General features: G+C 69.2%; 58 protein-coding genes and 1 pseudogene (1 of these 59 running past the window's edge). 27 read left to right on the plus strand and 32 right to left on the minus strand.

The annotated features are described in order from the left end of the window. The first annotated feature begins 43 nt into the window (after positions 1 to 43). The 3 genes from T398_RS00830 (at position 44) to T398_RS00840 (ending at position 1465) form a co-directional block, all read left to right on the plus strand. Positions 44 to 505 carry an SRPBCC family protein gene (locus T398_RS00830; protein ID WP_496443490.1) on the plus strand — a complete coding sequence of 154 codons (462 nt, stop codon included), beginning with the start codon at positions 44 to 46 and terminating at the stop codon, positions 503 to 505. Between the two features lie 88 nt (positions 506 to 593). Further along, positions 594 to 851, plus strand: a complete 258-nt coding sequence (locus tag T398_RS00835; RefSeq protein WP_496443492.1) for a hypothetical protein — start codon at positions 594 to 596, stop codon at positions 849 to 851. Between the two features lie 233 nt (positions 852 to 1084). Then, complete coding sequence (locus T398_RS00840; RefSeq protein ID WP_496443494.1) at positions 1085 to 1465, plus strand: DUF6401 family natural product biosynthesis protein; 381 nt, start codon at positions 1085 to 1087, stop codon at positions 1463 to 1465. Between the two features lie 52 nt (positions 1466 to 1517). Here T398_RS00840 and T398_RS00845 read toward each other — a convergent pair whose 3' ends face one another. Together T398_RS00845 and T398_RS00850 are read right to left on the minus strand one after the other, a co-directional pair. Next, positions 1518 to 2372 carry a mechanosensitive ion channel family protein gene (locus T398_RS00845; protein ID WP_496443496.1) on the minus strand — a complete coding sequence of 285 codons (855 nt, stop codon included), beginning with the start codon at positions 2370 to 2372 and terminating at the stop codon, positions 1518 to 1520. 160 nt (positions 2373 to 2532) lie between these two features. Continuing rightward, entirely contained in the window at positions 2533 to 3477 is a 945-nt protein-coding gene (locus tag T398_RS00850) for an NAD(P)/FAD-dependent oxidoreductase (RefSeq protein ID WP_496444047.1), read from the minus strand. Between the two features lie 260 nt (positions 3478 to 3737). Between T398_RS00850 and T398_RS00855 the strand changes: the two genes are divergently transcribed. Beyond that, the gene (locus T398_RS00855; RefSeq protein WP_496444049.1) at positions 3738 to 4205 is read left to right on the plus strand and encodes a YflT domain-containing protein; all 468 of its coding nucleotides are present in this window, start codon (positions 3738 to 3740) and stop codon (positions 4203 to 4205) included. Positions 4206 to 4319: 114 nt separating this feature from the next. Here the strand turns inward: T398_RS00855 and T398_RS00860 are convergent, their stop codons facing one another. From T398_RS00860 to T398_RS00875, 4 genes are all read right to left on the minus strand, one after another. After that, positions 4320 to 4448, minus strand: coding sequence for a hypothetical protein (locus T398_RS00860; RefSeq protein WP_496443498.1), 129 nt, complete (start codon positions 4446 to 4448; stop codon positions 4320 to 4322). 252 nt (positions 4449 to 4700) lie between these two features. Continuing rightward, positions 4701 to 5291, minus strand: a complete 591-nt coding sequence (locus tag T398_RS00865; protein ID WP_496443500.1) for a GNAT family N-acetyltransferase — start codon at positions 5289 to 5291, stop codon at positions 4701 to 4703. Next, entirely contained in the window at positions 5288 to 6817 is a 1530-nt protein-coding gene (locus tag T398_RS00870) for an APC family permease (protein WP_496443502.1), read from the minus strand. Before T398_RS00870 ends, T398_RS00865 begins: the two co-directional genes overlap by 4 nt. 41 nt (positions 6818 to 6858) lie before the next feature. After that, positions 6859 to 7488 (minus strand): GOLPH3/VPS74 family protein, encoded by a 630-nt coding sequence (locus T398_RS00875; protein ID WP_496443504.1) that lies wholly within the window; start codon positions 7486 to 7488, stop codon positions 6859 to 6861. 312 nt (positions 7489 to 7800) lie between these two features. Here T398_RS00875 and hrpB point away from each other — a divergent pair, with 312 nt between their 5' ends. Beyond that, positions 7801 to 10368: an ATP-dependent helicase HrpB gene (gene hrpB / locus T398_RS00880; protein ID WP_496443506.1), complete on the plus strand. Its 2568-nt coding sequence runs from the start codon at positions 7801 to 7803 to the stop codon at positions 10366 to 10368. Positions 10369 to 10371: 3 nt separating this feature from the next. Here hrpB and T398_RS00885 read toward each other — a convergent pair whose 3' ends face one another. Then, positions 10372 to 11097, minus strand: coding sequence for a PP2C family protein-serine/threonine phosphatase (locus T398_RS00885; protein WP_496443508.1), 726 nt, complete (start codon positions 11095 to 11097; stop codon positions 10372 to 10374). Positions 11098 to 11260: 163 nt separating this feature from the next. Beyond that, positions 11261 to 11524 carry a DUF6343 family protein gene (locus T398_RS00890; protein WP_496443510.1) on the minus strand — a complete coding sequence of 88 codons (264 nt, stop codon included), beginning with the start codon at positions 11522 to 11524 and terminating at the stop codon, positions 11261 to 11263. Between the two features lie 211 nt (positions 11525 to 11735). On the opposite strand from T398_RS00890, the gene T398_RS00895 reads away from it, so the two are divergent. Beyond that, positions 11736 to 12335 (plus strand): antibiotic biosynthesis monooxygenase, encoded by a 600-nt coding sequence (locus tag T398_RS00895; protein ID WP_496443512.1) that lies wholly within the window; start codon positions 11736 to 11738, stop codon positions 12333 to 12335. Positions 12336 to 12444: 109 nt separating this feature from the next. Beyond that, a complete protein-coding gene (locus T398_RS00900) occupies positions 12445 to 13293 on the plus strand; it encodes a GDSL-type esterase/lipase family protein (RefSeq protein WP_496443514.1) in 849 nt (282 codons plus the stop codon). On the opposite strand, the gene T398_RS00905 is transcribed toward T398_RS00900, so the two are convergent. Further along, positions 13262 to 14125 carry a hypothetical protein gene (locus T398_RS00905; protein WP_496443515.1) on the minus strand — a complete coding sequence of 288 codons (864 nt, stop codon included), beginning with the start codon at positions 14123 to 14125 and terminating at the stop codon, positions 13262 to 13264. The two genes, T398_RS00900 and T398_RS00905, sit on opposite strands and share 32 nt — an antisense overlap. Before the next feature lie 521 nt (positions 14126 to 14646). Here T398_RS00905 and T398_RS00910 point away from each other — a divergent pair. From T398_RS00910 to T398_RS00920, 3 genes are all read left to right on the plus strand, one after another. Next, complete coding sequence (locus tag T398_RS00910) at positions 14647 to 15567, plus strand: proteasome assembly chaperone family protein (protein WP_496443517.1); 921 nt, start codon at positions 14647 to 14649, stop codon at positions 15565 to 15567. Positions 15568 to 15751: 184 nt separating this feature from the next. After that, positions 15752 to 16549 (plus strand): exodeoxyribonuclease III, encoded by a 798-nt coding sequence (locus T398_RS00915; RefSeq protein ID WP_496443519.1) that lies wholly within the window; start codon positions 15752 to 15754, stop codon positions 16547 to 16549. A gap of 213 nt (positions 16550 to 16762) precedes the next feature. Beyond that, on the plus strand, positions 16763 to 17632 hold the full coding sequence (locus T398_RS00920) for a sulfotransferase domain-containing protein (RefSeq protein WP_496443521.1): 870 nt from the start codon (positions 16763 to 16765) through the stop codon (positions 17630 to 17632). A 21-nt stretch (positions 17633 to 17653) separates the two neighbouring features. On the opposite strand, the gene T398_RS00925 is transcribed toward T398_RS00920, so the two are convergent. After that, a complete protein-coding gene (locus tag T398_RS00925) occupies positions 17654 to 18301 on the minus strand; it encodes a class F sortase (protein WP_496443523.1) in 648 nt (215 codons plus the stop codon). After that, positions 18298 to 18948, minus strand: a complete 651-nt coding sequence (locus T398_RS00930) for a hypothetical protein (RefSeq protein ID WP_496443525.1) — start codon at positions 18946 to 18948, stop codon at positions 18298 to 18300. The genes T398_RS00925 and T398_RS00930 overlap by 4 nt, the downstream gene beginning before the upstream one ends. A 117-nt stretch (positions 18949 to 19065) precedes the next feature. On the opposite strand from T398_RS00930, the gene trmB reads away from it, so the two are divergent. Continuing rightward, the gene (gene trmB / locus T398_RS00935; protein ID WP_496443527.1) at positions 19066 to 19767 is read left to right on the plus strand and encodes a tRNA (guanosine(46)-N7)-methyltransferase TrmB; all 702 of its coding nucleotides are present in this window, start codon (positions 19066 to 19068) and stop codon (positions 19765 to 19767) included. Between the two features lie 70 nt (positions 19768 to 19837). Next, positions 19838 to 22348, plus strand: coding sequence for a DEAD/DEAH box helicase (locus T398_RS00940; RefSeq protein WP_496443529.1), 2511 nt, complete (start codon positions 19838 to 19840; stop codon positions 22346 to 22348). A gap of 14 nt (positions 22349 to 22362) precedes the next feature. On the opposite strand, the gene T398_RS00945 is transcribed toward T398_RS00940, so the two are convergent. Both T398_RS00945 and T398_RS00950 read right to left on the minus strand, forming a co-directional pair. Next, on the minus strand, positions 22363 to 23001 hold the full coding sequence (locus T398_RS00945; protein ID WP_496443531.1) for a pyridoxamine 5'-phosphate oxidase family protein: 639 nt from the start codon (positions 22999 to 23001) through the stop codon (positions 22363 to 22365). Beyond that, positions 23001 to 23225 carry a hypothetical protein gene (locus T398_RS00950; protein ID WP_496443533.1) on the minus strand — a complete coding sequence of 75 codons (225 nt, stop codon included), beginning with the start codon at positions 23223 to 23225 and terminating at the stop codon, positions 23001 to 23003. The genes T398_RS00945 and T398_RS00950 overlap by 1 nt, the downstream gene beginning before the upstream one ends. A 257-nt stretch (positions 23226 to 23482) precedes the next feature. On the opposite strand from T398_RS00950, the gene T398_RS00955 reads away from it, so the two are divergent. Next, positions 23483 to 23983 (plus strand): helix-turn-helix domain-containing protein, encoded by a 501-nt coding sequence (locus tag T398_RS00955; RefSeq protein ID WP_496443535.1) that lies wholly within the window; start codon positions 23483 to 23485, stop codon positions 23981 to 23983. Then, positions 23974 to 24165, plus strand: a complete 192-nt coding sequence (locus tag T398_RS00960; RefSeq protein WP_496443537.1) for a DUF397 domain-containing protein — start codon at positions 23974 to 23976, stop codon at positions 24163 to 24165. Before T398_RS00955 ends, T398_RS00960 begins: the two co-directional genes overlap by 10 nt. Here the strand turns inward: T398_RS00960 and T398_RS00965 are convergent. Next, positions 24144 to 24692 carry a GNAT family N-acetyltransferase gene (locus T398_RS00965; protein WP_496443539.1) on the minus strand — a complete coding sequence of 183 codons (549 nt, stop codon included), beginning with the start codon at positions 24690 to 24692 and terminating at the stop codon, positions 24144 to 24146. The genes T398_RS00960 and T398_RS00965 overlap by 22 nt on opposite strands. A gap of 113 nt (positions 24693 to 24805) precedes the next feature. On the opposite strand from T398_RS00965, the gene T398_RS00970 reads away from it, so the two are divergent. After that, positions 24806 to 26131, plus strand: a complete 1326-nt coding sequence (locus tag T398_RS00970; protein ID WP_496443541.1) for an NAD(P)/FAD-dependent oxidoreductase — start codon at positions 24806 to 24808, stop codon at positions 26129 to 26131. Positions 26132 to 26157: 26 nt separating this feature from the next. Then, positions 26158 to 27702, plus strand: coding sequence for an aminotransferase class I/II-fold pyridoxal phosphate-dependent enzyme (locus T398_RS00975; protein ID WP_496443543.1), 1545 nt, complete (start codon positions 26158 to 26160; stop codon positions 27700 to 27702). A 69-nt stretch (positions 27703 to 27771) separates the two neighbouring features. Here the strand turns inward: T398_RS00975 and T398_RS00980 are convergent, their stop codons facing one another. Next, a complete protein-coding gene (locus tag T398_RS00980) occupies positions 27772 to 28749 on the minus strand; it encodes a phosphotransferase family protein (protein ID WP_496443545.1) in 978 nt (325 codons plus the stop codon). Between the two features lie 243 nt (positions 28750 to 28992). Further along, positions 28993 to 29523, minus strand: a complete 531-nt coding sequence (locus T398_RS00985) for a hypothetical protein (protein ID WP_496443548.1) — start codon at positions 29521 to 29523, stop codon at positions 28993 to 28995. 22 nt (positions 29524 to 29545) lie between these two features. Here T398_RS00985 and T398_RS00990 point away from each other — a divergent pair. Continuing rightward, positions 29546 to 29653 (plus strand): annotated as a pseudogene (locus tag T398_RS00990) (flavin reductase); the annotation flags it as partial. 128 nt (positions 29654 to 29781) lie between these two features. Here the strand turns inward: T398_RS00990 and T398_RS00995 are convergent. After that, positions 29782 to 30519, minus strand: a complete 738-nt coding sequence (locus tag T398_RS00995) for a helix-turn-helix domain-containing protein (protein ID WP_496443550.1) — start codon at positions 30517 to 30519, stop codon at positions 29782 to 29784. 217 nt (positions 30520 to 30736) lie between these two features. Here T398_RS00995 and T398_RS01000 point away from each other — a divergent pair, with 217 nt between their 5' ends. The 3 genes from T398_RS01000 to T398_RS01010 all read left to right on the plus strand — a co-directional run bounded on the left by T398_RS01000 (position 30737) and on the right by T398_RS01010 (position 32975). Beyond that, positions 30737 to 31408, plus strand: a complete 672-nt coding sequence (locus T398_RS01000; protein WP_496443552.1) for a DUF4097 family beta strand repeat-containing protein — start codon at positions 30737 to 30739, stop codon at positions 31406 to 31408. 12 nt (positions 31409 to 31420) lie between these two features. Beyond that, positions 31421 to 32512, plus strand: a complete 1092-nt coding sequence (locus T398_RS01005) for a serine hydrolase domain-containing protein (RefSeq protein ID WP_496443554.1) — start codon at positions 31421 to 31423, stop codon at positions 32510 to 32512. A 211-nt stretch (positions 32513 to 32723) separates the two neighbouring features. Further along, a complete protein-coding gene (locus tag T398_RS01010; RefSeq protein ID WP_496443556.1) occupies positions 32724 to 32975 on the plus strand; it encodes a hypothetical protein in 252 nt (83 codons plus the stop codon). Positions 32976 to 32987: 12 nt separating this feature from the next. Here the strand turns inward: T398_RS01010 and T398_RS01015 are convergent, their stop codons facing one another. Then, positions 32988 to 33146 (minus strand): AAA family ATPase, encoded by a 159-nt coding sequence (locus tag T398_RS01015; RefSeq protein ID WP_496443558.1) that lies wholly within the window; start codon positions 33144 to 33146, stop codon positions 32988 to 32990. Between the two features lie 59 nt (positions 33147 to 33205). Then, positions 33206 to 33490 (minus strand): DUF4190 domain-containing protein, encoded by a 285-nt coding sequence (locus T398_RS01020; RefSeq protein WP_496443560.1) that lies wholly within the window; start codon positions 33488 to 33490, stop codon positions 33206 to 33208. A 159-nt stretch (positions 33491 to 33649) separates the two neighbouring features. Here T398_RS01020 and T398_RS01025 point away from each other — a divergent pair, with 159 nt between their 5' ends. Continuing rightward, complete coding sequence (locus T398_RS01025; protein ID WP_496443562.1) at positions 33650 to 34024, plus strand: VOC family protein; 375 nt, start codon at positions 33650 to 33652, stop codon at positions 34022 to 34024. A 501-nt stretch (positions 34025 to 34525) separates the two neighbouring features. Here T398_RS01025 and T398_RS01030 read toward each other — a convergent pair. The 4 genes from T398_RS01030 to T398_RS01045 all read right to left on the minus strand — a co-directional run bounded on the left by T398_RS01030 (position 34526) and on the right by T398_RS01045 (position 37341). Next, positions 34526 to 34675 carry a hypothetical protein gene (locus tag T398_RS01030; RefSeq protein ID WP_496443564.1) on the minus strand — a complete coding sequence of 50 codons (150 nt, stop codon included), beginning with the start codon at positions 34673 to 34675 and terminating at the stop codon, positions 34526 to 34528. Between the two features lie 39 nt (positions 34676 to 34714). Next, positions 34715 to 35446, minus strand: a complete 732-nt coding sequence (locus T398_RS01035; protein ID WP_496443566.1) for a TnsA-like heteromeric transposase endonuclease subunit — start codon at positions 35444 to 35446, stop codon at positions 34715 to 34717. Positions 35447 to 35574: 128 nt separating this feature from the next. Beyond that, positions 35575 to 36477 (minus strand): polysaccharide deacetylase family protein, encoded by a 903-nt coding sequence (locus T398_RS01040; RefSeq protein ID WP_496443568.1) that lies wholly within the window; start codon positions 36475 to 36477, stop codon positions 35575 to 35577. 102 nt (positions 36478 to 36579) lie between these two features. Continuing rightward, complete coding sequence (locus tag T398_RS01045; protein WP_496443570.1) at positions 36580 to 37341, minus strand: hypothetical protein; 762 nt, start codon at positions 37339 to 37341, stop codon at positions 36580 to 36582. 703 nt (positions 37342 to 38044) lie between these two features. Here T398_RS01045 and T398_RS01050 point away from each other — a divergent pair. After that, the gene (locus T398_RS01050) at positions 38045 to 39073 is read left to right on the plus strand and encodes a CehA/McbA family metallohydrolase (RefSeq protein WP_496443572.1); all 1029 of its coding nucleotides are present in this window, start codon (positions 38045 to 38047) and stop codon (positions 39071 to 39073) included. A gap of 55 nt (positions 39074 to 39128) precedes the next feature. On the opposite strand, the gene T398_RS01055 is transcribed toward T398_RS01050, so the two are convergent. Then, positions 39129 to 39503, minus strand: coding sequence for a hypothetical protein (locus T398_RS01055; RefSeq protein ID WP_496443574.1), 375 nt, complete (start codon positions 39501 to 39503; stop codon positions 39129 to 39131). A 106-nt stretch (positions 39504 to 39609) separates the two neighbouring features. Between T398_RS01055 and T398_RS01060 the strand changes: the two genes are divergently transcribed. Further along, a complete protein-coding gene (locus T398_RS01060; RefSeq protein WP_496443576.1) occupies positions 39610 to 40257 on the plus strand; it encodes a hypothetical protein in 648 nt (215 codons plus the stop codon). 21 nt (positions 40258 to 40278) lie between these two features. Here T398_RS01060 and T398_RS01065 read toward each other — a convergent pair whose 3' ends face one another. The 5 genes from T398_RS01065 to T398_RS01085 form a co-directional block, all read right to left on the minus strand. Then, positions 40279 to 40833 (minus strand): MaoC family dehydratase, encoded by a 555-nt coding sequence (locus tag T398_RS01065; RefSeq protein WP_496443578.1) that lies wholly within the window; start codon positions 40831 to 40833, stop codon positions 40279 to 40281. Continuing rightward, positions 40823 to 42064, minus strand: a complete 1242-nt coding sequence (locus T398_RS01070; protein ID WP_496443580.1) for an 8-amino-7-oxononanoate synthase family protein — start codon at positions 42062 to 42064, stop codon at positions 40823 to 40825. Before T398_RS01070 ends, T398_RS01065 begins: the two co-directional genes overlap by 11 nt. 47 nt (positions 42065 to 42111) lie before the next feature. Continuing rightward, positions 42112 to 42954 (minus strand): HpcH/HpaI aldolase/citrate lyase family protein, encoded by an 843-nt coding sequence (locus T398_RS01075; protein ID WP_496444051.1) that lies wholly within the window; start codon positions 42952 to 42954, stop codon positions 42112 to 42114. Continuing rightward, positions 42954 to 43976 carry a quinone oxidoreductase family protein gene (locus T398_RS01080; RefSeq protein ID WP_496443582.1) on the minus strand — a complete coding sequence of 341 codons (1023 nt, stop codon included), beginning with the start codon at positions 43974 to 43976 and terminating at the stop codon, positions 42954 to 42956. The genes T398_RS01075 and T398_RS01080 overlap by 1 nt, the downstream gene beginning before the upstream one ends. A gap of 100 nt (positions 43977 to 44076) precedes the next feature. Then, entirely contained in the window at positions 44077 to 45411 is a 1335-nt protein-coding gene (locus T398_RS01085; RefSeq protein WP_496443584.1) for a preATP grasp domain-containing protein, read from the minus strand. A gap of 523 nt (positions 45412 to 45934) precedes the next feature. On the opposite strand from T398_RS01085, the gene T398_RS01090 reads away from it, so the two are divergent. Next, the gene (locus tag T398_RS01090; protein ID WP_496443586.1) at positions 45935 to 47089 is read left to right on the plus strand and encodes a glycine amidinotransferase; all 1155 of its coding nucleotides are present in this window, start codon (positions 45935 to 45937) and stop codon (positions 47087 to 47089) included. Positions 47090 to 47191: 102 nt separating this feature from the next. Here the strand turns inward: T398_RS01090 and T398_RS01095 are convergent, their stop codons facing one another. Both T398_RS01095 and T398_RS01100 read right to left on the minus strand, forming a co-directional pair. Further along, positions 47192 to 47764 (minus strand): TetR/AcrR family transcriptional regulator, encoded by a 573-nt coding sequence (locus T398_RS01095; RefSeq protein ID WP_496443588.1) that lies wholly within the window; start codon positions 47762 to 47764, stop codon positions 47192 to 47194. A 1-nt stretch (position 47765) separates the two neighbouring features. Continuing rightward, entirely contained in the window at positions 47766 to 48461 is a 696-nt protein-coding gene (locus T398_RS01100; protein WP_496443590.1) for a type 1 glutamine amidotransferase domain-containing protein, read from the minus strand. A 191-nt stretch (positions 48462 to 48652) separates the two neighbouring features. Between T398_RS01100 and hrpA the strand changes: the two genes are divergently transcribed. After that, positions 48653 to 52690 carry an ATP-dependent RNA helicase HrpA gene (hrpA, locus tag T398_RS01105; RefSeq protein WP_496443592.1) on the plus strand — a complete coding sequence of 1346 codons (4038 nt, stop codon included), beginning with the start codon at positions 48653 to 48655 and terminating at the stop codon, positions 52688 to 52690. Here hrpA and T398_RS01110 read toward each other — a convergent pair. Then, positions 52687 to 53622: a LysR family transcriptional regulator gene (locus T398_RS01110; RefSeq protein WP_496443594.1), complete on the minus strand. Its 936-nt coding sequence runs from the start codon at positions 53620 to 53622 to the stop codon at positions 52687 to 52689. The genes hrpA and T398_RS01110 overlap by 4 nt on opposite strands. 80 nt (positions 53623 to 53702) lie before the next feature. On the opposite strand from T398_RS01110, the gene T398_RS01115 reads away from it, so the two are divergent. Both T398_RS01115 and T398_RS01120 read left to right on the plus strand, forming a co-directional pair. Continuing rightward, entirely contained in the window at positions 53703 to 54386 is a 684-nt protein-coding gene (locus T398_RS01115) for a succinate dehydrogenase cytochrome b subunit (protein WP_496443596.1), read from the plus strand. Between the two features lie 2 nt (positions 54387 to 54388). Further along, positions 54389 to 56262, plus strand: partial view of a fumarate reductase/succinate dehydrogenase flavoprotein subunit gene (locus T398_RS01120; RefSeq protein WP_496443598.1) — the 5' portion only. Its footprint extends 58 nt past the window's final position; only the first 1874 of its 1932 coding nucleotides appear in the window; its start codon is at positions 54389 to 54391; the stop codon falls past the right edge of the window.

The following is a 56262-nucleotide window of genomic DNA, read 5'->3' on the forward strand; positions in this document are numbered from 1 at the left end:
CATCCGGACCGAGCCGCCGGAAAACGGCGGGGAGGAGGAGCTGATGAGTGGTGTCGTGGATTACGTGGATGTCGCCGTCCCGGTCCGCACCGCCTACGACCAGTGGACCCAGTTCGAGGAGTTCCCACACTTCATGGAGGGGGTACAGGAGGTGCGGCACCTCTCCCCGACAATGACCCACTGGACCGTGGAGATCTCCGGGGTGCGGCGCGAGTTCGACGCCGAGATCACCGAGCAGCTTCCGGACGAGCGGGTCGCGTGGCGCTCGATCGGCGGCACCCAGCACGCCGGGGTGGTCACGTTCCACCGGTTGGACGAACACACCAGCCGGGTCACGCTCCAGCTCGAGTTCGAGCCGCACGGCGCGGTGGAGCACGCTGGCGACACGCTCGGCGTCGTGGACCATCGGGCCAAGGGTGACCTGGAACGGTTCAAGCAGTTCATCGAAGGGCGCGACCAGGCGACCGGAGCCTGGCGCGGCAAGGTCGACCGCGCGCAGCCCTGACCCGCAGCGCTCCTCGCCGACGGCCTCCGGCATCATCGGGGACCGTCGGCGGGTTTCGCGCTGGTGGAAGTCGGGTACCGCCGGAGGTATGACCGACGACAAGGCGTGGCGTGACGAGGAGCGGACTCCCCTGGCGGAGCTGGACCGGGCCATCGCGCGTTCGGCGATGGACGGCCAGGCCGACGACGTGACCGCGAACGACGCCGGCGAGGAGGCCGCGTTCGGGCACGGGCCCCAGGCGGTGGACCGCGGCGGCCGGGCCGCCGGGACCGGCCGGGAACCGACTGACCCGGACCGGGCCTATCGCCCGTCCACGACCGGGCGGACCGGACCGGACACCATGTGATCTCGAACACCGACCTTCGCCCACCGGCGTCGGTTCTCCCGACTGGCCAGGTGCCGGTGCGCCCCTACCGACGGGACGCACCGACACCTGGCGCGAGCGCGGCGTACCCCTCGGTAGGCCCAGATCGCTTCGGCAGGGCCGGGATACCGACCCGGGGTCGGCCAACCGGTCGAGGAACAAGGCCCTGACCAGGCGAAGTCAACCACCCGCTCCGCGGGTTAGTCTCGTTCTCCATGCGCGCACCGTTGGAACGGGTCAACCCCCGCCTCCTCGCTGACGCCGCCCGCTCGACGCTGGCGTCGCTGTCCAGCACCGTGGGCAGCGACGGCCTGGCTGCGGCGGCAGCGCGGCCCGGGCTCCTCGCCCTGGTCGACCAGCATGCCGCGGCGGTCCGGGAGAGCCTGGATGGGGATCGCCGGCCGCTCACGGTCGCTGCCCTGGCCGGCTACACGGAGGGAATCCACGCCGCCGCCCGGGACCACGACTGGCATCCGCCGGCGGAGCCGATCGACTGGGCGGCACCGCCGGACTGGCTCCTCACCCGCCTCCTCGCGGTCGCCGCCCTGGCCAGATCCCTGGACGGTCCCCGGCCGGCCCCGCTCCCGCCGCTCTGAACCGAATCGGGGGTGGCCCCGATGGTGACCACCCCCGTCCTCCGGTCGCCGCTCAACGGTCGAACTGTTGGGTGTCATCGCCCGACCTGCGACCACCGCTACCCGCGGTCGCCGTCTCGTGGGTCTTTTCCTGCGCCCGTTCCCGTTCGGGCCCGGTCCGGTCGGCCATCTGCCGTTCGACGTCGCTACGGCCGGCTCCCTGGGCCTGCCGGTGCTGCTGGACAACACGTCCTTCCTCGGCCATCCGGTTCAGCCAGCCCTCCCAGCGGCTCTGCATCGGCTTGACCAGACCACCACCGACACCCACGATCAGGATGCCGGCCACCGTGGCGAGCACGGCGATCAGCACCGGCGTGGTCACCGTGGTGGCGATGCCGACCTGGTTCAGCGCCGCGATCACACCGAGGGCCAGGATGAAAACGGCTGCCGCGTCGGCCAGGACCCGGCCGTAGGAGAGGCCACCCAACGCACCGCCGATGAGGTCACGGACCGCACTCGCAATGGCCGCGGCCACCACCACGATGACGATCGCCACGAACGCTCGCGGTATCCAGGCCACCACACCACTGATCAGGTCACTGATCGCGTTGGGCCCCCACACCCCGAAGGCGAACTGCAGCGTGAACAGCAGTACGGCGTAGTACGCGAGCCGCGCGAGGATGTCGCTGGCGTCGTATCTGGTACGCGCCAGGGCCCGTTTGATACCGCCGCGTTCCACGGCGCGGTCGAAGTTCACCCGTTCCAGCGCCGCGTCCACCGCTTTGAGGACGGCTCGGGCGATGAGCCATCCGATCACAAGGATCACGATGAACGCGACGGCTCTCGGTATGAACAACAGCACCGCCCGCCACATATCGGTCACGGCGGCCCCGATGTCGACCTGCCGTACCGCGAGGGTTTCCGGCATGATGCCCTCCTTCACATGGACTACCTCGCGCGCATACCCCGTCACCGCACCGGCACTCCGCAGCGATCCTCGGCGTTTTCCGGCCATCGCGGGGTCGCCTTGAGCTACCGACGAGGATTGCTCCGAGCCGGGGCTGCCGAACCCGGCGCGGGGTGCGGTGCTACCGGTGGTCGGTTCCGCGGGCGAGAAGGGCCCGGGCCAGGTCGTGGCCGGAGCGCCAGGCGGTCTGGGCGCGGGGCGGGCCGAAGGCGTCACCGGCCAGGCCGATCCCGTCGGCATCCAGGTGGTACGTGGCCGTCACTTCCACGGTCGGCCGCGCGTACGTCCACCGGTGCACGTACAGCTCCTCGGCCGACATCGGCAACGCGAGCAGGTCACGAACGGCCAGCTCGATGGCGGAGGCCGCAGCGGCGGGCTGAGCCAGGTGCGCGGCGGCGAATTCCGGGGTGGTGTGCGCGACGAGAACTGGTGCCGCGTCGCCCCGGCGGTCGCCGTCATCGCAGACCAGCGCGAGCACCGGATGGTCGTTGACGAAGGCGCCGCGAAGTTCGCCCCAACAACGTTCCGGGAAGCGCAGCATCGCGGCGAGCGACGGCGACCAGCCCTGGGCTCGCGTGGCCCGGGTCGCGGTGGTCAGGGCCGGGTCCAGCAGCGGCGCCGCCTGCGGGCCGGGCATGGCCAGCACCACCGCCGCGCAGCGCTGCCCATCCACGGTCGGGCCGGGTCCGACGCGGTGCACCGGACGGCCGAGGTCCACCGGCAGGTCCCGGGCGAGTTGCTCCACCAGCGAGCGCAACCCGCGGGGTGCGGCCCAGCGCATGGGCCCCGCCACCGCCCGCCGGCCTGCACCACGGTACGCGAGGAAGGTGTCGGTCCATTCGCGGGCCAGGCCCGCCGCCCGCCACTGCCGCAGCACCGAGGCGAAGCCCGGGTCGCTGACCGTCAGGTACGCGGCGCCCAGGTCCACCGGGCGCCCCGCGAAACGCCGGCTGGCCATCCGTCCGCCGGCCACCCGCCCCCGCTCCCGCACTTGCACCGGTACGCCCGCCCGGGCCAGTTCACGGGCGCACGCCACCCCGGCCAGGCCCGCGCCGACCACCACCACGCCTGCCGCTTCCCCGGACACCGGTCGAGCCTACTGGCCGCCGGTGCGCCGCCACCCTGGTTCAGCCCCGCCGGGGGTACGAGCACGGGTTACCCCCTCGGCCGAGGGGGAACGTGGATGGTTGACGAAGGAGGAGACTCATGAACACACCTTCGCGTCCGACCTCGGCCTGGCGTCCCGGACTGTCGGGCGGCGATACCATCCCCTCGGGTCCGGTGGGTCATCCGTCGCCCCCCAGCGGCGACGGTGACGGGCCGGGGATGGGGCCGGCGACGGTGACTATCGGCTCATATCCGGACTATCGCACCGCCCAGCGGGTTGTTGACTACCTGGCGGACAACCGGTTCCCGGTGGAGCACACCGCCATCGTTGGCACCGACCTCACCCTGGTCGAGACGGTCCTCGGCCGGCTGAGCACCGGGCGGGCTGGGCTGCTCGGTGCCGGTACCGGCGCATGGCTCGGTCTCTTCATCGGGTTGCTGTTCGGCATCTTCACCGCGGGAAACTGGCTCGCGGTGGTCCTCGCCGGTCTGGTGATCGGAGCGATCTGGGGTGCGGTGTTCGGGGCGGTGGCGCATGCAATGACCGGCGGTCGCCGCGACTTCACCTCGGCCAGTTCACTTCGCGCCAACCAGTACGCGGTCGTCGTTGATCAGCAGCACGCCGAGCAGGCCCGTCAGCTGCTGGGCCGGCTCCACCTGCAGGCACCGCAGCGACAACCGGACTAGCCCTGGTCACCAGCGCACGCGGCTGCTGGCCGCCACTGACCGGGTGGAAGGGCGGTGCCGGACCGACACCAGGTGCACCCGGCCGCCAGCGACGGCCGGGTGCACCATTCCAGGTCAGGACAGCGCGAATATGCCCGCGACGCCCAGGAGCACCATCACCAGAACGGCCACCAGCGCCCCCCGCTCCCCCTCGGCCGCCGATGGGCGGTCCTCGGTTCCGCCGTTCCTCGTCTCACCGGGCATTGACTGGCCTCCTCGATGCTCGGGGCTAGTCCCGTCCGGCTGCCGGCCAGTCGGGATGTCGGTCCGAATCAGGCGGACGCGCCCGTTGCCGCGAGGGCTGTTGCCGCTCCCCCGCTGGACGCACCGAGGAATGAGTTACCCACCAGGGCAGGGAGTAACCGTGCCGAGCCACCTGCTCGCCCCGGCGGGCGGGAAGCCGGGGCGCGGGGGCGGTGGCCGGGCTACGCAGAGCCCGGCCACCGCCGGATCAGATCAGCGGGGTTCCCGCCACATCGGCCAGAACGGCGTGCCGTCGGGCAACCGGAACGGCTCACGTACCTGGTATCCGTGCTTGGCATACAGTTCGGCGGCCAGCTCGCTGGACGCCTCCAGGTAGCCGGGCATCCGGTTGGCGTCCAGCCACGCGTGGTGGTGCCGCAACAGCGCGGTGCCCACTCCCTGGTGTTGCCGGTCCGGCTGCACGGCGAGGAAGGCGAGATGGTGGTGGTCGGGCTGCGGATGGTTTGCGGCGAAGAGCTCATCGAGGTGGGCGAAGCGATCCGTCCACTCGCCGCACACCGCGGCGAGCCGGGCGTCATAGTCCGGTGGCGGCGGCGCCGGATCCGCCCCGATCGAGGGGAACCAGACGGCCACCCCGGTCAGGTCGGTGGTGCCGAAGACCAGGCCGTGCCGCATCGCATGGTCGACCAGGATCTCGAACTGTCCGGCGAGCACCGTCTCCCGCTTGCTTTCGTCGGGCACCAGCCAGCGCGGCGCGTCGAGCACCAGGAACGCCGCGGCGATCCGCTCCGCGACCAGCTGCGTCCGTTCCGGCCCGAGCCGCTGGACACCGATGCCGGTCACCGCCGGGCCTCCGCCCGCTCCGGCGCCGCGGCCAGTGAGTCGGACGTCTCCGGCAGGGCCGTGGCGGCGCTCTCCGCGCCGAGCCCGATCCGGGCGTAGATGACCGGCCGGCTGGCCCGCAGGACCAGCCCCCACACCACGCCCAGCAGCGCGGCCACTAGGTACGCGATCGGGACTCCCCAGCGCAGGGTGTGGTCGGCCGGGACGCCGAGCAGGTCAGCGAAGTTGAGCACCGCCAGGGTGAAGACACCCAGCAACGCCACCGCGGCGAGCCCGGGTGCCACTGCCCGCCGCCACAGCGACTCCCCCTGGCCGTTACGGGCGAAGTAGGAGATCACCGCGATCGAGGTGGTGGCGATCAACAGCAGCACCCCGAAGGAACCGCTGGTGCCGCACCAGAAGAAGAGCTGCACGATCGGGTCCCACCCGTTGACCGCGTACAGCAGGATCACGACCAGGCCGAGAGCGCTCTGGGCGAGGGAGGCTGTACGCGGGGCGCCGCTGCTCGGCGAGGTCCGCCCGAAGGCCGCCGGCAGTACCCGCTCCCGGCCGAGGGCGAACGTGTACCGGGCGGTGGTGTTGTGGAAAGAGATCATCGCGGCCACCACCGACGTCAGGAACAGCACCTGGCCGATGGTCACGACCGTGTCGCCGAGGTGCTCGGCGGCCAGGTTGAAGATCAGCGCGACACTCTGCTCGCCGGCCTGCTCGGAGATCTGGTCCGGCCCGACCGCGACGGTCATGCTCCAGGACGAGAGCGCGTAGAGGCCGGCGATGATCGCGATAGACAGGTAGGTGGCCACCTTCACCGTTCGGCGGGGATCCTTGCTCTCCTCGCTGAACACCACCGCTGCCTCGAACCCGACGAAGCCGAGGATCGCCAGCACCAGCACCGCGCCGAGGCCGGGGACGAAGAGGTTGTCCGGCGCGAACGCGGCGAAGCTGACCTCGCCACCGGCGGGGTTGCCCAACTGGGCGAGGTCGAACACCAGGACCACGGCAATCTCGGCGAGCAGCAGCACCGCGAGGACCTTGCCGTTGATGTCGACCCGAAGCAGCCCCAGCACGGCGACGAACGCCCAGGCACCGAGGGCCACCAGCCACCACTGCACGCTGACGCCGAAGAGCCGGTCCAGGACCGGTTCGGCGGCAGCGCCGATGGTGCCGTACAACCCGACCTGCAGGGCGTTGTACGCGATCAGCGCCACCCAGGCGGCGCCGACACCGGCCGGACGACCCAACCCGCGGGAGATGTACGAGTAGAAGGCGCCGGCGTTGACCAGCCGGCGGGCCATTGTCACGTAGCCAACTGAGAACAGCGCGAGTAAAACGGCGACCGTGAGGAAGGCAAGCGGGATGCCGAGCACGCCGATGACGCCGTACCCGGTGGTCACCACACCCGCCACCACGGTTAGTGGCGCGGCTGCGGACAGGACGAAAAAGACCACCGATGGCACACCGAGCCGGCCACGGGCCAGCGCATCAGAGACGTTGCTCGGTTTTTCTATGGTTGCTGACGAGGGCATTGACCACTCCGGTTGGGGACACGAGGGAATTTGGTTCGCGATCACAGGGAACCGCGCAGCACCGCCGCCCCGACGGCGGCCTCGGTCTGCGTCGCCAGTTCCTTCAATGGTGGGGGCAGCGCGGCGACCAGTTCGGTGAACCGGTGCTCGGCTCGGGGCCCGACGCTCCACAGCACCTCCCGGCTGAGGCCCGCCGCACCGATCAGCCCGAGTAGCACCGCATCAGCGAGGGTCGGTGGGGGGTCCGACCGCTCCAGCAGCACCCGCAGGCGGGTCGCCGGCCAGGCTGCCGCGTTCGGATCCACCGGGACGTAGCCGACCTTGCTGCGCAGCAGTCGCCGGCTCTCCTGGCGACGCAGCACGCCCGCCCGGGAAAGCCGCTCCCCCACCGAGGTGGCGGCACTCTGGGCGAGGAAACTGAGCCAGGTGCGCACCGACCGGTGTTGCGCCTCGCCGACCAGCTGGTCCAGCACGGTATGGGCGAGGGCATCGGTGGGCGGCCGGGTATTGACGACCGAAACATCACCACCGGCAACAGTGATATGTCCGCCTAGGAGCAACTCACTGAGGAGGCAGCCAGCGAGCCCGAGGCCGGTGGCGGACGAGTGCAGCTTCGGCTTACCCCGAGTATCATTGTGGGCGATCAGGAAGAATTCGTCGGCGACCAGCAACCCGGTCCTCCCACCTGTCTCATCCACAGTGATCGCAACTGGCCAAGGATGCATTGCACCGCGCTTAACTGCAACTCCCGATTAGAAGGGTTGCCCTCCGTATTCATGCGACCTGGGAATCTTGCCGTGACGGATTCGGAGGGTGACCGCAAGCCCGTACGCCGCGGCCGAATGGCCGACCAGCTCGCGCACATCGCGACGGTCGCACAGTTACCGAACTTTACGGTGTAGGTACTACCGGCCTGGCGTACCGTCCTCCGGCATTGACGGGGTACGCGGCGCCGGACCCACCGGCGGTGGGACACTCCTGCCGTGTTCTCCGATGCCCCCATTGACCTGCCGGTCCGGCCGGTGGTACCCGCGGTGCTGGCGGCGCTGCGCGCCACCGGCACCGCGGTGTTGGTTGCGCCGCCGGGCAGCGGCAAGACCACACTGCTCCCGCTCGCCGTGGCCGAGGAGGTGACCGGCCGGGTGCTGGTGGCGCAGCCCCGCCGGATGGCCGCCCGCGCCGCCGCCCGCCGGATGGCCGCGCTGCTCGGCGAACGGGTGGGCGAGCGGGTCGGGTACGCGGTGCGGGGCGACCGCCGCGTCGGACCACGCACCCGGATCGAGGTGGTGACGACCGGCCTGCTGGTTCGCCGGCTACACCGGGACCCGGAGCTGACCGGCAGCAGCGCCATCCTGCTCGACGAGATCCACGAACGGCAGCTCGACGCCGACCTGGCGCTCGCCTTCACGGTGGAGGCGCGGGCCGCGCTCCGCCCGGAGCTGTGGATACTCGGCATGTCGGCCACCCCCGACTCGGATCGGGTCGCCGCGTTACTCGGCGGTGACCCGCCCGCACCGGTGGTGCAGGCGTCAGCGGCGGCGCACCCGGTGACCCGGATCTGGGCACCGCCGCCCCGCCCGGTCCTCCCCGCCGGCAGCGGCCGGGTGGATCCGGTGCTACTCGACCATGTCGCGGCCACCATCCGGCGGGCCCTACGCGAGCACGACGGCGACGTGTTGGTCTTCCTCCCCGGTACCGGAGAGATCGCCGCCATCCGCTCCCGACTGGCCGGCCTGCCCGCCGAGGTCGCGGTCCTGCCGTTGCACGGCCGGCAGCGCCCAGCGGAGCAGGACGCCGTGTTACGGGCGCAACCGTTCCGGTGCGGCGCCCCCGACGCCCCACCCAGCGCCGACTCCGACCGCGACCGTCGGCGGGTGGTGCTGGCGACATCGGTCGCGGAGAGCAGCCTGACGGTGCCGGGGGTACGGGTGGTCGTCGACTCGGGGCTGGCCCGCGTCTCGCGTACGGACCTCGCCCGCGGGCTGGGCGCGCTGGTCACCGTCCCGGTGTCCCGGGCCGCCGCCACCCAGCGGGCCGGTCGGGCCGGCCGGGAGGGCCCGGGGCAGGTGTACCGCTGCTGGTCGGCTGCGCAGCACGAGCGACTCGCCGCACAGCCGGAGCCAGAGATCGCCACCGCCGACCTCACCCGGTTCGCGCTGGACATCGCGGCCTGGGGCACGCCGGACGGACACGGCCTCGCGCTGCCGGACCCACCGCCGCCAGCCGCGCTCGCCGTGGCCCAGGAGTCTCTCGTCGCGCTCGGCGCGCTTGCCGCCGATCGGCGGGTCACCAGCCGCGGCCGGGCGATCGCCGCGGTCGGCACGCACCCCCGGCTGGGCCGCGCGCTGATCGACGGTGCCGCCCAGCTGGGCCCGGATCGCGCGGCCGAGGTGGTCGCCCTCCTCGCCGAGGAGGGCGTCGCCGGCCCCCGGGACGACCTCACCGCCGCGCTGCGACGGCTTCGCTCCGGAACGGACGCCACCGCCACCAACCGCTGGCGAGCCGAGGTACGCCGGCTGCGCACCGCCCTGCCCGCGGGCACCGGGCCAACGACGTCGGAGCGAGGCATCCCCGACGACCTGGCCGCGGGACTGGTCGTTGGCCTGGCGTACCCGGAACGGCTGGCCCGCATCCGACGGCCGGGCGACCCGACGTACCTGATGAGCGGTGGGACCGCCGCGACGCTGGCGCCCGGGTCGGCGCTGACCGATTCGGTGTGGCTGGCGGTCGCGGTCGCCGACCGGACGCCGGGCGCGCCGGCTGCCCGAATCCGACTGGCGGCTCCGATAGACGAGGCGACCGCCCGGGCGGCCGGCGGCTCGCTACTGACCACGGCGCGCGAGGTGGCCTGGTCCGGGACGGATGTGGTGGCTCGGGAGGTGGTCCGACTTGGCTCCCTCGACCTCGCTGAACGCCCGCTCGTCGCGCCAAACCGGGACGAGCTACGCAACGCGCTCGTGACCGGCCTGCGCCGTACCGGGCTCGGGCTGCTGACCTGGTCCCCGGCGGCACGGGCGTTACGCGAGCGGTTGGCGTTCTGCCACACGGCCCTTGGCGACGAGTGGCCCGAGGTGGGCGACGACGCGCTGCTGGCTGTGGCGCCGGACTGGCTCGCGCCGGAGTTGGCTGGGGCACGCCGGCGGGCCGACCTGGCCCAGATTGATGTGCTCTCCGCGCTGCGCCGCCTGCTGCCCTGGACACTCGCGGCCCGCCTGGACGAACTCGCCCCGGAACGACTCACGGTGCCCAGCGGTTCCCGGATCCGCGTCGACTACACGGAACCGGCCACACCGGTGTTGGCGGTCCGGCTCCAGGAAACCTTCGGCTGGCCGGAGGCACCCCGGATCGCTGCTGGTCGGGTCCCCGTCCTGCTGCGACTCCTCTCCCCCGCCGGGCGCCCCGTCGCGGTCACCGCGGACCTGGCGTCCTTCTGGCGGTCCGGCTACCCGCAGGTACGGGCGGAGCTGCGCGGGCGCTATCCACGGCACTCCTGGCCGGTGGATCCGACGACCGCCGAGCCGACCCGGCGGGCCAATCCGCGCCGCCGCTGAGGCTCACTCCGCCACCAGGTCGGCGACGACGGCGGTGATGTTGTCCGGGCCGCCGGCGTGCAGCGCCAGGTCGATCAGCTTCCGGGCGCACTCGGTCCGGTCGGGGTATTCGGCGAGCACCTCGGTGAGCGTCTCGGGGCGGACCACGTTCGACAGCCCGTCGCTGCACAGCAACCAACGATCGCCGGCCCAGGGGACCATCGTCGCGTAGGCCGGGGAGACCTCCTCGCCCTGCAGCGCCTGGGTCACGACCGCTCGCCGGGGGTGGCTACTCGCCTCATCCGGGGTGATGACCCCCTGGTCAACGAGGAGCTGCACGAACGTGTCGTCCCGGGTGATCTGTTTGAGCACGCCCTCGCGGAACAGGTACGCCCGGGAGTCACCGACGTGAGCCAACGCGAGGCAGCTGCCCGTTCGGGAAAGGAGCAGGGCGGTCAGCGTGGTACCCATGCCCTGGCGCTCCGGCTCCGCACTGACAGCCTGCCGAATTCGTGCCGTCCCCACCGCGATGGCCCGCTGCAAGGCAGCTACCAGCTCATCTTCGGGGGTCGCCACGTCGATGGGCGCAATCGAACTGATCGCCATCGAGCTGGCAACATCACCAGCGGCCATCCCACCCATACCGTCGGCGACGGCGACGAGCCAGCTACCTGAGTGCAGGGCGTCCTGGTTCCCACTCCGGATCAGCCCACGGTCGCTCATGCCGAACGAACGCAGCTTCAAGGTCATGGGAGGCAGCCTGCCAGGCGAAGAGGCCGTTGTCTCAAGGAGGCACCCCGGCCCGGCGTGGCGCGGCGAATCTCACCGTTGCCGAGCCCCACCAGCGGAAGGCCGGCGCCTGAGCCGGGCAGCGGCGTAGGTGTCTCCCCGCCGGCGGCATCGCGAACTCCGCTCACTCGAACAGCGAATGCCGGGCGCCCGGTTCCTCCCGGCGACGCGCGCCCCGCCGCCGCTGGATGATCACCAGGTCGACGACGGCGACCACGGCGAAGAGGGCGCAGACCACCCCCAGCCAGACCACCCCCGCCCGGAACGCCAGCACGCCGAAGACCACCATCGTGACCAAGCCGAAGCTGGCGAGCACGAGGCGAAGGTTGAGCGCGCTGTAGGCGTGACCGACGGTGCCACGGGCACGCCGGGGCTGCGATCTCGTCATCACCTGGGCCTACCCGCCCAGGGCCCGCCTAACCCGGAGCCCGTTTCCGGACAGCGCACACCCCAACAGGAGCCCGCAGCGCAACGTCCGGCCGGTGTTGTTCCGGCCGTGCGGGCTGGCCGGGGTGAATCGGCTCACCACCCGGGTTAGTCGCGTTACACCAACGCACCGCACGCCGGTCAATCCGGGTTTCGGCGAGGAACATGGAGACATGACCAGGACGCCCCCGATGCCAGTGACCGTCTCAGTCGCCCGACGCACCGACCCTGCTCGAACCCAGGAGATGGTGGCGTGGATGCGCGCCGGCACGGCGTTGGCGGAGGCGTTTCCCGGCTTTCTCGGGGCCGGATGGATCCGCAGCGCCCCCGGATCCGGCGAGTGGCACATGCTCTACCGGTTCGCCGACGGCGAGACGCTGCGTCGTTGGGAGGAGTCACCGCAGCGGCACTGGTGGCTGGCCTCAGCGCAAGGCGTCGTCGAGCACACCCAGGTGGAACGCCGGACCGGGGTCGAGGGCTGGTTCTCCCGGCGGGGGCAGGTTGTCGAGCCGGTCAGCGCAGAGCCGACCGCTCCGCCACCGTCGCCGCCGCGGTGGAAGCAGGCGGTAACGATCTGGTTGGCGTTCTTCCCCCTCAGCCTGACCGCGACCCTGCTGACCGGCCGGCTCATCCCGGATGTCCCGGTGCCGGCTCGGGTGCTGATCATGACATTGACGCTGACACCACTGATGACCTACGTGGTGCTGCCCCGGATCACCCAGGCGCTCGGCTGGTGGCTGCATGGCCGGCCTCCCGCCCGCAGTCCACGATGAGGACCAACCACAGTTCGGTGCTGGATATCCGACACTGCCCGACCACCACCCCGACCGCACCCATAGAGTGCCCAGGCAATCACCCGCCACTCGGCCGCCTGGGGAAGCCATGCCTCGACGCTGGGTCACCGCCGTCCTCTGCCTACTCGCACTCGTCGCACTCGCCTGCGAAAACGGCGGCGGGACAGCACCCAGCCCCGGCCCAGGGTCACCCGGCACCGAGGACGGCGGGATCGCCGCCCTCGGCGACTCGATCAGCACCGGCTTCGGTTCCTGCCTGGTCGTGACCCCGTGCGACCGCAACTCCTGGTCAACCGGGAACAGCCTCCGGATGGAGAGCCACTACCGACGGCTACTCGACCATGATCCGGCGATCCGCGGGCAGGCGTTCAACCACGCGCAGGCGGGGGCCCGGGCGTCCGCGCTCGCCGGCCAGGCGGAGCAGGCGACGCGGAACCGCCCGGGCCGGGTCACCGTGCTCATCGGCGCCAACGACGTCTGTCACGGCGAGGTAGCGGCGATGACCCCGGTGGAGACGTTCCGGAGTCAGGTGGACCGGGGGCTGCAGGTACTGGGTGCGGAGCTGCCGAAGGCGCGGCTGCTGGTGGTGAGCATTCCGGATCTGTACCGGCTCTGGGAGGTGGGGCACACCAACGAACGGGCGGTACGGGCCTGGAGTCTGGGAATCTGCCCGGCCCTGCTCAAGAATCCGACCTCCACCGACCCGGCGGATCGGTCCCGACGAGACGCCGTGCGCGAACGCGTCGCCGACTACAACGAGCAGCTCGCCGCGGCCTGCGCGGCGTACGGCTCCCGTTGCCGCTACGACGACGGCGCCGCCCACCGGCTCCGATTCACGCTGGACCTGGTCAGCACCTTTGACTGGTTCCATCCCAACCTCGCCGGCCAGGAGCGGCTCGCCGAGGTCACCTGGGAAGCCTGGGGACGCATCGCCTGAATCGGCGGTCCCCCGTGTCATCACACCGGCAACCCACCCCACTGTGCTGGTGGTACCACGCCCGCGACCGTGCGGCGAGCTCCCTGGTTGCCGAGGAACTCGCCCAGGTGCCCAGGATGACGGCGACCCCCGGCAGCACCTTCGCGACAACCCGCTTGGTGGCCCGCGCACCGGCCATCTGGGCAAGTTGGGCACCGAGGCGAAGCGTCACCTGGCCGGGCGGGGCCGGACCGAACGGGGCCTGGCCGAACGGGGCCGGACCGGGCGGGGCCTGGCCGAACGGGGCCGGACGGAGCGGGGCCTGGCCGGCGCCCGGGCCGAAGAGCGCATCAGCGCGCTGTCGACCAGCGGCCGCCCCGAGCGCGAGCCGTGCGTCGTGCGCAGTCTGGTGCACCTTCTGCAACACCAGCAGGTCAACGGCGCGGTCATGATGCGCGGCGTCCAGCCCGTAGGCGGCTGCGACGTGCAACACCATCCGGGCCTGTGTCCAGGCGAGGAGACCCACGTCGATCACCAGGCCGGGCAGGCCCGGCGCGCCGGAGGCGACCTCGGGGAACCGGGCGTGGTTGACGAATCGGCGAACCGCCTGCTCGGCCAGGTCCTCCTCCGGCACCGTCTCGGACTGCTCGGCGCGGACCCGCCGCGCCCACTGAGCCGCATCCGGGCCGAGTTGGCGCACCGCTGCCAGGGCGAGGTGCTCCGGTGCGTACTGCGGGTCCTCGCGCATCCGGTCCCACAACTCGGCTGGCGGCTCCGCGACGGCCGGGGCCGCCTCGGGTGTCTGCGGCGGACGAGCGCCGGGCTGACCATCTGCGGGCGCGGCATCAGTCACTGTGGGCTCCCCGGGGTCTGTGGCTGGGCGGCCTACCTGCCAGCTTCACCGCTGGCGCGGACGCGGTCAACGATGGTGTTCAGGTTGCACGGGCGAACCCCGGCTGCTGCGGCGTGCCGGGCATTGCCTTCGCCGCCCCCGCTCGTTCAGGTGTTGTCCGCTGGGTGAGCGGAGGAATGCCCCGATCCGGTGGATGGGGAGACATGTCGGCCTCCTTCCGTCGTGCTGTATCCAGATGTAGCTCGCCGGGACAACCCCCGCAGCGAGCCATCGAACGGTCCGTCCACTGTGTCTGACCAGTCGATAGGCGTACGGCGAGTTGACGCCGGTCGTCGCTCACCCCCGGGTCGGCAGGGGCGTCCCGACACAGCGAACGCCCATCCTGGCAGCCCGACCGGGAGCGCGGCCCGGCGGCCCGGCCCGGGGGCCCGGCGGAATGCCGCGGGCCTCCGGGTAGTTTCCCCAACCGGGTGCCGTTCGTGCATGACGGCCCGTAGCCACATCCAGGGAGGTCCGCACCGGTGCTCGACCCACACGAGCTCTACGAACTCACCGACGATCTGCCCGACCTCGGGCAGCCCGTCCTGATCCAGGCGCTCTCCGGCTTCGTTGACGCCGGTAACGCCACCCGGTTGGCACGCGAGCAACTACTCACCTCGCTCGACGCGCGGCCGGTGGCACGGTTCGACCTGGACCAGCTCTTCGACTACCGCTCGCGCCGGCCGGTGATGACCTTCGTCGAGGACCACTGGGAGTCCTACGACGCACCGGCCCTGGAACTGAACCTGCTCCGGGACGATGCCGACACCCCGTTCCTACTGCTCACCGGTCCCGAGCCGGACCTGCAATGGGAACGCTTCGTCGCCGCCGTGGCCGGGCTCTCCGCCCGGTTGGACGTCCGGCTTACCGTCGGGCTCAACGCCATCCCAATGGCGGTGCCACACACCCGCCGCACCGGCGTCACCGCCCATGCCACCCGACGTGAACTCACCGCGGGCTACGAGCCATGGCTGCAACGGGTGCAGGTGCCCGGCAGCATCGGACACCTGCTGGAGTACCGCCTCGGCGAGCAGGGCCGGGACGCGCTGGGCTTCGCCGCGCACGTGCCGCACTACGTCGCGCAGACCGAGTACCCCGCCGCGGCCGAGGTGCTGCTCGCCTCGGTGTCACGCAGCACCGGGCTCCTCCTTCCCTGCGAGAATCTGCGGTCCGCGACCGAGGCGGTGCGGACGGAAATCGACCGGCAGGTCGCCCAGACCGAGGACGCCGCAGCACTGGTCCAGGCGCTGGAGGAGCAGTACGACGCCTTCACCCGGGGACGCGGCCAGCCGAGCCTGCTCAACACCGGGCCCGAGGCCCTGCCGACCGCCGACGAACTGGGTGCCGAGTTGGAACGTTTTCTGGCCGAGCAGACCCGCCCCAACGACAACCCCGGCGGCTGAACCGGTCGCCGGGGCCGACGGACCGCAGGACCCCGGTCGGTGCGCTGAGCCCGGTCAGCTGCGGCCCGCCGGGCCACGCCGAGCGCGGGACGGGGAGCGGCACCGAGTGCCCTCCCCGACAGCCCGTCGGCGACACGCCCCGGGCGAGCGGCAGGTCGGCGACAGATCGGGCAGGCTGGGACCCATGCGCCTGGCGACGTGGAACGTCAACTCCGTTAAGGCCCGACTGCCTCGGCTGCTCGACTGGCTGGCGGGCACGAACCCCGATGTCGTCTGCCTCCAGGAGACCAAGTGTCCGGACGGTGCGTTCCCGGTCGCCGAGGTTGGCGCGCTCGGCTACACGGTCGCCAGCCACAGTGACGGCCGGTGGAACGGGGTCGCCATTCTGTCCCGGGTCGGCCTTACCGAGGTCACCATCGGCTTCCCCGACGAGCCGGGCTTTCCCGATCCGGAGGCCCGCGCCCTCGCCGCCACCTGCGCCGGACTACGGGTCTGGTCGGTTTACGTGCCCAACGGCCGGACCCTCGACGACCCGCACTACGCGTACAAGCTGGCCTGGCTCGGGGCACTCCGGGGCGCGCTGGAGGTCGAACTGACCGGCGGTGCGCCGTTGGTGGTGTGCGGCGACTTCAACGTGGCCCCCGCCGACGCGGATGTCTGGGATCCGACATTGTTCACCGGCTCGACCCACGTCACGCCCGCCGAACGCGCCGCACTCGCGGCGCTACGCGATCTGGGCCTCGCCGACGTCGTACCAACCCCGATGAAGGGCCCGCACCCGTTCACCTACTGGGACTATCGGGCCGGGATGTTCCATCAGAACAAGGGCATGCGGATCGACCTGGTGTACGCCTCGGCTCCGTTCGCCCGCGTCGTCCGGGCCGCATACGTGGACCGGGAGGCCCGCAAGGGTAAGGGCCCCTCCGACCACGCTCCGATCGTCGTGGACGCCGACCTTGTCCCGGCGGTGGAGGCGTTCTGAGTATCCGGCCGGCGACAATTCGTGCCACACTCCGCGTTACCAGCCAATCGCCGAGAGTAGGATTGACTTTAATTGGACCGTCGGGGATATTCCTAGTGGCGCGTTGACATACCGGGACGGGAACGGTTAGATCCTGGATTCAACCGAGACCACCACTCCGACAATACGCCCAGAGCTCCCCCCACCTTTAAAGGCGCAGACGAGGCTTCGAGAATGCTCAATCGAACAAAAGAGTTCGCCAAGCAACACACACCCAATCTAACGCGCCGGATGGCCCGCCGCGTAGAGCTCGAGGCCCACAATGCGAGAAAGCGGCTCCTCGTCCCGGTGGTCAGTCGGTGCGAGTTCGACAACATCTACCACTGCACCGTACACAAGACGGGCAGCCAGTGGATCAAAGCCCTGTTCAGCGACCCGACCGTCTATCGCCACTCCGGTCTACTCCCCTACGACCCGCGATTCTACAAGCGACGCAAGCTACCCCTCATTCCAGCCGGCCGGGCAGGTCTGGCCCTGTTTCACTCGTACCCGCGCTTCAAGAAGATTTCAAAACCCGGCACCTATCGTGCGTTCTTCGTAATTCGCGACCCACGCGATATCGTCATCTCAAGCTACTTTTCGCTGCGTAACTCACACGCCCCCATGGGTGACATCCTCCAGGCACGGAAAACACTGCAGGAAGTCCCGATGAAGGAAGGGTTACTTTACGTCATCGAACGCCACTCCAAGCGGAACCTCTTCAAGCAACTCCGGTCGTGGGCGGTCGCCCCGAGCTCCGAGACCTTCCGTCTGTTCCGCTACGAGGACCTGACCGGTGAGCGGCAGCCGGAGGAGGTGGACCAGCTGATGCGACACTGCGGGATCACCCTGCCCGCCACCGAACTGGAGGCCCTGTTGTCCCGCTACAGCTTCTCCAGGATGCGGAAGGATCGGGAAGCCGCGGGGAAAGTTTCCCACTACCGAAAGGGCAAAGCTGGCGACTGGGGTAACCACTTCGACGACGAGGTCTACGCGGCTTTCACCGCGGCGACCGGAAATCTCGTGGAGCTCCTCGGCTACCCGGCCCGCGACGCGGTTTCCTGACCGGGTTCACCGGGCCCGGTCTCACGTCATCGTGGCGAAAGCGATGACGTTGTCGGCGTAGCCGGTGCGGCCCCCCAGCCAGGCTCCACCGCAGGTGATCAGGCGCAGCCCGGCGGGCCCGGAGTCGCCGTACACCCGCTCGGCGGGAAGCTGGTCCTTGGGGAAGCGCTCCACCGAGTCGACCCGGAATCCCACCACCGAGCCGTCGACGCGGGTCACCTCGATCGGGTCACCGGGACTCAGCCGGTGCAGGTCAACGAAGACCGACGGACCATCCCTGGTGTCGACGTGACCGACGATGACCGCCGGCCCCGGCTCGCCGGGAACCGGCCCCCGGTCGTACCAGCCGGTCTCGTGTGCCCGCTCCAACGGCGGGACGGCGATCGAGCCGTCCGGTGCCTGCCCCACCGGTGCGATCGGGGCGGCGACACCGATCGCGGGTACGACGAGGCGAACCGGCCGGCTGGTGGCTGGTTCCGGCCCGGCGCCACCGGCGGGTCGGTCCACGTCTGCCGCGCTCGCCCACTCCAGCGAGCCGGTGTTCCGGCCCAGCCCGGCACCCGTGGCGAAGACCCCCACCAGCACCAGCAGCACGGCGAGCGGTACGACCCACGGGCTACGCCGACCCGCCGGTCGGCGGGCCGCGCGGACCGCACGGGCCCTGGTCATCGGCGGGCAGCCCCGCGGAGTCGGCGGAGGGACACCAGCCACACCACCAGACCGGCCACGGTCAGCCCCACCCCGACCGGCAGCAGCAGCTCCGCGGAGAAGTTGCTGGCGGAGCCACCGAACCCGGTGGCCGGTCCACGACTGGGCGTGACCGACTTGACGACCTGGAGCATCGTTGACGCCGTCTCACCGCCGCGGCACTCCAGTTTGACCCGGTAGCTGCCGGGCAGGGTTCGTTCCCGCACCATCGCCGTCGCGGTCAACAGCCCATTGTCCGGCTTCACCTGGACGCGGCCGAAGGCGTCGGACCAGACGATTGCCGGGATGGAGTTGTCCCGGCAACTCGCCCGGATCCCGACCAGGTAGCCGGCCTTCACCGTGCTCGGACTCACCTCAACGAAAACCGTCGACGGCTTCGGCCCCTCGGGCTGCATGGGTGCGGCAACAGGGTGGACCGTCCCCTCGGCGGTCGACTCCGCAATGCGGGTGGACCAGGCCGAGGCGGGTCCGGCAGCAGCCGATCCGACCGACACCACCTGGGCTGACGCTGGCCCCGCCGTCGCGGTCGCGGCCCCGACGGCGAGCAGCGGACCGACGACCGCGACCGCGATCGTCGCCACCAGGCCCCCGCGGGTCACCTTCACCACAGCCCCCTCCCGACCCGGCTGGGCGGCACGCACCCGGCCTGTCGCACGGGGAATCCCGACATCCCCGTCGCACATCACATCCGATCCGGCGCGGTCCTCGCGTACGCTCGGATCGCTGTGACCATCACCGACTCCCACCCCACCGCGCCCGCGCGGAGCATCCGGACATTTCACCCGCGACGCGGCCGGATGTCGCCGCGCCAGACCAGCGCGCTGCAACAGCTGTGGCCGCGGTACGGCCTGACCGTCCCGGAGGTGCCCGGCACGCCGGTGGAGCCGGCTGTCCTGTTCCCGCGCCGGGCACCCCTGGTGTTGGAGATCGGTTCTGGGATGGGCGACGCCACCGTGACGATGGCCTCCGCCGATCCGGACCGAGACTATCTGGCGGTCGAGGTGCACACGCCGGGAATTGCCAACCTCCTCGATCTGGTGGAGCGGCAGTCCCTGAGCAATGTCCGGATCGCCGAGGGCGACGCGTTGGACCTGGTCAGCGCTCTGCCCGCCGGCTCACTCGACGCGGTGCACGTCTTCTTTCCAGACCCGTGGCCGAAGGTCCGCCACCACAAACGGCGCCTCATCCAGCCCGATCACGTCGCCCTGCTGCGGTCCCGGTTGGCGACCGGTGGCACGCTGCACTGCGCGACCGACTGGGCCGAGTACGCGGAGGCGATGCGGCGGACCCTGGACGCCGATCCGGGGCTGGTGAACCCGCACGACGGCTTGGCGCCCCGTCCCGAGCACCGCCCGGTGACGAAGTTCGAACGCCGCGCCCTGGCTGCCGGCCGACCGGTGGCCGACCTGATCTACCGCCGCCACTGAGCCCCGCGGGACGTCGATGACCGGCCCGGTTGGCGCGGGCGGTGAGGGTCCAGGCACCATGGAGCCCGCCATGACACTTACCGCCGCGCTGCCGGCCAGCGCCGACCCCGACACCCTGTACGACGCGTTCGCCGGTTGGGCGTCCGAGCGCGGCCTCGATCTCTATCCGCACCAGGAGGAGGCGGTCATCGAGATCGTCTCCGGCGCAAACGTGATCATGAATACGCCGACCGGGTCCGGCAAGAGCCTGGTCGCGATGGCGGCGCACTTCGCCGCGCTCGCCGACGACCGGACAACCTTCTACACGGCCCCGATCAAGGCCCTGGTGTCGGAGAAGTTCTTCGCGCTCTGCGAGGTGTTCGGGGCCGACAACGTCGGCATGCTCACCGGCGATGCCAGCGTCAACCCGGATGCGCCGGTCATCTGCTGCACCGCGGAGATCCTGGCCAACCTCGCGCTACGCGAGGGCACCCGCGCGGACGTCGGCCAAGTGATCATGGACGAGTTCCACTTCTACAGCGAGCCGGACCGGGGCTGGGCGTGGCAGGTGCCGCTGATCGAGCTGCCGCAGGCACAGTTCATCCTGATGTCCGCCACGCTCGGGGAAACCACCCGGTTCGTCGCCGACCTCACCCGCCGCACCGATCGCCCGACCGCCGTCGTCCAGACCGCCGAACGCCCGGTCCCCCTCCTCTTCTCGTACGCCACGACGCCGATGCACGAGACCCTTGAGGAGCTACTGGAGACCCGCGAAGCCCCGGTGTACGTCGTACACTTCACCCAGGCGGCGGCCCTGGAGCGCGCCCAGGCGCTGATGAGCGTCAACGTCTGCACCCGGGCCGAGAAGGACACCATCGCCACCGCGATCGGCAACTTCCGCTTCACCTCCGGCTTCGGCAAAACCCTGTCCCGGCTGGTCCGGCACGGCATCGGCGTGCACCACGCCGGGATGCTGCCCAAGTACCGCCGCCTGGTGGAGACGCTGGCCCAGGCCGGGCTCCTCAAGGTCATCTGCGGCACGGACACCCTCGGGGTCGGCATCAACGTACCGATCCGCACCGTGCTCTTCACCGGGCTGTCGAAGTACGACGGGATCCGGACCCGACTCCTCAAGGCCCGTGAGTTCCACCAGATCGCAGGCCGGGCCGGACGGGCCGGCTTCGACACCCTCGGCCGGGTCGTGGTGCAGGCACCGGAGCACGTCATCGAGAACGAGAAGGCCCTGGCGAAAGCCGGCGACGACCCGAAGAAGCGCCGAAAGGTCGTCCGGAAGAAGCCGCCGGAGGGGTCGATCGGCTGGGGCAAGCCCACCTTCGAACGCCTGGTCGAGGCCGATCCGGAGCCGCTGGCCTCCAGCTTCCAGGTCAGCCACTCCATGCTGCTCAACGTCATCGGCCGCCCCGGCGACGCGTTCGCGGCGATGCGGCACCTGCTCACCGACAACGACGAGGACCGCGCCGCCCAGCGCCGGCACATCCGTCGCGCCATCGCCATCTACCGGGCGCTGCGCGCCGGTGGCGTCGTCGAGGAGCTACCCGAGCCGGACGAGTCCGGCCGCCGGGCCCGGCTCACCGTCGACCTCCAGCTCGACTTCGCTCTCAACCAGCCGCTGTCGCCCCTCGCCCTCGCGACCATCGAACTCCTCGACCGCGAGTCCCCGGCCTACGCCCTGGACGTGCTCAGCGTGATCGAGTCGATCCTCGACGACCCGCGCCAGGTGCTCTCCGCGCAGCAGTTCAAGGCCCGCGGTGAGGCCGTCGCCGCGATGAAGGCCGAGGGCATCGAGTACGAGGCCCGCCTCGAACTGCTCGACGAGGTCACCTGGCCCAAGCCCCTCGCCGAACTGCTGGACAACGCCTACGAGATGTACCGCCAGGGGCACCCCTGGGTGGCCGACCACCAGCTCTCCCCCAAGTCCGTGGTCCGGGACATGTACGAGCGGGCGATGACCTTCGGCGAATTCGTGCAGTTCTACGGGTTGACCCGGTCCGAGGGCCTCGTCCTGCGGTACCTCGCCGACGCGTACAAGACGCTCCGGCACACCGTGCCCGAGGACGCCAAGACCGAGGAGTTGGTCGACCTCATCGAGTGGCTGGGCGAGCTGGTCCGCCAGGTCGACTCCAGCCTGATCGACGAGTGGGAGCGGCTGCGCAACCCCTCCGACGTCGATGAGGTCGCCGTCGCCCTGGACGACCAGCCAACGGCGATCACCCGCAACACCCGGGCCTTCCGGGTGCTGGTCCGCAACGCCCTGTTCCGTCGGGTGGAGCTGGCCGCCCTGCGCCGCTGGCACGAGCTGGGCGAGCTGGACAGCGCCGCCGGCTGGGACGCCGCCGAGTGGGAAGACGCCCTGGAGCCGTACTTCGAGGAGTATCCGGAGATCGGCATCGGGCCCAATGCCCGCGGGCCGGCGCTGCTCCTGATCGAGCAGGGCAGCGCGACCTGGACCGTACGCCAGATCCTGGACGACCCCGAAGGTGACCACGACTGGGGAATCAGCGCCGAGGTGGACCTCGCGGCCTCCGACGAGGCGGGCGCGGCGGTCCTCCGGATCACCGAGGTCGGACAGCTCGGCGGCTGACACCCGGCCGGGGCTCAGACGTCGCCGTCCGGGTGGAAGCCGGTGCGTTCGCCGCCCTCGGGCTCGTTCTCACGGCGTCGCCAGAACTGACGGGCGGCGAAGCCCTCCCGGCGGAGCCAGTGCTCGGTGTAGACGATCCGGTTCGCCTCGATCACCACCAGGGTGTCCCGTGGGGGTTGGGCGAGCGACCGGCCCCGTTCGGCGTGCTCGTTCTCCCACCGAAACGCCGCCCAGTAGGGCGCGCGGTCGGGGTGGCCGGGAGACAACACCCGAGCCGCGCCGAAGAGCTGCGCGCCGCGACTGCTGGCCAGCCCGACCAACGGGGCGAAGATGCCCACCGAGACCCGTGGGTCCGCAGCGATGTTGCGCAGCTTCGGTGACCGCGGCGCGGCGGTGAACATCACCGCGAAGTCGAGCGGGTAGTAGCGCACCGGGGTGGCCAGCGGTCCGTCCGGCCCGACCGTGGCCAGCACACACATGTTCTGCGACGACAGCAGGTTCCGGATCCGCTCCGCAAGCCGCTCCCGTGGCAGCCGCCGCGTCGGCGCGGACTCCGTGGGCGGGGGCTCCGCAGGCACCCGGTCCCCGTCTGGCAACGGCGCCCCATCCGGAACGGGGTAGGCACGCCGCTCGGGTCCACTGTCGTCGGTCATCACAGCCGCCGCAGTCCAGCAAGCACAGCCGCAAGAACATCCAAGCCTGGGTACGAGGTGTGGTACACCCGTGCTCGGCCCACCGCACGACCACCAGCTCGCACGCTCAGCAGACGTTCCAGATCCTTGTCCGATACGCCGCCCCTGGCGTCGAGGTTGATCGACTCTGCGAGCGCGACCCGGCGCTCACGTTGCGGTAGCTGTTCGATGGCGACTGCTGACATAGTGAACTCCCAGGCGTGAATAGATATTGTGTTGAGATCACCCCGCTAGACCCCTATGAAAAGCGAGGACGATCTGACAGCACCTCCGTCAGATTTGGGTCTTCCATCGGGTGCCGCCTGACTCCAGACTGGGCGTTAAACGCCCAGCTTGGAAGGCGTCCAGCCACGTTGGAGGCGACTTGAAGCCCTCGGCCTGACCAGCTGGGGAGCGATGAGAAGCCGGGAGTCTTGATTGGGGAAAGGTTGAGGAGATGGTCATGACCGCCGGTGAGATCTTGCTGGATGAGCTTCGCCACGCACGCACCTCACGCAGGCACAGCCAAGAAGAATTCGGAAAGATAATCAACTACTCGGGCACACACGTCAGCGCAGTTGAGACGGGCGCACGCCACCCGACAAGTAGTTATGTTGCCGCTATCGACAGCGCCCTGAAGACCAGCGGCATCTACCTGCGGCTCTTGGAACGCCTGTCGGACCTGAACGGCGAGCCCCTCTGGCTGCAAGCGTGGATCACCTTCGAGCAGCAAGCACGTGCGCTACGTTGGTACGAAGTGGCCTGGGTTCCAGGCATGCTCCAGGTGGAGGCGTACGCCCGCGCCATCTTCGGCCGGGACGGCAGCCTTGATGCTGCCGAAGTAGTCGAGCGGCCCGCTGAGGTCGCAGCGCTGCGGGAGCAGTGGGAATCCACGCTTGCTGAAGCGCTGACCCTGAACCAGTCGACCGAGCTGATGATGGAAGTAGCGAAGACATGGACTTGACCGGCGCACACTGGCACAAGAGCACTCGTAGCGGCAGCAACCAAGGGGCATGCGTCGAAGTTGCTGGCAACCTCGCCGGCATCGTGGGTGTCCGGGACTCCACGGACCCGACCGGACCGGCGCTGGTGTTCGGGCCGACGGCGTGGCGGGCGTTCGTAGCTCAACTCCCCGAACAGCCGTAAACCCCAACGCTCTCGAAGAGTTCGTTCGACGTGTCGTAGTACTTCGTCGTTCGACCCAGGTGCGTCATGCCGAGCCGGCGGCAGACGGCCTGGGAGGCATGGTTTGCCGGGTTCGTGACCGCGATGACCCTCGTCAGACCCCGGCTGAAAGCGTCCGCCAGGACCGCCGCCGCCGCTTCGGTGGCGTAGCCGTGCCCCCAGGCGTCCGGATGCAGGTGCCAGCCGATCTCGACTTCGGGCGGCCCGCCGACCGGCTCCCCAGCCGACAGTGGAATCGGCTTGAGCAGGAGGTTTCCCACCAGGCGGCCGTTCACCGCCGTGGTGATGACCCAGATCCCGTGGACCGGATCGTCGATGGCGCGGCGGCGTGCGATCGAGGCGAGGGCGTTCGCACGGTCGCTCATGGTCGTGGGCTGCGCGCCCAGGAACCGCATGACCTCCCAGCGCGACTCAAGATCCAGCAGAAAGTCGCCGTCCTCGTCCCGCCAGGGGCGCAGCAGGAGGCGGTCGCTCACGATGGTGCGCATGCGATCAATCTATTCGAACCTCCCGGGAGACCTAGGTGGACAGATACGGCCGCCGTGAGCACAATCGGTTCGCCGAGATCGTCGAGCTACCCACTCCTCGGAAGGGAATCTGCATGCCCAGGTACGACGCGATTGTCATTGGAGCCCGCTGCGCGGGTGCGTCCACCGGCATGCTCCTGGCCCGACAGGGGCATCGGGTGCTCGTCGTGGACCGGTCGAGCTTTCCCAGCGACGTCATCTCGACCCACTTCCTCTGGCCGCACGGGACGTCCTACCTGAACCGGTGGGGCCTGCTGGACCAGGTGCTGGCGGTCACCCCGGCGCACACCGAGGTCACGTTCGTCAACGACGGCATTCCGCTCACCGGCTCGGTGCCGGACGAGCTGCTGCGCGCGTACTTCCGCGACTGGCATGGCGACGACTCCGGCGTGGTGCGCTCGTACGCCTCGATCCGTCGGCACGTACTCGACCAGATACTGGTCGAGGCGGCGAGCAAGGCCGGCGCCGAGGTGCGGACGAACTTCACGGTACGGGAGCTGATCACCGAGGGCGACCAGGTCGTCGGGGTACGGGGACGCGACTCCGACGGGCAGTTGGTCGAGGAGCGCGCCCGGATCGTGATCGGTGCCGACGGTCGCAACTCGTTCGTCGCCCGCACCCTCGGCCTGCCGAAGTTCGACGAGCGGCCCCGGTGCACCTTCGCCTACTGGAGCTACTACTCCGGCTTCGACCTGGGTCCGGCGCAGCTGCACCGGCGTGGTCGGCTGGCCTGCGCCGTCGCACCCACCAACCACGGCCAGAACATGGTCCTGGTCTGGGGCCCGAGCGAGTGGTCCCGCGAGTTCCGTCGTGATGTGCCCGGCAACTACCAGCGGGCGCTGGACTTCGTCAGCCCGGAGCTGGGCGAGGTGGTCCGGACGCGGGGCGTGCGGGCGGAGCGCGTCTACGGGACGCTGGACCAGTCCGCGTTCCTCCGGCCCTTGGCCGGACCGGGCTGGGTGCTTGTCGGGGATGCCGAGTCGGCCAAGGACCAGTGCACCGCGATCGGGATGACCCACGCGTTCCGGGGCGCGGAGCTGGTGGCCACCGCGCTGGGCCGGTGGTTCTCCGGGGAGGTGTCGCTCACCGAGGCGATGGCCAGCTATGAACGCCGCCGCAGCCAGAACGCCGCCGCCTACTACGACTACGTCTGCACGCTCGCGGAGATGCGCCCGTACCGCCACGACGAACTGCAGTTGTTCGTGGCGTTGCGCGGAAACCAGCAGGAGATCGACCGGTTCATCGCCACCCACGCTGACGTCGCGCCGGTTTCGGAGTTCTTCCAGGCGTCGAATCTCCTCCTCCTCAACGACGCCGCGAAGGAGACCTCGGCCGGCTACCCGGTGTTCGAGGACTTCCCGGCGACCACTCGGATGTACCAGCAGAACCTGTTCGCCTGACCCGTACCCCCGCCAGGAGATCGACTGTGTCCCTGCCTGAGCTTGACCAACGCGACGACGACGAACTGATCGAGACCATCCTTGCGGCCGCCGGCCGGCGCGATCTGGAGGCCATGGCGGTAGCCGCGGCCGAGGTCTCCGAGATGACCCGCAACTGGGCCACCCACATCCCGTGGGACGAGTTCGACTCGTTGGACGAGACCGCCCTCAACGAGGTGGTCGCCGACCTGACCCAGATGTGGGAACCCGCCGACCTGCAGGTTGACGCCGACGAGGAGTACGCGCTCGACAAGAACGCCTACGACTTCTACCGGCCGGCCGGCCGTAACCTGATGACCCGTACCGAGGAGTTTTATGGGTGGGTCGAGGCGCGGCGGCGGACCGAGACGTGGCAGTACTCCAGGACGCTGGAGGCCGCGCCGAACAGCGTCGCCCAGATCACCAACGACATCGGCCGGCGTACCCGCGGGATCAACTTCAACTCGCAGGACTATCTGTCGTTCAACACGCACCCGGCGATCCGGGAGGCGGCGACCAAGGCCATGCGTGACTACGGTCCGCACAGTGCCGGGTCACCGATGGTGCTCGGGAACACCCGGATCTCCGACGAACTGGAGGCGTCGCTCGGCGAGTTGGTGCGGGCTGAGCAGGTGACGCTCTTCCCGACCGGGTGGGCTGCCGGCTTCGGGGCGATGGCAGGGCTGGTCCGCCAGGAGGACCACGTGCTGATCGACCGGCTGGCGCACGCCTGCCTCCAGCAGGGGGCCCGGGCGACCACCCGCAACGTGGTGCGCTACGAACATCTCAACGTGGAGGCGGTCCGTCGCCACCTGGTCGACATCCGCCGGCGAGACAGCCGCAACGGCATCCTCGTCGTCACGGACGGCCTCTTCTCCGTGGATGCCGACTGGCCGGATCTGGTGACCCTGCAGCGGGTGTGCCGGGAGCATGACGCGACGCTGCTCGTGGATGTGGCGCACGACCTGGGTTCGATGGGCCCGGGTGGTACCGGCGTGCTCGGGATGCAGGACGTGCTCGGTGACATCGACATCGTGATGGGCGCCTTCTCCAAGACGTTCTGCTCCAACGGCGGCTTCGTCGCCTCGGCCTCTCCCGCGCTCAAGCAGTACCTCAAGATGTTCGGCGGATCGCACATGTTCTCCAACGCGCTGTCTCCCGTGCAGACCGCTGTGGTCCTGGAAGCCTCGAAGATCATCCGCTCCACGGAGGGAGATCTCCTCCGTTCCCGGCTGCACACCGCCGTCACCGCGCTTCGCGAGGAGCTGATCGGGTACGGGTTGACCTGTATGGGGGAACCGTCGCCGATCGTGCCGCTCCTGATCGGAAACGAGAAGCTGGCCCGGATCGCGAACCGCCTGCTCTTCGACCGTGGGGTGCTCGCGTTCATGGTGGAGTTCCCGGTGACTCCGACGGGCTCGTCCCGGTTCCGGCTTCAGGTGCAGGCGAACCATGAGCCGGATGAGGCCCGTGCCGCAGCGAGGATCATCGCGGACGCGATCACCGATGCCCGCACGTACCTGTCCAGCGCCTTCGGGAGCACAGAGCGGTAGCCATCGCCACGCCTCATCAGGCGATCCCGGCTGGCCGGATCGGCCAGCCGGGCGGCCACGCATGAGTAGTCAGATCGCGGCCAGGGCCTTGGTGATGTTCCGCTCGGCCAAGCCCAGCATCCACTGGCGGTCCGGGAAGTCGGTGCCGGCGATCCGAAGGGGACCCTCGATCAGGGACAGGATCTGGGCATATCGATAGAACTCCAGCCGATCGGGATCGAGCTCGACTGGGCGTAGCGCGGAGTACGCGTCACCGAAGCGCAACTGTAGCCAGGCGTGCTCCCACTCCACGTCGAAGAACGTCAGCCCCTCGATGTCGACCAGGGCGGGTGCACCGGAGGGTGGGACGAGCACGTGGTCCGGTCCGAGTTCGCCGTGTATCAGCCGGTAGTCGCGGCGGGCGGTGACCACGCCGCGCAGGCACCGGAGATGGTCGGTGATTCGGTCGTGGGCATCGGCGAGCCGGGCGTCGCGGGCGGCCGCCGCGTTGAGGTGACCACGCGCCCGGTCCTGGATGATGTCCTCGGTGCTGCGGGTCTGGGGTGCTTCCCCGCGGGCAATGGCGGCGAGCTTGCCGTAGCGGGTGCCGCGGGTGGCGTACATGCGGCGCAGGGCGTCGCCAAGTGCGGACAGCGGCGTCACGGCTGTGGCCGGGTCATGTTCCATGAGGGCTTCGAGCGTCACCGCACCGACATCCTCGACCAGCGCAAGGTCGGCCGGGTGGTAGCGGCCGTCGCGGTCGAGCATCAGCAGCCGTGGCGTCCGTACGCCCACGGCGGTGAGGGCGGCGTAGTTGGTGGCGAATAATTCGGCGCCCGACGCGTCGGTGAAGGGATCGTCGGGGACAGTTGGTGCCGGGCGCCAGTAGTTCTCGGCGGTTGCCCAAAGATAGAGGACCACTGTCGACTGATCGTCCAACCGCAGGCGGTAGACGCCCTTCTTGCTGCCACCGGTCAGCCGGTCCAGGGCAGCAGGTCTGCGGTCTGCGCCGAACTGGTCCACCACCAGGTCGTGCAGGTCGTCAGGCTGGAGGACTACCCGGGTCATGGATCGCCTTTCTCTTGTTGCTCGGCGATGGGCGCAGCGGTTCACCGGGGGTCCGGTACATGATGTTGTCGGTGCCGGCGCCCGCCGGTGACCGTGACCTCCCACAATATCGATCCGGACCCCACAAGGTTCGGGCGGACGCGACACCATGTGCCCGGTCCGGGAACAGGTGGCATTCATCCGCCGCCCTCAGTAGCGATGGGACAAGTTGGTGCGGACGGTTCGGCTCCGATTCGTCCGGACCTACTTGGCATTTCCTGTGACGCGATCCGGGCGGATGACGATGGTGCTTACGGTTGCGTTGCCCCAGACCGTCGTATTGAGGATCACCTGTTGGTCGAGGGACAGCATCGTGAACTCGGGGACGAAGCGCTTGGTGAAGACTGCTCCGAAGTAGCTACGGAGTGCAGTTGAGCCGCTGCCGGCCAAGTCCCACTCCTCGGCCAGCCGAACCCGCACCCAGCAGTACTCGTCGCCGGCAGCGTCGGGGTCGCTGTAGTCGACGCGGAGGAGGAATTCTCGCCGTTCGTCGAAGGGCTCGAACTCGTTGGCCATGCGCCACCAGCCGGCGTTGACCTTCGCCGGCATGTCGGGGTCGTTGATATCGGCGATCTCGCCCGGCGCGGAGTCGAAGCGTCCATGCTCGACCCGGCAGGATGCGGGTCCTTGATCGGGCGCCGGTAGCGGAGGGCGGACTTCTGCGGGGATCCGCTCGACGAACTCCAGGCCGGCGAGGGTCAGGTCCGCCGCGATGGCGGCATCAGTCTGAGACACGCGGGGACGATAGCCGATCAACATCGTCAGGCGGGTCTACCTTGCGGCGCTGACGGCGGAGGCTGACGTGCAGCTGTCGCAGGTGCACAGAAACGCGGATCTGTATCGCCGGTTCCTGGCGTGGGTGTAGCCGTGCGGAGGTCAGGCCCGGCGAACTCGGCGGCGAGTTCGGAAGGAGGCTCAGGGCCTTCCCGGGGCGGCCTTTGGTCGATCACGAACATGGCTGGGTGCCTCGGCGCGTGGGTGTGGGTGGGTGGGTCAGCGCGTCTCTTCCGATGGAGGGGCCTCGATCCTGGTGTGCAGGATCTCGCGTGCCTGCTCGGCGGCGCGGGCGATGCTCTCCGAGACGAAGTCGACGAAGCGGGCGATGTTTTCCAGCCGGGCGGCGGCCGGGCTGCCCGGGCCCAGGACGCTCACCCCCTGCCGGGCGATCTCGCCCAGGTGGGCGGTCGCCTTCGCACTGGCCATCGTGGACTGGTACATCACGTCGTTGTCGACCACGTAGCGTTCCCGCCGCCGCTCGTCGCGCTCCCGCCGGACCAGCCCCTGGCTTTCCAGGAACGCGATCGCCTTGGAGACCGAAGCCGGGCTGACCTGCAGCCGCCCGGCGATCTGCGCGGCGGTGAGGCTCCCGGCGTCGGTGGTGTAGAGGCAGGCCAACGTCCGCGCGGTCATCTTCGGCAGTCCGGACGCCATGAACACGCCGGCGAAGGTCTCCTCGTACTCCCGTACCGCCTCGGGGTCGCGTCCGCGTACTGCCGGCGGGTTACTCGTACGAACCGGCACGGTGGTCCGGCGCCGGCGCGCGCGACGCTCGGTGGCGTGGTGGGCGAGGTCGCCTCGGTAGGCCGTCGCGCCGCCGTTGCGCATGACCTCCCGGGTGATGGTCGAGGTCGGCCGGTCAAGACGCCGGGCGATCTCCGCGTAGGTGAGGCCGTCGGCCAGGCCGGCGGCGATCTGCTGGCGGTCCTGCTGCGTCAGCCTGCCCCCCGGCATCGTGGCCCCCTTCGTCGTCGATGCCGCCACGATAGCGTTCACTCCTCATTCATTGCAATACTGGCCCGCTCGAATGTTGCGTTGTCTCCAGGCTCATTGCAATTTCTAAACGGTCCTGACCTGCTATTACTGGCCCTTCATGCAACGTTTCTGTTGCTGTACCTGTGAAGGCAACGTAGCGTTTCTGGTGTCAGAAACAAACAGTAAGGAGCTGGTCATGCGGAAGTTCGACACCCCCACCCCCGTCTCGGCGACGTTCGAGATCCCCGCCGGGCGTATTCAGATCATCGCCGCCGACCGGGCCGACACCATGGTCGAGGTCCGGCCCACGGACGCCGCAAAGAACCGCGACGTGGCGGCGGCCGAGCGGGTCCAGGTCAACTACGCCGACGGCGTGCTGCGCATCGAGGCCGCGAAGCCCAGCAACCCGCTCCGCGGTTCGTCCGGCTCCGTGGAGGTGACCGTCCAGCTGCCGGCCGGATCGAACATCGAGGGCAAGACGGCCAGCGCCGATATCCGGGGCGTCGGGCGCCTTGGCGACGTCGCCTTCGAGGGTGCGGCCGGCTCGATCAAGGTCGACGAGACCGCGACCGCCCGGCTGACCCTCGCCAGCGGTGACATCACGGTCGGGCGACTGAACGGCTCGGCACAGATCAGCACCCACAAGGGCGACCTTCGGATCGCCGAGGCCACCGACGGCACCGTCACGCTGCGCACCGACCAGGGCGACATCACCGTCGCGGCCGCCCGCGACTCGTCCGCCGTCCTGGACGCCGGCACCAGCTTGGGCCGGGTCCACAACGCGCTGCGCAACACCGACGGCGCCGCCGCCAGCCTCAAGATCCACGCCACCACCGCCCACGGCGACATCACCGCCACCAGCCGCTGAGGAGCATCCACCATGGCTAATCCGACTACCACCGGGCCGTACCGGCCAGACCTGCACAAGGCCATCGAGGCATTCGTCGACGCGGGCTTCGCCGGGTTGCAGCTGCGCCTGCACGACGATCACGGCGAATGGGTGGGCAGCGCCGGCGTCCGGCAACTCGGCGACGCCGAACGCCCACCCACGAACGGCCGATTCTGGGCCGGCAGCGTGGCCAAGACCTTCACCGCCACCGCCATCCTGCAACTGGTCGGCGAAGGAGAGGTCGGGCTGGACGCCCCAGCGGCCGACCACCTCACCGAGCTTGGGCTGTCCCCCCGGATCACCCCACGGATGCTGCTGCAGCACACCAGCGGCCTGTTCAACTACACCGGCGAGTACCTGCCCGACGGCACCGTCGTACCGGGCATCCCCGCCACCGGCAAAGAGTGGGTGGACAGCCGGTTGACCACCTACCACCCCCAGGAGCTGGTACGGCTGGCACTGTCCAAGCCAGCCCGCTTCGAACCCGGCACCGACTGGAGCTACTCCAACACCAACTACACCCTCGCCGCACTGCTCATTGAGGCGGTCACCGGCCGGTCATACGGCCAATGGATGCAACAACGGATCCTCGACCCGCTCGGCCTGCACGACACCGTGCTGGCCGGCAACATCACCGACCTTCCCGAGCCGTACGCCCACGGCTACTACCGCTACCAGGACGCCGATACCTGGACGGTGGCCGACGTCTCCCGGCAGAACCTGTCCATGCTGCTCGGTGCCGGCGGGGCCATCTCCACCACGCGGGATCTGAACGTCTTCTTCGCCGCCCTCAACGCCAGCGCGCTGCTACCCGCCCCGCTACTGGCCGAGATGCGAAAGCCAGCCGGTCCGATCAACTACGGCCTCGGCGTGTTCGTGCAGGACCTGGGTCCGGCGGGCATCGTCTACCACCACAACGGCGGCGCACCGGGCGGCTACGGCGCACTCATGTACAGCACCCCCGACGGCCGCCGGACCATGACCGCCGGGCTGACCACCGGAGACACCTCGACCAACCCAGCCGAAACCCTTCCCCCGGCACTGGACACCCTGGTCAAGACAGTCTTCATCGAACCAACCTGAAGCCCCTCAGGCGACGCACTCCGGCAACACGCCGGAGTGCGCCGTCCTTCCGCATCTGCCCAGGGCGCGCACGTGCTGCGCTCCTGTCTCCGCAACGGGACCTACTTCGATCTATCCACAAACGAGACGATCTCCGGCAGTGGGGGGTGGTAGCCGTCTGTGGTGTCGACCTCCAGGGATGGAGCGTCCAGGGCGACGCGATTAAATTCGCATGGCGAAGCGGGTGGTCAGTGGGGTCCTGCAGGTCGGTGTGGGCGCGGCGGAGCGGATTCGACTCCCACCGCTGTTGAATCCGAGTCCACGCCGTGCTCGCGTCGACCACGCAGTGCACGACCCGAAGCTCCGCGACCTCCCCCAACGGTTGCAGGCCCGGCCCCCAGAGCCGATCCTGGAACGCGGCCTCCGCCACGGTCGTCACCCCGGCGCGAAGCAGCAACTCCAACACGCCAAAGAACGTCGGTAGGGTCCGCAAAGCCTACTCGTCGTCCGCTCCAGCCGTAAACAGGCCGGAGGCGGACGTCGACGCGTGCACCATTCCTTCCTTGATCTCGTCCCGGCAGATCGCCGGAGCGCCGATCGTCCGGGCAAGTGTGTGCGCGAGGGTGGTCTTTCCTGAGCCGGGAGGTCCGCTCACAACAACCAAAGTGGGGGGCGGGTGAGCGCTGGAGGTTTCGGCGTTTCCGGCGATCTGCCTCAGGTTTGTACCCCTGATTCGGAGCTGAAGATGACCGCAGCCACGCCACACCAGACGACGAACATCAATGCGTAGAGGATGGTGAAGATCCAACCAACCACGGTACCAGCGGTGGCCAGCTCTGCCCCGCGTTCACCCGTCTGGGCGATCTGGTCCTTGGCCTTCTTGCCAAAGTAGATACCCAACGGCGGAAACACCATCGCGCCGAATACCAGCGCGAGAATCGCATAGGTGTTGAATGGCGCGGCGTACGCATGGGGCGGATACGACGGGTAGCCCGGCATCGGGTTCGGTGTAGGCGAGGAGTGCTGAGGGGGCGGTAGGTCTGTCATGTGTTGCCCTCCCGAGGGTGGTGGAGAGTGGGTGCGGGCGGGAACCTGCGACCGGCCAGTCAGGGTACCTTCCCGTGTCACGGGCGCTGACGTGCTTCCAGGGCTGGTCGGTTGCCAGCCCCGCTGCTGGCTGTCTTCGACGACGGACAGGGCAACGTCTACCACGCCGAGCTTCAGGTCGGCGGCCAGGCGCTGATCATGATTAACGGTGTCAATTCGGCGCTGCGAATCGGCGAGCCGTTGACGCTCGGTGCCGCGTCGGCCGGCACCTTTGTCCGTCGGGAGACTGATACGGAGGTCAAAGAGCTGCACCGTAAGGCGGTGGCTGCCGACGCGGAGATCCTGCTCGAGCCGGAGGGCCGGGTCGACACGCAGGTGTTGAGGTTGGCGCATGGCCACCTTTCGGCGTCGGCGTCGAAGATGCCGAACGGGATGACCTCGGCGCCGGCAGGCTCGTCGACGTCCGGTGGGTGGGCAACTCGATGATCTGCGCGTCGCCGGGTAGTCGTCGCCGGGCGGCGCGGGTGCGGGCGGTGATGCGGACGCTCGCCCGGTCCGTTGCCGGTCCGGTAGCGGCACAGGTGAGCAGTTCGTCCAGGACGCGGGCGACCTCGGTCTCGTTGTCGTCGGGAAGGCCGCGGGAAGCTGCCATGCGGCGGGCGTGCCGCCAGGTGAAGTCGGCGAACGGTGCGGAGAGCATCGGCAGGTGTGTCCAGGACGCGGTGACCCATCCGTTCGGTGCACTACCCATCGGCCGCCGCGTTCGATGCTGCCGGATCGCTGGCGCCGCCAGGGTGCCAGTTCGGGGCTGTCGTAGGTGCGGTGCTCGATGCGGATACCGTACTCGTTGATCTGCCGCCACTCGACCGGCAACAGCTCCAGATAGTCTTCGCCGGACAGGGTCAAGGGCAGGCCACGTGCCGCTGCCACCGGCGAGCCCGTCCCACCACGTCATCCGGCAAGCTGTCGAGCAGCCCGAAAGCTCCATCACCGGCGCTGCCGGCCCGCTAGCTCGAAGTCCGGCGCCGCGAGCAGGAACGACAGGAGCACGACTTGCGCCGCTCCCGACGTGGAGTGCAGGCGCACTGAGGTGCCTGCCAACGCGACCGCCTGATGCTCGTCGCCGTCGAAGCGCACCCATTCACCGACGCGGCACCAGCATTCGTCCGGCTGCCATCACAGCGTTCCTACGATGGTCACCGGCGTAGCATCGTGCAACACGATGCCCAGGCCGGCGGTAAGGTCACCACACCACAGCAGGTGAAACAGCACCGGCAGCACTGCGATCGGATCGCCGGCCTCTTCCGCCCCGGCCATCAGCGGCGCGGTATCGATGAATATCTCGCGCAGCGCCGCCGCAGCGCCGGGCACGCGGTAACGCGGATGCCGGTAACCGGCAAGCCAGCGCACGTTGGTTCTCAGCACCGGGTCAGGCACTCCAACGGGGCGATAGTCCCATCCGACCAGCTCACACGCCCGCCGCGTCGCATCGAACGCCACGGCGTCGCGTGGCTTGATCCGCTCTGCCGGACGGCAGTCCACCACCACCGCACGGCCATCGACGAGTCGAGCGAAGTAGTCCGGCGCGTGCGAGCGACGACGGCCGCCTTCGTCCCAGAACAGCCAGAACGGCTGCGAAGCGATGCCGACCACCGAAGGATCGAAGTCCAGTAACATCAGGTGGTCTCGCTCCAGCCAGGACTCATAGCCGACATGCCCGCCGGTCGTCGACGACCACAAGCCCGGAAAGGGCCGCTGCTGCTTACGCGACGAGAAGATTCGTACCGGCTTGCCGAACTCGAACCGCACCTCAGCCGAGTTGATCAAGACGGCGCGATCCTCGGCCCCGTCGATACCGACGTAACCGATCTCAAACTCAACCGTCAGCGGACCACCAGAGCCAGGCACCGCGCGCGGACGGGCCGAGCTGGATTCGTCCGGACCCTACTTGGCACTTTCCGTGATGCTGTCAGGGGGTGGCGATCGTGCTCGCCACCCCCTGCCGTGCGTCGAACCATGCTGCGGTGGATTCAGCGTCAGTCTCGTCGGAGCGATCCCACTCGAGACCATGCCTGTTGGATCGTGGCGTAGTCGATCAAGACGATTCCTTCCTGACGGGCGATCTCGTGAGCCTGCGGTGAGGTCAGGAAGTCGTAGTCGGTTTGGCGCACGAGATGGCCAGCATCATCGATGGCTTGTGACTCGTCGTTGCTGCGTCCCGGATGCACTGCCCACTCGCTCAGACCGGCGGGAAGATCATGTAGGAGTTCGGCGTAACGAGCTGCTTTGCCGTCGACGTCGAGACTGAAGCTGTCCAGGAACTGGTGGTCGATGGCTGGAAGGCCCTGAGAACGAAGACGGTGGCGACTCGGCTCCAGCCAGGCGCGCACCGCTAGGCCGTACTCGGCTGCCAACGTGACGGTGAGTTCGAAGATGTCCTCGCGGCCACCATCAGCGAGGCAGTGCCAGTCCAGGTGGGTGGGTGTGAGCCCATCGTTGATCACAGCGTCGATCTGGGCCCGAAACTCACGTTCCACGTCCTCGATGCGGGACTGGGCCAACAACTGCGGGATGCGTGCCGGTGTGAACAGCGCACCGGTCTCGTCGAGAAGCGAGGGGACCTCCGCCTTCGTGCTGATAGGGCCCCAACGGTAGTGGGTTGTGTCGCAGACCAGGGTGAGATGGATGCCGAAGGAGACGTCCGGATGCTCGTGGAGAAGGTGCATGGCGTGCAGCGCCCAGGGGCATGGCACCATCAGGCTGCACGATTGGGCGATCCCTCGTTGGATGGAGTCGATGATCGCGACGTTGATTGCGTGATACATCCCGAAGTCGTCGTTGTTGACAATGAGCAGCCGGGCATCCGCGGGGAAACCCAGTATCTCGTTCGATTGCCCGACGTTCGCCGCTATGGCTGTCGTGATCGCGTTCTCGTCCACACTTCAGTGTCCGGCGCGCGTCCAGCGTATTTCGTTCGACGAGGGCGGGACTGCGGAGGACGACGCCTGACCGTCATAAGCTCGGTATGCCGAGCAGGTTGATCAGATCTGGTTCTGGAGCCTCGGTAAGCAGTGCCGGGATGTCGGGTGTTCGGATCTCGCGGACGTTGAGTGGCGGAAGGTTCCATGCGGCGACGAGCGGGTTGTTCTTGGCGAACTCGCGGACGGCTTTGCGGAGGTGGGTGGCTTCGCGATCTTTGAGGCCGGGTCGTGGGGTGCCGTCGATGGTTTGCGCGCGGGTGTCGGGGAAGGTTTGTCGGGCTCGTAGTAGGGGCCGTAGCCCATGCCGGCCAGCCAGAACGTGGTCAGGTGGCCGTTGTTGGCGAGGATCGCGTCGAGCGGATACCCGACCGCATGCGCGATCTTCGACGCGATGGCGTCGCGTTCGCCGGTGTGACGGCGGGTGTCCGGCGAGGCTGGGGCGGCGAACTGTTCGATGGCGGCGCGGGCGGTTGGCCGCCAGGCGGGGGCGCAGAACACTTCGGCGAGCCGGATGATCTCGGGGTAGAACGCGGCGATGTAGCGGGGGCCGGTAAGGGCGTGGGCGGTCGGGATGAGGACCTTGATGCGCTGGTCGTGGATGGTGTGCTGCGGTGAGGGGCCGTAGAAGCGCAGGTCGACGCAGACGTTCTGGGAGGCGGCGATGGCGTGTAGGGCGAGCTTCCAGCCGTGCCGATGGACCAGCCGTTTGTGTCGTTGCTGGGCGTCACTGAGTTCGGGCAGCAGCCTGCCGACGGGGGTGGGTTGGTGGTCGATACCGAACTCGGTGGAGCCGATCCAGTAGCCGTGGCGGGTGCAGAGCATCTCGTGGTGGGCGAACAGGCGGCGGACGATGCCCGACGCAACAGCCGATCCATCTCCGCCGCCACCGCGGCAATCCGCTGCACCGCCGTCGCCCAGTCGACCGCCGCACCGACCCGGACCTGATTCATCGCAGTCCGCGCCACGAACAGCCCACGCTGGACCGCCGCCAGCTCAGCCGTGGTAACGGTGCTACCGGTGGCGCCGCCGTCATCGCCGGGCCGGGCCGCAGCCAGCGCAATCTCGGCGACGTAACCCGTCGGCGTCAACCCCACCGCCGCAGCAGCCCGCCACACCCCGGCGTACTCCTCCTCGCCCAGCCGCAGTGAGATCCGACGAACTCGACCTGAAGCCCGCGACCGGTTCCGACCCGCCCGGACAGCCCCACGATCCATCGATGCCATCGCAGCACCGTAGCCAGCCCCGACCCAAAGCGACGGACACCATGTGCCACCTAGCCCGGATTCATGCCACCGCCCGTGCCACCTAGCCCGGACCGTGCCAACTTCGTCCGGACGGGACACCAGGTGTCCGGTCCACGTAAACCTGGCCAGCCGCCGAGGTGGTGGCCAGCGCCAGGACAGGTTGGCGTGGACAGGCGGACTGTGATCGTCCGGTGCTAGCTGGCCGATTATTGGAGCCCGCGGTGCCGATCCAGCTGGATCTTGTGACTCGTTGTCTGCGGGTGGTGAGTACCCTGCCGGGCATGACCACGGATGACGACATGGCGGAGCGGGTTCCGCAGTCGCGGTTCCCACCGGGGCGGGTGACCGGTCGGGGGCGCGGCTGGTACCGAGGTGACTGCCATGTGCATTCGGCGCGCTCGAATGGTGGAGAGCTGACGCCGGAGCAGCTCGCGGCCGGTGCCCGTAAGGTCAGACTGGACTTCATCGCCATCACCGAGCACAACACGTCCGACACGCATGGCGTCTGGGGTCCACTCGCCGGTGACGATCTGCTGGTGATGCTCGGCCAGGAGGTCACCACCTGGACCGGGCACTGGCTGGCGCTTGGCATCGACCCGGGACAGGTGGTCGTCTGGCGGTACGGCATTGGCGACGATGCGATCGACCGACATGTGGACCAGGTGCATCAAGCCGGTGGGCTGTGCGTAGCGGCCCACCCGCACGCGCCGTATCCCTCTGGCGTTTTCATGTACCCGTTCCACGGGTTTGACGTGGTAGAGGTGTGGAACGGGCTGTGGAGTTCGGACCTGCCCTGGAACGCTAACAATGAGGCGGCACTGGCCGAATGGGGTCGCAGCCTGGCTGACGACATCCAAGGTGGGCGATGGCGGCCAGCGTTGGGCAACAGCGACGCGCATCTGGAGGGCCAGATCGGTGTACCGCACACAGTCGTGTTGGCCGAGGAGCTGAGCACTGAGGCGGTCCTCGCCGGCATCCGGGCCGGCCGGAGCTGGATCGCCGAATCAGCCGCCATTGAGCTGTCGCTCACCGCCGCTGCTGGTGATCGTAGCGCCGGGATCGGTCAGCGGCTGAAGACCTGCGACGAGCCGGTCGTAGTACGGGTGGACGTAAGCGGCGTGCCATCCGGCATCGTCAGCTTCCACACCGATCGAGGCACGGTGCACCGCGAATCCTTGCCGAGCGACGGATCCGGTGCCGTGGAATGGCGCACCAGCGAGGCAGAATCGGCGTTCGTCCGCGTCGAGCTACGCCACCTCGGAGGGCACATGGCGGCGCTCACCAACCCCGTCATTTTGGCCGGTCTCTGAGGCGCTGCGTTTTCCGACAGTCCAATGAGGTCGCTTGGACGGTAGTCGTCCGGACCTACCAGAACGGCTGTGACGCGATCCCGGCCACCGTCGGATCGACGTCCAGCAGCATCAGGTGGTCCCGTTCAAGCCAGGACTCGTACCCGACTGGCCGACCGGTCGCCGACGACCACAAGCCCGGAAAGTGCCGCTGCCGCTTGTGCGACGAGAATGTTCGTACCGGCTTGACCTGCTCGAACCTCACTCCAGCAGAGTTGATCAAGGAAGCGCGGGCCCCCGCTCCCTCGGCGCCGACGAAGCCGACCTCAAACTCAGCCGTCAGCGGACCACCCAGGCCCTGCACCGCGCGCAGCACCCCAGCGCCGTACCGGCTGGCCACCTTCAGCCGGCCGTGGCCACGTCGTTGGCCATCCTCAAGCGGACTGGCCAACTTCGAGCGGACCGGACACCATGCGTGGGTGATTTGTCCTAGGCGAGATCAGCTCCGTCGATTAGAATGTATGTACTAATCTCGCTGTTGAGCTGGGAGGATGCCCGTGACTGCGCCCACCCCCGTCGCTCCCCTCGCCCCCTACACCACGCTCCTTGGCTTCACCCGTTACGTCGACCGCACCGGCCCGGCCAAGGCCACCTTCGTCGGCGGCCTGCGCCGGCAGCGGGCCAGCCGCTCCGGCTTCAATCCACATGGCCAGTTCGTCAAGGCCCTCAAGGCCGACATCGCCTTTCACACCAGCGGCACCCACCTCGATCGGGTGGTCGCCGCCGTCAAGCCCCGGTGGCGTCCGCTCTACCAGGCGCTGGTGCCGGGGGCGATGGCCTGGCTGCTTTCCCTCGGCGCGCCTCGGTCGGTGGACCTGGCCCAGACCCGCGACGCGCTCGCCCTGCTGGGCGACCTACCCGTAAAGATCAACCCACACTTCGGAATCCGGTACGCCGACGGGCGGGCCGAGGCCGTCCGCCTGCACTTCGACGAGGCTCCGCCGACCGACGAGGCAGCGCTGGCCATGCTGCACCTGATGGGCCGGCAGATGGAGGCGATCCTGCCGCACGCCGAACCCGTCCTGGTCGACGTCCGGCGTGGGCGGGCGCACCGCACGCCGGCGACCGCGAAACCCGCGGAGATCGAGCGCTGGTTGGCCGGCGAGGCCGTCGCCTTCCAGGCGCTGTGGAGCACTGCGGCCTGACCGCGCGGGGTGGGTGGAGGGTCAGTAGCCCGTCGCGTCGTCGATGCTGGATTGCGCGGTCGGCACCAGGAAGCTCCGCTCGAAGGTGAGGACCACCTCGCCGGTGGCTTTGCGGCCGATGGTGCGGCAGCTCACGATGCCCTCGCCCGGCCGGCTGGCGGAGAGCCGTTTCGCGGTCACCTCGCTCTCCGCGTACAGCGTGTCACCCACGAAGACCGGCTGGGGAAGGTGGATCCGCTCCCAGCCGAGGTTCGCGATGGCCCGGCCGCTGGTGCTGCGGGCGGTCATCCCGCCGACGATACTCAGGGTCACCAGACTGGAGACCAGGGGCTGGCCCCACCGGCCCGCCTCGGCGTACGCGCCGTCGATGTGCAGCGGTGACGCGTTCATGCTCAACATGCTCATCAACACGTTGTCCATCTCGGTCACGGTGCGGCCGGGCCGATGCTCGATCACCGTGCCGACGGTGATCTCGTCGTAGTAGAAGCCGACCTGTTCGCGGTACCGGTTCTCGCCTACCTTCCGGAAGCCGACCGGACCGGATCCGGTCGGCTTCCCGGCCTGCTCAGGCCGCATCGGTGAGCTCCCGTACGTGGTCGGCGAAGGTGGCCAGGACCGACCGGTCAAGGTCGGCGCGGATCATGATCCGCAACCCGGCCTGGCCCTGCGGCACGATCGGGAAGAACACCGCTGAGCTGTAGAAGCCACGCCGGTACAACTCCGCGGAGAGTCGGACCGCCCGGTCGGCGTCGCCCACGGTGATTCGACGTACCGGCAGTCCGTTGCCGGCGAAGGAGGTGGGTAGCAGCTCGTCGAAGTACGCCACGTTCTCGTCCAGTCGGCGCTGCAACTGGCCCAGCTCGGGTGAACGGTGAATGGCGGCGCTCGCCAACGAGGCCCCGACCAGTGGCAGGGCCATGTTCTGCGACCATCCCACCGGCCCGGCGTGCCGGGCCAGGAAGCGGGACATCGCCGGGTCGCCGAGCATGGCCACACCACCACCGGTGCCGAAACCCTTGCCCAGGCTGGTGACGATGACGGTGAGCGGATTCATGACCAGTCGGGATCGAACGAAGCCCTCACCCCGCTCACCGACCAGCGACAACGAGTGCGAGTCGTCGATGAAGAGGAACAGACCGTATCGGTCCTGGAGTTCCAACAGACCGTCTAGGGCAGCAGCGCCGCCCATCGAGTACGCGCCGTCGGCGACGTAGGCCACGCTGGGGTACTGCCGGCAGACGTCCTCCAGGTAGTTCAGGTCGTTGTGGTCGCAGGTGAGGACCAGACTTTCCTCCGCGCAAATGGGCTTCACGTACGACATGCAGAAGTGGCAGTGCCGGTCGAAGACCATCACCCTGGGGCCACCCGGAGCGAGGTGCCCGGAGGCCACCAGGGGCAAGATGCCGGCGCTGAGCGCGCTACAGGTGGTACCGGGGAGGATCTGGGCGCCGAAGAGTTCTCCCAGTTCCTCCTCCAACCGGGCCAGCAGTTGGTGCCGGATGCGGGTGGTGGAGGTGACCAGCCAGGTGGTGCCGGCCTCGCGTAGCGCCGACACCGCCCCCTCAATCACTGCCGGATGGTGGTTGAGACCGAGGTAGGCGCAGGAGCACATGTTGACGAACTCGTGGCCGGTCACCCGGTCGACGAGCCGGTTGTTGGAATCGCCCGAGGGCGTGTCGACACTGATCCCGGTCAGGCCATGGTCGGCCGCTGCCTGCCAGACCGGGTCGGCGGTCCGGATCATCTTCTCCGCGTGGCGGTACCGGTGCGGACCGACGAAGCTCTGGTGTTCCGCTGTGCTCGTCATTTCCTCTCCCTGCCAGTGAGACTGATCGCTGTTGTCCCCGCCATGGGTCAGCCGGATGAGTCGAACTCGTCGAGTAGCCGCTGGGACGCCTCGAAGAAGGGCCGGCCGACCATCACCCCGTCAACGGTGGTGATGCCCTGGCCGCTGCGCTGGCCGGCGGCCACCACTCGCCGGGCCGCCTCCAGGGATGCCGCGTCGGGTGAAAAGACCTGATTGATGACCGCCACCTGGCGTGGATGCAGGGCGATCTTGCCGCTGAACCCGAGGTCCCGTGCCAGAATCGCCTCCCGCCGTAGCGCGGTCAGGTCCTGCACGTGGAAGGTCGGCGAGTCGATCGCCTCCACCTCAGCCGCCCTGGCGGCGTTCACCACCCGAGTCCGGGCCTGTGCCAGCGGCTCCCAGCGCAGTTGGGCACCGATAGCGGACGCGTAGTCCGCCGACCCGAAAATCAGCGCACGCAGGTGGGGCGACGTCGCCGCGATCGCCGCGGCGGCCTCCACCCCTCGTGGTGTCTCAATCACCGCGCACAGCTCGAGGTCCGGACGGACCGGCCGGAGTAGTCGCGCGACTATCTCAATGTCGCGTGGCGATTCGACCTTGGGCACCAGCACGATGGAGGGCCGGATCGGATACTCGCGCAAAGCGAGCAGATCCCGCATGCCTTCCGGTTCGGTAAGCGTGTTCACCCGAACGGCGCAACGGCGACCGGACGCGCTCTCCCCACTGAAGAACGCGCCCCCCCGGTCCCGGGCCTCGGCCTTGTCCTGCGGCGGCACCGAGTCTTCCAGGTCGACCAGGCAAATGTCGGCTCCCGAACGGTGGCAGGTTACGTACCTGCCGACCGCGGTCGCCGGCGTACACAACATGGAACGGCAGTACCGGGCGTACATCACACCTCCCGGCGTACATCGATGAGAACCTTGCCCGAAGTGGCACGGGTGGCGACCGCCGTGTGGGCGGCGCCGACCTCGTGCAGCGCGACGGTCCGGTCGACGTGGACCGTAAGCTGGCCTTGGGCCGCCAGCTCGAAGAGCCGGCCGGCGATTCCGCACAGCAGCTCACGGTCGTCCACCACGTGCCGCATCCAGAAGCCGGCACAGCCGATGGAACGCTCGGCCAGTTGCGCGGTGGTCACCGCGACGACACCAGCGGGGTCCTCCGGACCGACGGGCACGTCACCAGCTCCGCCGGTTCCGGGATCGCGCGAGTTGCCGGGCCGCCAGCCGAGGCAGACCAACCGTCCAAACGGCGCCAGGCCGACCAGGGCGGCCCGCGCCACCGCGCCACCCACCGAGTCGACGAACAGGTCCACGCCAGCTCCGCCGGCCGCCTCCCGCACCCGGTCGGCCAGCTCTGGATCTGCCGGGTCCAGCACCACATCAGCGCCGAGCCCGGTGACGAACTGTCGCTTCGCCGAGGTCGACGCCAGGCCGATCACCGGCGAGGCGCCAAGCGCCACCGCGAGCTGCACCGCGAGGTGTCCAACCCCGCCGGCCGCGGCGGCGACCGCGACACTCTCCCCGGCCCGCAGCCGACCGGCCAACGACAACGCCCCGTACGCGGTGCTGCCCTGCTCGAACAGACCGAGCGCCTGCGGGTCATCGATAGCCGCCGGAATCTCCACGGTGTGCGCCTCCGGGGCAGCCACCACTTCGGCGTACCCACCGCCCTGGCGTAGTAGCGCGACCACCCGCCGTCCGTCGGCCCGTCGACGCCCGACCGCCTCCACGCCGAGCACCGCCGGCAGCGGCAGCTCGGGGTGAGCACCGGCGCAGCGCTCCAGGTCATCGAAGTTGACCCCGGTCAACGTCACGTCGATCAGACTTTCCCCCACCCTCGGCGACGGCTCGGGTATCCGCTCGACGCGTAGTGCTTTCGGACCACCTGGTCGGCGCAGAACCACCGCACGCATGGACCGGGTCATCGCGGCCACCAACAGCCGCTGCGGCGCGAACCGACGAGTACCGGTCCCCAGCCACCGCTCCGGGTGCGTCCCGACGACGCGGAGCAGGTCATGCCGCCTGGTCCACGAAGAGTTCCCCCCGCCGGCGGTGCAGCTCCTCCGCTGCCTGAAGGTCATCCGCGATGGCGCAACAGGCGACGGTACCGTCCGCGTCAACGTCGTCGGAGGTGATCACGACCCCGGTACGGCTGGTGGGGTCGTACGCCAAGCCGGCCGTCGCGAGCCGCTCGACGGCCGCCGTGAACGACGGCACGGCCCAACCGAAGCGTTCCAGGAAGACCCGCTTGTCTCGGTACTCGGGATCGACCACCCGACCGTAGAGGGCCAGGTGGAGGTGGGTGGAGCCAGTGAGGCGACAGTTGGTCTCGGTGAAGAGCACCTGCTTGTCCGGAGTAGCGATAGCGTCGGCACAGACCACGCCCCGGTAGCCGAGTACCCGGAGGGACTCGACCAGCCGGTGGGCGCCGTCCAGCAACTCTGCCCTGGTCTCCGCGTCCATTGTCTGCGCCGGCAGCACCTGGCCGATCGCCCTTGGCGCCATCAGCAGATCTCCCACCCCGATCAGCTGCGCCGCCTCGTCGGTGAGGAGGTACTCCGCGTAGCTGGTGGTGGACCTGGGGAAGAACCGCTCCACCACCAGCTGGTGTGCGTGGCCGGCGGTGAGCCATTCCCACCGCCGCTGTACGTATGCCAGCAGCGCGGGACGGTCCGGCAACACCACCGCCCGGTTCGCGCCGGTCGGCGCGACGCCATCGGTACGGCTGAGGACCTCGTTGCCGAGACCGCCTCCGTTGAACTCCATCTTCACGATCGCGTTGTGTCCCTGGTCGAAGAGGTCAGCAATCGCCTCCAGTGCCTGCTCCGGCCGGGCGACCACGGTGCCCGGCGCGATCGGCACCCCGGCTCCGGCGGCCAGGGCCCGGAACCCGGCCTTGCTGTTTACCAGCGCATCACCGGCCTGGTTGCTGAACGGATAGCCGGGGAGAGCCGCCTCGGCGCCGAGTGTCCGGGCGATCCTGGTGACAGAGAGGTCCTTGTAGACGGCCAAGATCTTGGTCGGAGGTCGGTTGCCGAGCGCACCGCGTAGCTCGTCCAAGAAGCTCGGATCGGTGAGCCGATCTGGGGTGAGGATGTCCGAGCCGAGCCTGCCCGGTGGCGGGATCACAGTGGTCAGGGTCGAGGCGCGGGTTCCGGTCAGGTCAGTGATGTAGCTCAGGTAGTCCGCCGGCGGAGCGAACGGCAACACCAGCACGTCGCCATCCCGGGCGAACCAGAGCAGACGCTGCGCGGCACAGCCACCGCCGCGCAGTTGGTCGGAGGTCAGTGCCGCCAGGTCGCCGACCATCTCCCAGGTTCGACTATTACCGATAATCAAGGTTCTCATTACCGCCCCATCAGGTCGGCGGGATTCTCGGACACGGCCCCGCCCAGCCGGATCAACCGGCTGTTGAGCTGCGAAAGGAGACAGACCGGGGCATCGTTACGAACCGTGCGTCAAGGTATGAAGGGATCTCCGATTTGCTGATCGACACGCTATCAATTGACACCATCGATAGCAAGGAGTGATCTTGCTAGCACCCAGCGTAGCGGCGATCAGCCTCCCGGGGTTACGCCGCGAGAGATCATCAGCGACGCCACCCCCACCCGCACCCGGGTCACGCCATTCATCCACATGAGATTCGAGCAGCCTGCCGACGATGCGATCACGGCTGGTCACAGCCGGCCCATCCGAACCAGCCGGTCCACCCCACCGTGCCGCCGGGCCGAGATCATCATTGCCGAAAGTATCGATCACTGGTTGTATGAGTGACGGACATAGATCCAAGCTGCCGCTGCAGGTAACAACAACGTCACGCTCCTCGCCACTGCGGGGTGAGCGCTCCGCACGTACGTGTCCTGGGGGCCACATGAGGCTGCACAGTTTCGATGAATGGTCGCCGTTACGCGAAATCGTCGTGGGTTCAGCCTCGGGCTACCGACAACAGGCCCGCGACCTCTCCTTCGATCTCTTCTTCTACGACAACCTCATCCACGACAACCCAAAGACTCACCCCATCTACTATCCACGGTTCATGACCCACGGCCAGCCAACGCCGGGATCATTGACCTCGAAAACCCTGGATATCAAGCAGCGCTACGTGGACGAGTTACACGAGGACGTGGAAGGAATAGCCAGGACGCTCGAGTCCCTGGGCGTACGTGTCCACCGGCCGATGAACCTTTGCGAGGGCGCGGCACACTTCGCCACCCCCGCGTGGTCCGCCACCGCGCTGCCGCCCCTGAACCTCCGGGACAACACGTTGATCCTGGGTGACGAGATCATCGAAACACCACCGATGATGCGCTCGCGCTACTTCGAGACACAATTCCTGAAGCCCGTCTTCATGGAGTATTTCAAACACGGCGCCCGGTGGACGGTTATGCCCCGGCCGTGGATGACCGACCGCTCCTTCGACCTCGCCCACGCCGAGCAGATCGTCACGATGGAGACGGTGCCCACCATCAACGACTCCCCCTATGACGTGGGCATCGAGATGCTCCTTGACGCCGCCCAGTGCCTACGATTCGGTCGGGACATCCTGGTCAACATCGCGACGGCGAACCACCTTCTCGCGTGTGAGTGGTTGGAGCGCCACCTAGCGGGCCGCTACACCATCCACCGGATCGACCGGCTGGCCGACAGCCACATCGACAGCATGGTGCTCCCCCTGCGACCGGGCACGTTGTTGATCCGCTCCCGACGGTTCCTCGATTACCTGCCCAAAGCCCTCCAGAAGTGGGATGTCATCGAGGCGCCCGAGCCGAAAATACAGAACTTCCCCCAGTACGACGACGATGACGTCATCCTCACCAGCCCGTTCATCGACCTGAACGTGTTGTCCATTGATGAGCGCACCATCATGGTCAACGATTCCTGCCCGGAGCTGAGCCGTGCACTGGAACAGCACGGCTTCGACGTCGTGCCGGTACGTCATCGCCATCGGCGACTGTTCGGCGGCGGCCTCCACTGCTTCACCCTGGACACCGTGCGCGACGGCACACTCGAGGACTACTTCTCCTGATGGAAATGGTCGCACCAACCAGCCCAGCTGGTGGCGGCACCGATCTTGCCGGCTCTACCTACTGACCCCTGCGGCTGGTCGTCGGGCCGACGGGGGAGGCTCCTAGCCAGTGGTGCCACTGACCTGACCGACCGGCTCGACCGGGTGCAGCAAACCGGGGACGAGCGCGTCCACGGCACGCCCCAGTAGGCGCCGGCCATCCGGGGCCGTCTCCAGGCCGGAGACCAGGGCCACGCAGATCTCGGCGGCCGCGTCCGCGTCCGCCGCGCCCGCTTCGGTAAACAGACCCGCCAACAGCTTCCGCAGCTCCACGGTGAACTCGGTGCAGATCTCACCGAAGAGCCGGGCCTTGCTGTCCATGAGCTCGGCGGTGTGCGGCGAGTCCCCAATCAGGTGCAGGGACAGGTCGAGTTTGGCGGCCAGGACGCCCCGAATGCGCTGGGCACAGGGGGCATCCTGGCGGGCGGCCTGCCGGGCACGAGCCAGCGCCTGGGTGTGCAGGCGCCCGGCGAGTTGCCGAAACGCGTCGTCCTTACCACGAACGTACTGGTAGACGGCGGACCGAGAGACCCCCATCGCGGCGGCGATGTCATCCATCGTCGTCCGCCGTACGCCATACCTGGTCAAGCAGGTGTAGGTGGCGTCGAGGACATCGGAGAGCCGACTACTGTCCATATCAGCTCAGTTTACCCAGCAGCTCCGTGGCGACCTGCGCGGATGACGCCGGGTTCTGCCCGGTGACCAGGTTGCCGTCAACGACCACGTTCGGTGCCCACGGCTCACCTTCCTGGACCTGCACGCCGATGTCGACCAGGCGGTCCTGGAGCAGCCACTTGGCCTTGTCGGCCAAGCCGGCCTGGGCCTCCTCCGCGTTGGTGAAGGCAGCCACCCGGCGTCCGGTGAAGGCGTTGCTGCCGTCGGCGTTCACCGCGGCGAGCATCGCGGCTGGCCCGTGGCAGACGATGCCGACCGGCTTCTTCGCCCGCATGGCGGCCACCAGCAACCGACCGGAGTCCTGGTCGACCGCCAGGTCCTCCATCGGCCCGTGACCACCCGGGTAGAAGACCGCCTGATAGTCGTCGAGGTCGACCTCCGCCAGGGTAAGCGGCTGGCGCAGGCCTTCGATGCCCTCCACGGCCTTGGTCATCCGGGCGGCCCCCTCCGGACCACCGGTGGCCTCCGGCTGCAGGCTGCTCCGGTCCACCTGCGGCACCACTCCCCCCGGGGTGGCGATGCTGACCTCGTGGCCGGCGCTGGTCAACATCTCGTGGGGAACCACGATCTCCTCGGCCCAAACACCGGTGGGATGCATGGTGCCGTCGGCGAGCTCCCAATGGTCGGCGCCGGTAACCACGAACAGGATCTTTGACATTGATCAAACCCTCCGTAGCGGGGCGGGCCAGAGCAGTCCGCCTCGAGAGCCACCATACATACTGACGTTCTGTATGCAAAATGACAGTTCAGTTGGGGTCGTGCCAACTCCACGGCGATACCGGGCACCAGCGGCCCAGCGGAGGTAACTCCGGGCGGACAATCACCCGACTGCCTATCCTTGGCGACGACATGCCGAACGAAGTCGCCTCCACCCCGCCCGACGTCACCCGCGAGCTGCACCGCCGGCTACGCCCGCTGATGCTCCGTGACCAGCACCGTCTCCGACGGCGGCTGGACGGCGCACAACGGATACCCGACCCCCAACGTCGGGAAACAGCCCTGGCCGAAATCACGACGGATGTGATCCGAGCCGAGACCCGGCTGGCGAGCCGGCAAGCCGCCGTACCCAAAATCACCTACCCGGCGATGCTGCCGGTCAGCGAGCGCCGGGACGAGATCGCCGCGGCGATCCGCGACCACCAGGTCGTGATCGTCGCTGGCGAGACCGGCTCCGGCAAGACCACCCAGCTACCCAAGATCTGCCTGGAGCTGGGCCGCGGCGTCCACGGGCTGATCGGGCACACCCAGCCCCGTCGGCTCGCCGCCCGGACGGTCGCCGACCGCATCGCCGAAGAACTCGGCACCGAACTGGGCGAGGTGGTCGGCTACCAGGTGCGCTTCGCCGACCAGGTCAGCGACCGAAGCCTGGTCAAGTTGATGACGGACGGCATCCTGCTCGCCGAGCTACAGCACGACCGGCTGCTTCGCCAGTACGACACGATCATCGTTGACGAGGCGCACGAGCGCAGCCTCAACATCGACTTCATCCTCGGCTACCTACGGCAGCTCCTCCCCCGCCGCCGGGACCTCAAGGTGATCATCACCTCGGCCACCATCGAGACCGACCGGTTCGCACGGCACTTCGCCGACGCCGACGGCAACCCGGCACCGGTCGTCGAGGTGTCGGGGCGGACCTACCCGGTCGAGGTGCGGTACCGGCCGCTGGTCGAGGTGGGCGAGGACGAGGACGACACCGACGAGGATCAGGTTCGCGACCAGGTCCAGGCGATCGGGGACGCGGTGCAGGAACTGGCCGCCGAGGGCCCCGGCGACATCCTGGTCTTCCTCTCCGGCGAGCGGGAGATCCGGGACACCGCCGACGCGCTCGGCAAGCTCGTCGCGCACCGACCAGCGTTACGCAACACCGAGATCCTGCCGCTGTACGCCCGCCTGAGCACCGCCGAGCAGCACCGCGTCTTCGCCCCGCACACCGGCCGGCGGGTGGTGCTGGCCACCAACGTCGCGGAGACATCGCTTACCGTGCCCGGCATCCGATACGTGGTGGACCCCGGCACGGCCCGGATCTCCCGCTACTCGAACCGGCTCAAGGTGCAGCGGCTGCCCATCGAGCCGGTCTCGCAGGCCTCGGCCAACCAGCGCAAGGGCCGGTGCGGGCGCACCTCGGACGGCATCTGCATCCGCCTCTACGACGAGCCGGACTTCCAGTCCCGACCCGAGTTCACCGACCCGGAGATCCTGCGGACCAACCTCGCCTCGGTCATCCTCCAGATGACCGCGATCGGGCTCGGCGACATCGCCGCGTTCCCCTTCATCGACCCACCGGACCGGCGCACCATCACCGACGGCGTCAACCTGCTGCACGAGCTCGGCGCGCTGAACCCGGCCGAGACCGACCCGGCGAAACGGCTCACCCCGCTCGGCCGACGGCTCGCCCAGCTGCCGGTCGACCCCCGGCTGGCCCGGATGGTGCTCGAGGGGGAGCGCAACGGCTGCGCCACCGAGGTGGTCGTGATCGCGGCGGCGCTGTCGATCCAGGACCCCCGCGAACGGCCGGTCGACAAGCAGGCCCAGGCCGACCAGGCGCACGCCCGCTTCGCCGACCCGGAGTCGGACTTCGTGGCGTACCTCAACCTGTGGCGCTACCTGCGCGAGCAGCAGCGGGCCCGGTCGTCCAGTGGATTCCGGCGGATGTGCCGGTCGGAGTACCTGAACTACCTGCGGGTGCGGGAGTGGCAGGACATTGTGAGCCAGCTCCGGCAGGCACTGCGGACTCCGGAGCAGAGCCGGCGACGCGGCGGGCCGGCGGCTGACGGGGGTGGGCCGGCCGCCGACGGCGGGCGACGCGGCGGCGGCGCGGACCTGCCGGAGGAGATCGACACCCCGAAGGTGCACCAGTCGCTGCTCGCGGGCCTCCTCTCCCACGTCGGCCTGAAGGACACCCAGCGGTACGAGTACCTGGGTGCGCGGGGGGCGAAGTTCGCTCTCTTCCCCGGCTCCGCCCTGGCGAAGAAGCCACCGCGCTGGGTGATGGTCGCCGAGCTGGTGGAGACCAGCCGGCTCTGGGGCCGGGTGAACGGTCGGATCGAACCGGAGTGGGTCGAGCCGCTCGCCCAGCACCTGGTGAAACGCAGCTACAGCGAGCCGCACTGGGAGAAGCGGCAGGCGGCGGTCATGGCCGTCGAGAAGGTGACGCTGTACGGCGTTCCGATCGTCACCTCCCGCAAGGTCAATTTCGGCCGGATCGACCCGGTGACCAGCCGCGAGCTGTTCATCCGGCATGCGCTGGTCGAGGGGGACTGGCAGACCCACCACCAGTTCTGGCGGGACAACCAGCGCCTGCTCGACGAGGTGACCGAGCTGGAGAACCGGGTCCGACGGCGGGACATCCTGGTCGACGACGAGACGATCTTCCAGTTCTACGACGAGCGAATCCCGGCCGAGGTGGTCTCCGGTCGGCACTTTGACGCCTGGTGGAAGCGGGAGCGCCGGCAGCGACCGGAGTTGCTGACCTTCACCCGGGAGCTGCTGGTCAATGCCGGCCGCGGTGGCGTGGACGGGGTCGGTTTCCCCGACGAGTGGCGAGCCGACGGGGTGCACCTGCCCCTGACGTACCGCTTCGACCCCGGCGCCTCCGCCGACGGGGTCACGGTGGACATCCCGCTGCCGCTGCTCAACCAGGTGCCGGCGGAGAGCTTCCAGTGGCAGGTGCCGGGGCTCCGCGAGGAGCTGGTCATCGCGCTGATCCGCTCGCTGCCCAAGGCGGTCCGGCGCAACTTCGTCCCGGTGCCCGACTACGCCCGGGCCGTGCTCGCCGAGCTTCCGGCCGGCGAGGACGACCTGCTGGACGCCCTCACCCGGCAGCTGCGCCGGATGACCGGGGTCACCGTCCCCCGGGACGCCTGGGATCCGGCGAAGCTACCGCCGCACCTGCGGGTCACCTTCCGGGTACTCGGCGAGGACGAACGTCCGGTCGCCGAGAGCAAGGACCTGCCGGCGCTGCAACGCCAGCTCACCGCGGAGGTACGTCAGGTGGTGGCCGCCGCCGCGCCGGACGTGGCCCGCACCGGGCTGACCGACTGGGAGATCGGTGCCCTGCCGCGCACGGTCGAGCAGGTCCGGGCCGGGTACGCGGTCACCGCGTACCCGGCGCTGGTGGACGAGGGCGCCACAGTGGGGGTACGGGTCTTCGACTCCCCCGCCGAGCAGGAGGCCGCCCACTGGGCGGGGACCCGACGCCTGCTCCGGCTGGCCGCGCCGTCCCCGGCGAAGTTCCTCCAGGGACGGCTCTCCAATGAGGCGAAGCTGGCGCTCAGCCGCAATCCGCACGGGGGCGTGCCGGCGCTGATCGAGGACGCGGCCGGCGCGGCGCTCGACGAGCTGATCGCCGGCGCGGGCGGCCCCGCCTGGGACGCCGACGGTTTCGCCGCGCTGCGCGGTGCGGTCCGCGCCGGTCTGGTGGAGACCGTCGTCGAGGTGATGGAGCGGGTCCGCGGGGTACTCGCCGCCGGGTACACGATCGAGCAACGCCTCGGCGCGACCCGAAACCTGGCGGTGGTGGCCGCGCTCGCCGATGTCCGCAGCCAGCTCACCGGCCTGATCCACCCGGGCTTCATCACCGAGGCCGGCTACGCACGGCTACCGGATCTGCGGCGCTACCTGACCGCGATCGAACGCCGGTTGGACCGGCTCCCCGGCAACCCGGCCCGGGACAAGCAGCAGCAGGACCGGATCGCCGTCGTGCAGCGGGAGTACGCGGACCTGCTCGCCGCGCTGCCGCCCGCGAGGCAACGGACGGCGGCCGTCCGGCAGATCCGGTGGATGATCGAGGAACTGCGGGTGAACGTCTTCGCCCAGGCGCTGGGGACCCCGTACCCGGTCAGCGAGCAGCGCATCTACAAGGCCATGGACGCCGCGGAGGTGGCCTAGCGGGGTTCGAGGCCGGAGGGCAGGGCGTCGGAGGCGATCGCGTCGTCCACGTAGTCGAGCAGGATGCGACGCAGTTCCCGGCCGGCATGGGTGGGGACGACATCCCGGCGGCGGGCGACCGCGATGGTCCGGCGAACGGCGGGCGCGGCGAGTCGGGTGACGTGGATTCCGGGCCGGCTGGCGACGACGCTGCCGGGCACCAGGGCGACCCCCAGCCCGGCAGCGACGAAGCTGAGCACGGAGTCCATCTCCCCGCCGTCCACCGAGATCCACGGCTCGAAGCCGGCCTCCCGGCACGCCTGCAGGGTGGCGTCCCGCAGGTCGTACCCCTCCCGGAACATCACCAGCGGCTGGCCGCGCAGGTCGGCGACGCGCATCGGGTATGCCGGTGGGGAGTTCGGCAGGGGCCCGTCGCTGGCGACCACCAGGCTCTCGGTGAGGATCGCGTCGGTGCGCAGCCCGGGGTCGGTGCCCTGGGCCGGTGCGATGATCAACGCCAGGTCCAGGTCGCCGCGGAGCAGGTGCCGGACCAGATCCTGGGAGCCGCCCTCCTCGACCCACAGGTCAACGGTCGGGTGCGCGTCGCGGAAGCGGCGCAGCACGGGTGGGGCCAGTGCGGTGGCCAGGCTGGGGGTCGCACCGAGGCGTACCCGGCCCCGCCGCAGGCCGACCAGCTCCTGTACTTCGCGCGTGGCGATCTCCACATCGGTGAGGATTCGTTTGGCGAACGGCAGCAGCACCTCACCCGCGGCGGTGAGCGCGATCTTTCCCCTTACCCGTTCGAAGAGCGGGGTGCCGAGTTCCGTCTCCAGAGCGTGAATTTGCTTACTCAACGAGGGCTGCGTTATACCCACAAGGTCGGCAGCTTGGGTGAAATGTCGCACTTCTGCGACCGCTGCGAAGTACCGAAGCTGATGGAGTTGCATCTTCATAGCCTATGGCTATGAAGACTGCGGAGTCGATGCATTGGACGACTGATCTGACTGCTCTTAGCGTCAGCCATGTGGTAGTCATGTCACGAACTCGGTCGCCCATCCGCTCCACTGTCGGCCTCAAGGCCGTCATGGCGGTGACGGGCCTTGTCTTGGTGCTGTTCCTCGTCGCACACATGCTCGGCAACCTGAAGATCTTCACCGGTGCCGAGGATTTCGACCACTACGCGCACTGGCTGCGTGATCTCGGTACGCCACTGCTCCCCTACGGCTGGTACCTGTGGTTGCAGCGGGGCGCGCTCCTGGTCGCGCTGGCCGGCCACATCTGGGCCGCGACCATGCTGGCGCTGCGGGCCCGCTCCGCCCGCCCGGTCCGCTACGCCCACCGCAAGAAGGTCCAGGGCAGCTACGCCGCCCGCACCATGCGCTGGGGTGGCGTGATCATCGCCCTCTTCGTGATCTACCACATCCTGGACCTCACCACCGGGCACCTGAACCCGGTCGGCGACCCGACCCGGCCGCAGGCCAACGTGGTCGCCGACTTCGCCCCGGAACGCTGGTACGTGACGCTGTTCTACACGCTCGCGGTCGTCGCTCTCGGCTTCCACCTACGGCACGGCGCCTACAGTGCGCTCCGCAGCCTCGGCCAGCAGACGCCGCAGGGCGAACGACGCGCCCGGGGCCTCGCACTGGTCTTCGCCGTCGCGCTCAGCGTCGGCTACCTGGTGGTCCCGTTCGCCGTACTCCTCGGATTGGTGCGTTGATCATGGATCTCTACACCGAAGGTAACCCGGTCACCGACACCCGGGCCCCGGACGGACCGATCGAGGGCCGCTGGGACAGTCGCCGGTTCAACGCCAAGCTGGTCAACCCGGCCAACCGCCGCAAGCTGACGGTGATCGTCGTCGGCACCGGCCTGGCCGGTGGTTCGGCCGCCGCCACCCTCGCCGAGCAGGGCTACCGGGTCCGGTCCTACTGCTACCAGGACAGCCCGCGCCGGGCCCACTCGATCGCCGCGCAGGGCGGCATCAACGCGGCGAAGAACTACCGCAACGACGGCGACTCGGTGCACCGCCTCTTCTACGACACCGTCAAGGGCGGCGACTTCCGCTCCCGCGAGTCGAACGTGCACCGACTGGCCGAGGTCTCGGCCAACATCATTGACCAGTGCGTCGCCCAGGGCGTCCCGTTCGCCCGTGAGTACGGCGGCCTGCTCGACACCCGCTCCTTCGGCGGCGCGCAGGTACAGCGCACCTTCTACGCCCGGGGCCAGACGGGTCAGCAGCTGCTACTCGGGGCGTACCAGGCGCTGGAACGTCAGGTCGGCCTCGACAACGTGGAGATGAACACCCGGCACGAGATGCTGGAGCTGATCGTCGTCGACGGGCGGGCCCGGGGGATCGTCGTCCGGGACCTGGTCACCGGTGAGATCACCACCGAGTTCGCCGACGCGGTCGTGCTCGCCTCCGGCGGCTACGGCAACGTCTTCTACCTCTCCACCAACGCGAAGGGCTGCAACGTCACCGCCACCTGGCGGGCGCACCGTCAGGGCGCGTACTTCGCCAACCCCTGCTACACGCAGATCCACCCGACCTGCATTCCGGTCTCGGGCGACCACCAGTCGAAGCTGACGCTGATGAGTGAGTCGCTACGCAACGACGGCCGGGTCTGGGTGCCCAGGGCCGAGGGCGACGACCGCGATCCCCGCGAGATCCCCGAGGACGAGCGGGACTACTACCTGGAGCGGATCTACCCCTCGTTCGGCAACCTGGTGCCCCGGGACATCGCCTCCCGCGCCGCGAAGAACGTCTGCGACGAGGGGCGCGGCGTCGGCCCGACCCGGCTCGGCGTCTACCTGGACTTCGCCGACGCGATCCAGCGGCTGGGCCGCAAGTCCATCGAGGCCAAGTACGGCAACCTCTTCGAGATGTACGAGCGGATCACCGGCGAGGACCCGTACGAGGTTCCGATGCGGATCTACCCGGCCGTGCACTACACGATGGGTGGGCTCTGGGTCGACTACGACCTCCAGGCGACCATCCCCGGCCTCTTCGTGATCGGCGAGGCGAACTTCTCCGACCACGGTGCGAACCGACTGGGCGCCTCCGCGCTCATGCAGGGGCTCGCCGACGGCTACTTCGTGCTGCCGAACACCATCGCCAACTACCTCGCGGCCGGCCCGTTCGAGAAGGTCGAACCGAGCCACCCGGCGGCGGTCGAGGCCCGGCGCACCGTCGAGGATCGGATCCACCGGCTCCTCTCCGTGGACGGCGACCGGACCGTGGACTCGTTCCACCGGGAGCTGGGCCAGGTCATGTGGGAGCACTGCGGCATGGAGCGTTCCGCCGCCGGTCTGCGGAAGGCGGTTGACGAGATCCGGGCGCTGCGGGCGGAGTTCTGGCAGCGGGTCCGGATCGTCGGCGACGCCGACGGGCTCAACCAGTCACTGGAGAAGGCCGGCCGGGTGGCCGACTTCTTCGAGCTGGCCGAGCTGATGTGCATCGACGCCCTGCACCGTGAGGAGTCCTGCGGCGGCCACTTCCGGGCCGAGCACCAGAGCCCGGACGGCGAGGCCCAGCGCGACGACCAGCGGTTCGCGTACGTGGCGGCCTGGGAGTACGGCACCGAGCAGCCGGTGCT

It is taken from the genome of Salinispora goodfellowii (assembly GCF_059570675.1).

Bases quoted from the DNA above. Each gene is read 5' to 3' on its own strand.
- T398_RS01050 (WP_496443572.1), top strand. From the start codon at position 38,045: ATGACCACGGATGACGACATGGCGGAGCGGGTTCCGCAGTCGCGGTTC.
- T398_RS00940 (WP_496443529.1), top strand. From the start codon at position 19,838: ATGACACTTACCGCCGCGCTGCCGGCCAGCGCCGACCCCGACACCCTG.
- T398_RS00860 (WP_496443498.1), bottom strand. From the start codon at position 4,448: ATGCCCGGTGAGACGAGGAACGGCGGAACCGAGGACCGCCCATCGGCG.
- T398_RS01095 (WP_496443588.1), bottom strand. From the start codon at position 47,764: ATGGACAGTAGTCGGCTCTCCGATGTCCTCGACGCCACCTACACCTGC.
- T398_RS00840 (WP_496443494.1), top strand. From the start codon at position 1,085: ATGCGCGCACCGTTGGAACGGGTCAACCCCCGCCTCCTCGCTGACGCC.
- T398_RS01070 (WP_496443580.1), bottom strand. From the start codon at position 42,064: ATGACGAGCACAGCGGAACACCAGAGCTTCGTCGGTCCGCACCGGTAC.
- T398_RS01010 (WP_496443556.1), top strand. From the start codon at position 32,724: ATGGCGAAGCGGGTGGTCAGTGGGGTCCTGCAGGTCGGTGTGGGCGCG.
- T398_RS00925 (WP_496443523.1), bottom strand. From the start codon at position 18,301: ATGACCAGGGCCCGTGCGGTCCGCGCGGCCCGCCGACCGGCGGGTCGG.
- T398_RS01110 (WP_496443594.1), bottom strand. From the start codon at position 53,622: ATGAAGATGCAACTCCATCAGCTTCGGTACTTCGCAGCGGTCGCAGAA.
- T398_RS00895 (WP_496443512.1), top strand. From the start codon at position 11,736: ATGACCAGGACGCCCCCGATGCCAGTGACCGTCTCAGTCGCCCGACGC.
- T398_RS00965 (WP_496443539.1), bottom strand. From the start codon at position 24,692: ATGCGCACCATCGTGAGCGACCGCCTCCTGCTGCGCCCCTGGCGGGAC.
- T398_RS00900 (WP_496443514.1), top strand. From the start codon at position 12,445: ATGCCTCGACGCTGGGTCACCGCCGTCCTCTGCCTACTCGCACTCGTC.
- T398_RS00955 (WP_496443535.1), top strand. From the start codon at position 23,483: ATGACCGCCGGTGAGATCTTGCTGGATGAGCTTCGCCACGCACGCACC.
- T398_RS01075 (WP_496444051.1), bottom strand. From the start codon at position 42,954: ATGTACGCCCGGTACTGCCGTTCCATGTTGTGTACGCCGGCGACCGCG.
- T398_RS00915 (WP_496443519.1), top strand. From the start codon at position 15,752: ATGCGCCTGGCGACGTGGAACGTCAACTCCGTTAAGGCCCGACTGCCT.
- T398_RS01080 (WP_496443582.1), bottom strand. From the start codon at position 43,976: ATGCGTGCGGTGGTTCTGCGCCGACCAGGTGGTCCGAAAGCACTACGC.
- T398_RS00945 (WP_496443531.1), bottom strand. From the start codon at position 23,001: ATGACCGACGACAGTGGACCCGAGCGGCGTGCCTACCCCGTTCCGGAT.
- T398_RS00960 (WP_496443537.1), top strand. From the start codon at position 23,974: ATGGACTTGACCGGCGCACACTGGCACAAGAGCACTCGTAGCGGCAGC.
- T398_RS01020 (WP_496443560.1), bottom strand. From the start codon at position 33,490: ATGCCGGGCTACCCGTCGTATCCGCCCCATGCGTACGCCGCGCCATTC.
- T398_RS00835 (WP_496443492.1), top strand. From the start codon at position 594: ATGACCGACGACAAGGCGTGGCGTGACGAGGAGCGGACTCCCCTGGCG.
- T398_RS00980 (WP_496443545.1), bottom strand. From the start codon at position 28,749: ATGACCCGGGTAGTCCTCCAGCCTGACGACCTGCACGACCTGGTGGTG.
- hrpA (WP_496443592.1), top strand. From the start codon at position 48,653: ATGCCGAACGAAGTCGCCTCCACCCCGCCCGACGTCACCCGCGAGCTG.
- T398_RS00970 (WP_496443541.1), top strand. From the start codon at position 24,806: ATGCCCAGGTACGACGCGATTGTCATTGGAGCCCGCTGCGCGGGTGCG.
- T398_RS00995 (WP_496443550.1), bottom strand. From the start codon at position 30,519: ATGCCGGGGGGCAGGCTGACGCAGCAGGACCGCCAGCAGATCGCCGCC.
- T398_RS01005 (WP_496443554.1), top strand. From the start codon at position 31,421: ATGGCTAATCCGACTACCACCGGGCCGTACCGGCCAGACCTGCACAAG.
- T398_RS01000 (WP_496443552.1), top strand. From the start codon at position 30,737: ATGCGGAAGTTCGACACCCCCACCCCCGTCTCGGCGACGTTCGAGATC.
- T398_RS01065 (WP_496443578.1), bottom strand. From the start codon at position 40,833: ATGCGGCCTGAGCAGGCCGGGAAGCCGACCGGATCCGGTCCGGTCGGC.
- T398_RS01115 (WP_496443596.1), top strand. From the start codon at position 53,703: ATGTCACGAACTCGGTCGCCCATCCGCTCCACTGTCGGCCTCAAGGCC.
- T398_RS01100 (WP_496443590.1), bottom strand. From the start codon at position 48,461: ATGTCAAAGATCCTGTTCGTGGTTACCGGCGCCGACCATTGGGAGCTC.
- T398_RS01045 (WP_496443570.1), bottom strand. From the start codon at position 37,341: ATGCTCTGCACCCGCCACGGCTACTGGATCGGCTCCACCGAGTTCGGT.
- T398_RS00830 (WP_496443490.1), top strand. From the start codon at position 44: ATGAGTGGTGTCGTGGATTACGTGGATGTCGCCGTCCCGGTCCGCACC.
- T398_RS00855 (WP_496444049.1), top strand. From the start codon at position 3,738: ATGGGGCCGGCGACGGTGACTATCGGCTCATATCCGGACTATCGCACC.
- T398_RS00890 (WP_496443510.1), bottom strand. From the start codon at position 11,524: ATGACGAGATCGCAGCCCCGGCGTGCCCGTGGCACCGTCGGTCACGCC.
- T398_RS00885 (WP_496443508.1), bottom strand. From the start codon at position 11,097: ATGACCTTGAAGCTGCGTTCGTTCGGCATGAGCGACCGTGGGCTGATC.
- T398_RS01090 (WP_496443586.1), top strand. From the start codon at position 45,935: ATGAGGCTGCACAGTTTCGATGAATGGTCGCCGTTACGCGAAATCGTC.
- T398_RS00870 (WP_496443502.1), bottom strand. From the start codon at position 6,817: ATGCCCTCGTCAGCAACCATAGAAAAACCGAGCAACGTCTCTGATGCG.
- T398_RS00950 (WP_496443533.1), bottom strand. From the start codon at position 23,225: ATGTCAGCAGTCGCCATCGAACAGCTACCGCAACGTGAGCGCCGGGTC.
- T398_RS00920 (WP_496443521.1), top strand. From the start codon at position 16,763: ATGCTCAATCGAACAAAAGAGTTCGCCAAGCAACACACACCCAATCTA.
- T398_RS00845 (WP_496443496.1), bottom strand. From the start codon at position 2,372: ATGCCGGAAACCCTCGCGGTACGGCAGGTCGACATCGGGGCCGCCGTG.
- T398_RS01085 (WP_496443584.1), bottom strand. From the start codon at position 45,411: ATGAGAACCTTGATTATCGGTAATAGTCGAACCTGGGAGATGGTCGGC.